This is a genomic window from Corynebacterium ureicelerivorans, assembly GCF_000747315.1.
Classification (GTDB): Bacteria; Actinomycetota; Actinomycetes; order Mycobacteriales; family Mycobacteriaceae; genus Corynebacterium; species Corynebacterium mucifaciens.
Window position 1 is genome coordinate 2204575 of record NZ_CP009215.1, and the last position, 56687, is coordinate 2261261.

52 protein-coding genes and 1 CRISPR repeat array (2 of these 53 only partly in view) are annotated in these 56687 nt (G+C 64.8%); of the genes, 31 read left to right on the plus strand and 21 right to left on the minus strand.

All coding sequences use genetic code 11. The features are described 5' to 3' along the window. On the minus strand, positions 1-1978 hold the 5' portion of the coding sequence (locus CUREI_RS10795; RefSeq protein ID WP_051952353.1) for a transglycosylase domain-containing protein. The gene continues 344 nt to the left of window position 1, outside the view; the window shows 1978 of its 2322 coding nt (coding positions 1-1978); the start codon lies at positions 1976-1978; its stop codon lies beyond the left edge, outside the window. A gap of 104 nt (positions 1979-2082) precedes the next feature. Further along, entirely contained in the window at positions 2083-2445 is a 363-nt protein-coding gene (locus tag CUREI_RS10800; RefSeq protein ID WP_038614464.1) for a DUF5318 family protein, read from the minus strand. A gap of 181 nt (positions 2446-2626) precedes the next feature. Between CUREI_RS10800 and CUREI_RS10805 the strand changes: the two genes are divergently transcribed. Together CUREI_RS10805 and CUREI_RS10810 are read left to right on the plus strand one after the other, a co-directional pair. Continuing rightward, on the plus strand, positions 2627-3517 hold the full coding sequence (locus tag CUREI_RS10805) for a universal stress protein (RefSeq protein ID WP_158407465.1): 891 nt from the start codon (positions 2627-2629) through the stop codon (positions 3515-3517). Positions 3518-3528: 11 nt separating this feature from the next. Then, a complete protein-coding gene (locus CUREI_RS10810; RefSeq protein ID WP_038613432.1) occupies positions 3529-3987 on the plus strand; it encodes a hypothetical protein in 459 nt (152 codons plus the stop codon). Here CUREI_RS10810 and trhO read toward each other — a convergent pair. Genes trhO through CUREI_RS10830 form a run of 4 tightly spaced genes read right to left on the minus strand, consistent with a single transcriptional unit; the run spans position 3984 to position 7480 of the window. Further along, a complete protein-coding gene (gene trhO / locus CUREI_RS10815; RefSeq protein WP_038613434.1) occupies positions 3984-4859 on the minus strand; it encodes an oxygen-dependent tRNA uridine(34) hydroxylase TrhO in 876 nt (291 codons plus the stop codon). The genes CUREI_RS10810 and trhO overlap by 4 nt on opposite strands. A 38-nt stretch (positions 4860-4897) precedes the next feature. Further along, positions 4898-5596, minus strand: a complete 699-nt coding sequence (locus CUREI_RS10820) for a PIG-L deacetylase family protein (protein ID WP_038613436.1) — start codon at positions 5594-5596, stop codon at positions 4898-4900. After that, positions 5597-5932, minus strand: a complete 336-nt coding sequence (locus CUREI_RS10825) for a helix-turn-helix domain-containing protein (protein ID WP_051952355.1) — start codon at positions 5930-5932, stop codon at positions 5597-5599. 54 nt (positions 5933-5986) lie between these two features. Then, a complete protein-coding gene (locus CUREI_RS10830; RefSeq protein ID WP_038613438.1) occupies positions 5987-7480 on the minus strand; it encodes a DUF1846 domain-containing protein in 1494 nt (497 codons plus the stop codon). 60 nt (positions 7481-7540) lie between these two features. Between CUREI_RS10830 and CUREI_RS10835 the strand changes: the two genes are divergently transcribed. From CUREI_RS10835 to CUREI_RS10845, 3 genes are all read left to right on the plus strand, one after another. Beyond that, positions 7541-9124, plus strand: a complete 1584-nt coding sequence (locus CUREI_RS10835) for a bifunctional ADP-dependent NAD(P)H-hydrate dehydratase/NAD(P)H-hydrate epimerase (protein ID WP_038613445.1) — start codon at positions 7541-7543, stop codon at positions 9122-9124. After that, entirely contained in the window at positions 9117-10070 is a 954-nt protein-coding gene (locus CUREI_RS10840) for an NAD(P)-binding domain-containing protein (protein WP_038613447.1), read from the plus strand. Before CUREI_RS10835 ends, CUREI_RS10840 begins: the two co-directional genes overlap by 8 nt. Before the next feature lie 262 nt (positions 10071-10332). Continuing rightward, on the plus strand, positions 10333-11445 hold the full coding sequence (locus CUREI_RS10845) for an MFS transporter (RefSeq protein ID WP_051952356.1): 1113 nt from the start codon (positions 10333-10335) through the stop codon (positions 11443-11445). Between the two features lie 438 nt (positions 11446-11883). Here CUREI_RS10845 and CUREI_RS10850 read toward each other — a convergent pair whose 3' ends face one another. Continuing rightward, positions 11884-12513: an ABC transporter ATP-binding protein gene (locus CUREI_RS10850; protein WP_038613451.1), complete on the minus strand. Its 630-nt coding sequence runs from the start codon at positions 12511-12513 to the stop codon at positions 11884-11886. Beyond that, positions 12513-13499 (minus strand): ABC transporter permease, encoded by a 987-nt coding sequence (locus CUREI_RS10855; protein ID WP_038614470.1) that lies wholly within the window; start codon positions 13497-13499, stop codon positions 12513-12515. The genes CUREI_RS10850 and CUREI_RS10855 overlap by 1 nt, the downstream gene beginning before the upstream one ends. A 91-nt stretch (positions 13500-13590) precedes the next feature. Here CUREI_RS10855 and CUREI_RS10860 point away from each other — a divergent pair, with 91 nt between their 5' ends. Genes CUREI_RS10860 through CUREI_RS10880 form a run of 4 tightly spaced genes read left to right on the plus strand, consistent with a single transcriptional unit; the run spans position 13591 to position 17123 of the window. Beyond that, a complete protein-coding gene (locus CUREI_RS10860) occupies positions 13591-14751 on the plus strand; it encodes a sensor histidine kinase (protein ID WP_038613453.1) in 1161 nt (386 codons plus the stop codon). Beyond that, positions 14748-15350: a response regulator gene (locus CUREI_RS10865; RefSeq protein ID WP_038613455.1), complete on the plus strand. Its 603-nt coding sequence runs from the start codon at positions 14748-14750 to the stop codon at positions 15348-15350. Before CUREI_RS10860 ends, CUREI_RS10865 begins: the two co-directional genes overlap by 4 nt. 10 nt (positions 15351-15360) lie before the next feature. Beyond that, positions 15361-15903 carry a pirin-like C-terminal cupin domain-containing protein gene (locus CUREI_RS11735; RefSeq protein WP_051952357.1) on the plus strand — a complete coding sequence of 181 codons (543 nt, stop codon included), beginning with the start codon at positions 15361-15363 and terminating at the stop codon, positions 15901-15903. Continuing rightward, positions 15900-17123, plus strand: coding sequence for an IS1096 element passenger TnpR family protein (locus CUREI_RS10880; protein WP_051952358.1), 1224 nt, complete (start codon positions 15900-15902; stop codon positions 17121-17123). The genes CUREI_RS11735 and CUREI_RS10880 overlap by 4 nt, the downstream gene beginning before the upstream one ends. Before the next feature lie 7 nt (positions 17124-17130). On the opposite strand, the gene CUREI_RS10885 is transcribed toward CUREI_RS10880, so the two are convergent. Genes CUREI_RS10885 through CUREI_RS10895 form a run of 3 tightly spaced genes read right to left on the minus strand, consistent with a single transcriptional unit; the run spans position 17131 to position 18298 of the window. Further along, entirely contained in the window at positions 17131-17445 is a 315-nt protein-coding gene (locus CUREI_RS10885; protein WP_038613461.1) for a DUF202 domain-containing protein, read from the minus strand. Further along, positions 17442-17807: a YidH family protein gene (locus CUREI_RS10890; RefSeq protein ID WP_038613462.1), complete on the minus strand. Its 366-nt coding sequence runs from the start codon at positions 17805-17807 to the stop codon at positions 17442-17444. The genes CUREI_RS10885 and CUREI_RS10890 overlap by 4 nt, the downstream gene beginning before the upstream one ends. After that, on the minus strand, positions 17804-18298 hold the full coding sequence (locus CUREI_RS10895) for a VanZ family protein (RefSeq protein ID WP_084768365.1): 495 nt from the start codon (positions 18296-18298) through the stop codon (positions 17804-17806). The genes CUREI_RS10890 and CUREI_RS10895 overlap by 4 nt, the downstream gene beginning before the upstream one ends. Before the next feature lie 23 nt (positions 18299-18321). On the opposite strand from CUREI_RS10895, the gene CUREI_RS10900 reads away from it, so the two are divergent. After that, positions 18322-19272, plus strand: a complete 951-nt coding sequence (locus tag CUREI_RS10900; protein ID WP_038613464.1) for an acrylyl-CoA reductase family protein — start codon at positions 18322-18324, stop codon at positions 19270-19272. Here CUREI_RS10900 and CUREI_RS10905 read toward each other — a convergent pair. Both CUREI_RS10905 and leuS read right to left on the minus strand, forming a co-directional pair. Continuing rightward, the gene (locus CUREI_RS10905) at positions 19262-20245 is read right to left on the minus strand and encodes a DUF2189 domain-containing protein (RefSeq protein ID WP_038613466.1); all 984 of its coding nucleotides are present in this window, start codon (positions 20243-20245) and stop codon (positions 19262-19264) included. The genes CUREI_RS10900 and CUREI_RS10905 overlap by 11 nt on opposite strands. Positions 20246-20340: 95 nt before the next feature. Next, on the minus strand, positions 20341-23184 hold the full coding sequence (gene leuS / locus CUREI_RS10910; RefSeq protein ID WP_038613468.1) for a leucine--tRNA ligase: 2844 nt from the start codon (positions 23182-23184) through the stop codon (positions 20341-20343). A 321-nt stretch (positions 23185-23505) separates the two neighbouring features. On the opposite strand from leuS, the gene CUREI_RS10915 reads away from it, so the two are divergent. After that, positions 23506-23922, plus strand: coding sequence for a DUF488 domain-containing protein (locus CUREI_RS10915; RefSeq protein WP_038613470.1), 417 nt, complete (start codon positions 23506-23508; stop codon positions 23920-23922). Positions 23923-24354: 432 nt separating this feature from the next. Here CUREI_RS10915 and CUREI_RS10920 read toward each other — a convergent pair whose 3' ends face one another. The 3 genes from CUREI_RS10920 to CUREI_RS10930 all read right to left on the minus strand — a co-directional run bounded on the left by CUREI_RS10920 (position 24355) and on the right by CUREI_RS10930 (position 27447). Then, on the minus strand, positions 24355-24612 hold the full coding sequence (locus CUREI_RS10920) for a hypothetical protein (RefSeq protein ID WP_038613472.1): 258 nt from the start codon (positions 24610-24612) through the stop codon (positions 24355-24357). A gap of 21 nt (positions 24613-24633) precedes the next feature. Then, positions 24634-25938, minus strand: coding sequence for an inorganic phosphate transporter (locus CUREI_RS10925; RefSeq protein WP_038613474.1), 1305 nt, complete (start codon positions 25936-25938; stop codon positions 24634-24636). Positions 25939-26085: 147 nt separating this feature from the next. Next, positions 26086-27447, minus strand: coding sequence for an SLC5/6 family protein (locus CUREI_RS10930; RefSeq protein ID WP_038613476.1), 1362 nt, complete (start codon positions 27445-27447; stop codon positions 26086-26088). 514 nt (positions 27448-27961) lie between these two features. Further along, a CRISPR array of direct repeats spans positions 27962-29517; the repeat unit is 29 nt; unit sequence GGGCTCATCCCCGCAGGTGCGGGGCAGAC. A 303-nt stretch (positions 29518-29820) separates the two neighbouring features. On the opposite strand from CUREI_RS10930, the gene cas3 reads away from it, so the two are divergent. From cas3 to cas2e, 8 genes are read left to right on the plus strand one after another with little or no spacing between them, the layout of a single operon-like run. After that, complete coding sequence (gene cas3 / locus CUREI_RS10935; RefSeq protein WP_236627214.1) at positions 29821-32604, plus strand: CRISPR-associated helicase Cas3'; 2784 nt, start codon at positions 29821-29823, stop codon at positions 32602-32604. Between the two features lie 55 nt (positions 32605-32659). Beyond that, positions 32660-34408 carry a type I-E CRISPR-associated protein Cse1/CasA gene (casA, locus tag CUREI_RS10940; protein ID WP_038613480.1) on the plus strand — a complete coding sequence of 583 codons (1749 nt, stop codon included), beginning with the start codon at positions 32660-32662 and terminating at the stop codon, positions 34406-34408. Continuing rightward, positions 34405-35049: a type I-E CRISPR-associated protein Cse2/CasB gene (gene casB, locus CUREI_RS10945; RefSeq protein ID WP_051952360.1), complete on the plus strand. Its 645-nt coding sequence runs from the start codon at positions 34405-34407 to the stop codon at positions 35047-35049. Before casA ends, casB begins: the two co-directional genes overlap by 4 nt. A 23-nt stretch (positions 35050-35072) precedes the next feature. Further along, on the plus strand, positions 35073-36203 hold the full coding sequence (gene cas7e, locus CUREI_RS10950; RefSeq protein ID WP_038613482.1) for a type I-E CRISPR-associated protein Cas7/Cse4/CasC: 1131 nt from the start codon (positions 35073-35075) through the stop codon (positions 36201-36203). Then, positions 36203-36925, plus strand: coding sequence for a type I-E CRISPR-associated protein Cas5/CasD (gene cas5e / locus CUREI_RS10955; protein ID WP_038613484.1), 723 nt, complete (start codon positions 36203-36205; stop codon positions 36923-36925). The genes cas7e and cas5e overlap by 1 nt, the downstream gene beginning before the upstream one ends. Beyond that, positions 36922-37623: a type I-E CRISPR-associated protein Cas6/Cse3/CasE gene (cas6e, locus tag CUREI_RS12110; protein WP_084768375.1), complete on the plus strand. Its 702-nt coding sequence runs from the start codon at positions 36922-36924 to the stop codon at positions 37621-37623. The genes cas5e and cas6e overlap by 4 nt, the downstream gene beginning before the upstream one ends. A 50-nt stretch (positions 37624-37673) precedes the next feature. Beyond that, entirely contained in the window at positions 37674-38564 is an 891-nt protein-coding gene (gene cas1e, locus CUREI_RS10960; protein ID WP_051952361.1) for a type I-E CRISPR-associated endonuclease Cas1e, read from the plus strand. Further along, the gene (cas2e, locus tag CUREI_RS12115) at positions 38561-38905 is read left to right on the plus strand and encodes a type I-E CRISPR-associated endoribonuclease Cas2e (RefSeq protein ID WP_084768378.1); all 345 of its coding nucleotides are present in this window, start codon (positions 38561-38563) and stop codon (positions 38903-38905) included. Before cas1e ends, cas2e begins: the two co-directional genes overlap by 4 nt. A 35-nt stretch (positions 38906-38940) precedes the next feature. Here the strand turns inward: cas2e and CUREI_RS10965 are convergent, their stop codons facing one another. The 5 genes from CUREI_RS10965 to CUREI_RS10985 form a co-directional block, all read right to left on the minus strand. Continuing rightward, a complete protein-coding gene (locus CUREI_RS10965; protein WP_038613488.1) occupies positions 38941-40818 on the minus strand; it encodes a DUF2075 domain-containing protein in 1878 nt (625 codons plus the stop codon). A gap of 76 nt (positions 40819-40894) precedes the next feature. Then, positions 40895-42742: a DUF2075 domain-containing protein gene (locus tag CUREI_RS10970; RefSeq protein ID WP_038613491.1), complete on the minus strand. Its 1848-nt coding sequence runs from the start codon at positions 42740-42742 to the stop codon at positions 40895-40897. 311 nt (positions 42743-43053) lie between these two features. After that, the gene (locus tag CUREI_RS10975) at positions 43054-44496 is read right to left on the minus strand and encodes a DUF5129 domain-containing protein (RefSeq protein WP_038613493.1); all 1443 of its coding nucleotides are present in this window, start codon (positions 44494-44496) and stop codon (positions 43054-43056) included. A 15-nt stretch (positions 44497-44511) separates the two neighbouring features. Beyond that, a complete protein-coding gene (locus CUREI_RS12120; protein ID WP_144242467.1) occupies positions 44512-45219 on the minus strand; it encodes a hypothetical protein in 708 nt (235 codons plus the stop codon). A gap of 83 nt (positions 45220-45302) precedes the next feature. Further along, positions 45303-46520: a dicarboxylate/amino acid:cation symporter gene (locus tag CUREI_RS10985; protein WP_038613497.1), complete on the minus strand. Its 1218-nt coding sequence runs from the start codon at positions 46518-46520 to the stop codon at positions 45303-45305. A gap of 86 nt (positions 46521-46606) precedes the next feature. On the opposite strand from CUREI_RS10985, the gene CUREI_RS10990 reads away from it, so the two are divergent. From CUREI_RS10990 to CUREI_RS11045, 12 genes are all read left to right on the plus strand, one after another. Continuing rightward, complete coding sequence (locus CUREI_RS10990; RefSeq protein ID WP_236627215.1) at positions 46607-47056, plus strand: SdpI family protein; 450 nt, start codon at positions 46607-46609, stop codon at positions 47054-47056. Positions 47057-47062: 6 nt separating this feature from the next. Next, on the plus strand, positions 47063-47272 hold the full coding sequence (locus CUREI_RS10995) for an HTH domain-containing protein (protein WP_038613499.1): 210 nt from the start codon (positions 47063-47065) through the stop codon (positions 47270-47272). A gap of 182 nt (positions 47273-47454) precedes the next feature. Then, positions 47455-48957, plus strand: a complete 1503-nt coding sequence (locus CUREI_RS11000; protein ID WP_038613501.1) for an anthranilate synthase component 1 — start codon at positions 47455-47457, stop codon at positions 48955-48957. After that, positions 48954-49565 (plus strand): glutamine amidotransferase-related protein, encoded by a 612-nt coding sequence (locus tag CUREI_RS11005; protein ID WP_038613503.1) that lies wholly within the window; start codon positions 48954-48956, stop codon positions 49563-49565. The genes CUREI_RS11000 and CUREI_RS11005 overlap by 4 nt, the downstream gene beginning before the upstream one ends. Next, the gene (gene trpD / locus CUREI_RS11010; protein ID WP_038613505.1) at positions 49558-50577 is read left to right on the plus strand and encodes an anthranilate phosphoribosyltransferase; all 1020 of its coding nucleotides are present in this window, start codon (positions 49558-49560) and stop codon (positions 50575-50577) included. Before CUREI_RS11005 ends, trpD begins: the two co-directional genes overlap by 8 nt. Next, positions 50570-51931: a bifunctional indole-3-glycerol-phosphate synthase TrpC/phosphoribosylanthranilate isomerase TrpF gene (gene trpCF, locus CUREI_RS11015; RefSeq protein WP_038613507.1), complete on the plus strand. Its 1362-nt coding sequence runs from the start codon at positions 50570-50572 to the stop codon at positions 51929-51931. The genes trpD and trpCF overlap by 8 nt, the downstream gene beginning before the upstream one ends. 12 nt (positions 51932-51943) lie before the next feature. Then, positions 51944-53140 carry a tryptophan synthase subunit beta gene (gene trpB / locus CUREI_RS11020; RefSeq protein WP_038613509.1) on the plus strand — a complete coding sequence of 399 codons (1197 nt, stop codon included), beginning with the start codon at positions 51944-51946 and terminating at the stop codon, positions 53138-53140. Then, the gene (trpA, locus tag CUREI_RS11025; RefSeq protein ID WP_038613511.1) at positions 53141-53956 is read left to right on the plus strand and encodes a tryptophan synthase subunit alpha; all 816 of its coding nucleotides are present in this window, start codon (positions 53141-53143) and stop codon (positions 53954-53956) included. Further along, a complete protein-coding gene (locus CUREI_RS11030) occupies positions 53953-54318 on the plus strand; it encodes a Rieske (2Fe-2S) protein (protein ID WP_084768381.1) in 366 nt (121 codons plus the stop codon). Before trpA ends, CUREI_RS11030 begins: the two co-directional genes overlap by 4 nt. Beyond that, the gene (locus CUREI_RS11035; protein ID WP_038613515.1) at positions 54319-55260 is read left to right on the plus strand and encodes a bile acid:sodium symporter family protein; all 942 of its coding nucleotides are present in this window, start codon (positions 54319-54321) and stop codon (positions 55258-55260) included. Between the two features lie 9 nt (positions 55261-55269). Continuing rightward, the gene (locus CUREI_RS11040; RefSeq protein ID WP_038613517.1) at positions 55270-55575 is read left to right on the plus strand and encodes a hypothetical protein; all 306 of its coding nucleotides are present in this window, start codon (positions 55270-55272) and stop codon (positions 55573-55575) included. A gap of 584 nt (positions 55576-56159) precedes the next feature. Further along, positions 56160-56687 carry the start of an HNH endonuclease signature motif containing protein gene (locus tag CUREI_RS11045; protein WP_038613519.1) on the plus strand. The gene runs 735 nt beyond the window's last position, so 528 of the gene's 1263 nt are visible here — the first part of the coding sequence; it begins with the start codon at positions 56160-56162; its stop codon lies off the right edge, out of view.

Sequence of the window (56687 nt, forward strand, 5' to 3'; positions counted from 1 at the left end):
CGGCGAAGTTCTCGAACTCTTCGCCCTCCAACTCGGTGTCCAGCACGTCCTTCCAAATCTTCGCCGGCGTGTTGGAGCCGAACATGTTGCCACCCCACTCGTTGAAGATCGGCGAAGTGTTATCTGCGGTTCCGACCCACACCGCGACCGCGAGCTGCGGGGTAGAGCCGACCATCCACGCGTCCTTGTTGTTGCCGGTGTCGCCCATCTGGGCGGTGCCGGTCTTGGCGGCCGACGGGCGGCCGCCGGCAAGTGTGGCGTTGGAGTAACCCACCACGCCCTGCATGGCCTCAAGGACGTTGTCCGCGACCTGCTCCGACACACGGCGCTCGGCGTACTCGTTGTCCACCTGGTAGAGGACCTCGCCGTTGGCGTCGACGATCTTCTCCACAAAGTGGGTCGGGTGGAGCAGGCCGCGGTTGGTCAGCGTGGCCATCGCGGTAGCCATGTCGAGCACGCGCGACTGGTACTGGCCCAGCACGATGCCCTCGTACGGCTGGCCACCGTTCTCGCGCAGGGTAACGGGGATGCCCGGGATGGACTTCGCCACGCCCAAGGCGTGGGCCATGTCGGCGGTGTCCTGGGTGGTGTTGTCCAGCTCGTTCTGGATGCGCATGTAGGCGGTATTGGAAGATACGCGGGTTGCCTGCGACATGCTGATCATGCCGCCGCCGCCACCGTCCCAGTTGGTCACGGTGATGCCACCCGGTAACTGCACCGGCGAGGAGTCGAACATCGCGGTCAGCGGAATGCCCTGCTGCAGCGCTGCCGCCAACGCGAAGATCTTGAAGGTGGATCCCGTCTGCAGGCCGGCGTTGGCGTAGTCCCATCCGCTGGCCTCGTCGCCTCCGTAGTACGCGCGCACCCCGCCCGTGGACGGATCCACGGCCACAACCGCCGTGCGGGCGTCCTCCTGCAGGTTGGCCAACCGGTCGCGGGCAATGCTCTCCACGTTGGCCTGGGAGTCCTCGTCGATGGTGGTGGTGATCTGCAACCCACGGTTAGTCAGGTCGTCTTCGGTGATACCCAGGGCCGCCAGCTCGGTGATGACCTGGTTCTTGATCAGGCCGTTCGGCCCAGTCGCCTCGGTGTAGGCGGAGTAGCTGGCCGGGTCGCGTGTTTCCGGGTACTCCAGCCCGGCGCGCTCATCCGGCGTGAGCTTGCCCATCTCCACCAGGCCGTCCATCACGTAGTTCCAGCGCTGCTCGGCGGCTTGGCGGTTGGTCCACGGGTCGAGCTCGCTGGGAAGCTGGATAGAGGCGGCAAGGACACCGCCCTCTTCCACGGTCAGCTCGGACGCAGGCTTGTCAAAGTAGGCGTGTGCCGCAGCTTCGACGCCGTAGGCGTTGCGGCCAAAGTAGACGGTGTTGAGGTAGGCGCGCAGGATGTCTTCCTTCGACCACTGGTTGGTCATCTTCACGGAGTACACCAGCTCGTTGGCCTTGCGCTGGTAGGAGTGCTCGTTGCCCACCAGCGCGTTTTTCACGTACTGCTGGGTGATGGTGGACCCGCCGCCAGCAGAGGTGTTGCCGGTGAACTGCCCGATTGCGGCGCGGGCGAAGCCGGTGAAGGAAAAGCCCGAGTTCGTCCAGAAATCGCGGTCCTCCGCCGCCAGCACAGCGTCTTGCACGTCGGCCGGAACGGCCTCAAGAGCCACCTGCTCGCGGTTGCCTTCCGGCGGCACGACGCGGGCGAGCTCGTTTTCACCGTCGCGGAAGTAAATGGAGGACACCTGCGCGGTTTCAATTTCGCCGGGCTCCGGCACGTCGGCCCGGACGTACTTCCAAACAAACCAGGCCGCGGGGATGGACGCGAGGAGCAGCAAAAACAACCCGAGAGCGAGGACCCACTGCCCGGCACGGGACTTTTCTCCCGTTACGGCCGTGGAACCGCCGCCGTCGCCGGTGTTCGCGGCCTCGGTGCTCGTGCCGTTCTCGTTGTTCGGCCCCTTTGTGTTTTCAGTGCTTTTGTCAGTCACACGTTTTCCCTGCACAGTCGCACCCGCCGCGCCCGCTGGGGGGTGCGAAACGGGCGAGCTACCTACCAAATTCCTACCGGACACCCTACCTGCCCAGTTCGGATTCACACTACTGGTACGGCTGTGACTTCCTGCAACAAATGGTTCCATTTGCACACGGGGCAAACCTCGACCACATGGACGGTCAGGGGCCCCACCTCGTGGGCGAGCCTGTCAATCTCGTCCTCACTACGCGCAGTCCCCGTCCGCCTGCCCAATTTTTCGGAGTAGACCCAGCGCACGTTGCGCATTGCGCCCCCGCACACAGGGCACGGCCGGGCGGAATCCTCGCCATGGTGCTGCGCGGCAGCGCGCAGCAGAAAGTCGGCGTCGCACACGTCGCGCATAGGCACGCGCCCCATCTTGAGCTCGCGCAGGGTCTGGCGGCGCTGCCACTCGTGGGACACCTCGTGCTCGTACGTGAACATCCCGGCCATCTTAACCACGCTTTTTTCGCGGGTAGGGCTGGTGCTTATGATGCCTGTGCAACTTCCAGCCCGCTGACACGACCACCTGCCAAGGAGGTAGGACCTGAGTACCCCAGCCAGTTCCGACGGTGCCCGCCTTCCGGCCGGTACCTCTCCCCTGCGTGTGCTCGTGGGCTGGGACGTGACCAATACAGAGGCCGTGGAATTCGCCGGCTGGCTCGGCCGTTCACTGCCGGTGCGGGTGCAGGTGATGTCCAACGCGCGGTCCCCGTGGTCAAAATCCCTGGCCAACGCAGCCAAAGGCCGCAAGAAGCGGATGAAGGAAGCGCAGTCGACCTTTGACAGCCGGGTGGAGAAAGCACTGAAAGAGCACCTCCCGCGCACCCAGTGGTCTAAGGACGTGGCCCGCCTGGTGGACAGCAAGGATACGGTGCGCTCTCTCTACGACACGGCCGAGGATTTCAACGCGGACCTTATCCTGCTCGGCTCGCGTGCGAAGACCCCGAAGGGCCGTCTCCGCCCGTCGAGCGTGGCCGACGAGCTCATGCGTTCCTGCCCCGTCCCCCTCGGCCTGGCCCCGCGCGGCGTGAAGCTGGCTAAGAAGGGCATCACGCGTGTCACCTACGCCATCGTGATGGAGGACGAGCCGGTGGAGCCGGACTTTTCCGGGCTGGATTACGCCACGGCACTCGCCTGCTCGCTGAGGCTGCCGCTGCGCATCATCGCCTTCTCCCCCACCGCGTACGAAAAGCTTTCCTCCTCCTGGAATGAGCAGACCCTGGGCATCTTGGATCGCGCGCGCGACTACGCGTGGGCGCTGGCGGAGGAGTTCGCCCCGGAGCGCTGCGACCACTTCGACGTGACAAGCGCGGTGTCCGCCGCGAAGAGCTGGAAGCGCTCCATCGATTCGGTGAAGTGGAAAAAGGGCGACATCATGTGCCTGGGCTCCCAGCCGACACAGCAGCTCACCAGCGTGTTTGTGGGCACACGCGAGGGCGAGTTCATCCGCTACGCCTCCGTGCCGGTGATCGTCTGCCCCCGCGCCGCGTCCAAGCCCAAGAAAGCGCAGTAAGTTTGGCCCGTATGGAGCACCCGGAAAACGACCTCCACTCCCCCGCCGACCGCTTCTCCCGTGTGCGGCCGGAGCCGCGCTCCTTCGACGAGCTCGCGGACCAGCCCGACCCGCTCGAGGTGGACCGGGCCAACCGCCGCTCCACCCGCAACGCGATCCTGTTCGCGGTGGGCACCGTCGCGGTCACCCTCCTGTTCGCTCTTGTGCTCGCGGCCATCTCACGCGCGCAGGGCGGTCCGCTTTGCGACGCCGGCTCCGCCTGGCTCTGCACCGATACGTGGCGCACCTGGTGGGCGGTGGCCACCTCCGTCCCGCCAGTCGCGGGCCTGCTCGGCTGCGCGTTCATCATGGTGCGCAAGCTCAACCGCTACGAGCGCTGGATTCCCTGGATGGGCGTGTTCTGGATCCCGCTCGTGCCGTTTACGATGTCGTGGCTGATCGTCACCGTGGGGATCCTGGCCACCGCTTAGGCGCACTGCCCGCAGTACGGGTTTGTCTCACGGCACGTCTCGCAGCTCAGGTACTGCCGGCGACACTCCGGCTCGTTCGCGCAGTTGTAGAACTGGTTCGTCGCCTCCCCGCAGTGCACGCAGTGGCCGAGCTGCACGTAGTCTGGGTCGTTTTCGGCGCCGAACTCGGTGTGCATCCGGTCGTCGAACACGTAGAGGGAGCCCTCCCACAGGCCAGAGTTGCCGAACTGCTCGCCGTAGCGCACGATGCCGCCGTCGATCTGGTAGACCTCCTGGAACCCGCGGTTGATCATCAGGCTGGACAGCACCTCGCAGCGGATGCCGCCGGTGCAGTACGAGATGACGGGTTTGTCCTTCATCCAGTCGTACTTGCCAGAATCGAGCTCTTTGATGAAGTCGTGGGTGGTCTCCACGTCCGGCACCACCGCGCCCTTGAAGCGGCCGATCTCGGCTTCGCGCGCGTTGCGCCCGTCGAAGAACACGGCGTCGGGCTTCTCGGCCACTAGCTCATTGACTTGCTGAGGGGTGAGGTGCTCTCCCCCGCCGACCACGCCGTGCTCATCCACTTTCAGCTCGCCCGGGGCGCCAAAGGCGACGATCTCATCGCGGGCCTTGACGCTGAGCTTGGGAAAGTCATCCGCCGAGCCGTCGGACCACTTGAACTCCATGTCTTTGAAGTACTCGCGCGTCTTCTTCGCGTAGGTCTTGCACGCGCGGATGTCGCCCCCGACGGTGCCGTTAATGCCGTCCTTGGACACGATGATCCGGCCCTTCAGGCCCAGCCCCTCGCACAGGTCCCGCTGCCACAGGCGCACCGCGTCCGGGTCCGCGACGGGCTGGAATTTGTAGTAGAGCAGGATCTTGCTGGTCATGCCTGGCAGTCTAGGTCCACGCAGGCCAGGCGGGAAAGTTACAGGTCAAAGGCTTTGAAGGCGATGGCGAGCGGCACACCGAGGGCCTCGCCACCCTGCTGGGCTGCCCCGCCGACGATCTCCGCGCCGCTCGGGTGATCGGGCAGCGCCTGGAAATACGCCTCGTGCGCGTCGAGGGACTTCGCACCCTTGTCCACGTGCCGCTGCTCCACCCGCACCGCCACGTCCGGGTCGTTCGCGCCGGTGACCAGGAGTTGTTTCGCCTGGTGGCGGTCCCCCGCCTCAGGGAAAAGGAACTCATTTCCCGCGTCGCGCGCCGCGTCCAGTGCCGCCATGCCAGCCACCCGGTGGTCCGCCTGGTTGAGCCCCCAGGGGGCCACCACGCTCCAATCCTGGGTGAGCACCACCGTAGGTTTGACAGCACGGATCTTCGCCGCGATCGCTTTGCGCAGCTCAAGGGTGTGCTCGAGCACCCCGTCGGTGAAATCAAGCATTGCAAGCTCGCCCGCGCCGACGATGTCGCACGCGCGCCGCTGCTCGGCGGAGCGCACCTCACGCACCTGGGCGGGGTCGCCGCCGGCAATGCCGTGCTCGCCGTGGGTGAGCAGCAGGTAGGACACGTCCACGCCGTCTTCCGCCCACTTCGCCACGGCGGCAGAAGCGCCGTACTCCATGTCGTCCGGGTGGGCCACCACGGCGAGCACACGGTCGCTGGACGTAAGTTTCAGTTCGCGCATTTACCCCATCCTCTGCTTGTAGGCGTGGGCGTCGCGGGTGTACACGCGGCGGTGGGTGCCCACCTTGTGTCCCGGGAGCCTACCCTCGTCAATGAGCTTGACCACGAAGGGGCGGGATACTCCTAGCAGGTTTGCCACCTGCTGCGTCGTCATTTCCTCGTCCGGCTCCGGCGGGCGCACCAGGCGGCCCTCCGCCATGTCTTCCAGTAGGTCACGCACCCACACGGCAGTTTGCTTGGGCAGCACAACGTGGTCTTCCGACTGGGTGCGGGCGACCGCGAGATTAGCGTTGAGCTCCGCCAGCGCAGCTTCTACCGGCGACTGCTGTTCCTGCATGGCCCCGACCCTAAACCACAACCGAAACGAGCGCAATAGTCGGCGCGGCACAATTTAGCGCTTGTGGTACAAGGCCTTTCGCCAGTACTGCGGTTCGGAGGTGGCCAGCACGCCCAGGTTGCGGAAGATGGCCTCGTCCACAGACCCTAAGATGGCGGTGATGTGCGCGTCGCACCCGCGCAGGCTGCGCAGATGCTCCAGCGCCAGGGCCGCGTCCGGGTTTCCGGCGGCGGAGACGGACAGGGCGATGAGCACCTCGTCCGTGTGCAGGCGCGGGTTCACGGAGCCCAGGTGCCGCGTCTTCAACGACTGGATCGGCTCGATGGAGTCAGGGGAGAGCAGGTGCACCTCGTCGTCGATGCCAGCGAGGAGCTTCAAGGCGTTGAGCAGCACCGCAGCCGACGGACCAAGCAGGTCCGAGGTCTTGCCGGTGACGATGCGCCCGTCCGGCAGCTCCAAAGCCGCACCGGGTTTGCCGGTGCGCTCCGCAACGTCCAACGCGGGCGCGACAACGACCCGGTCGGCAACGGTCAGGTCCGCCTTGCGCATGACGTTGAAGTTGCGGTCGGAGACGGTGGAGTCCGCGTCGGCGCGGCGCTCGTCCACAAGCGCGGCGAAGTAGCGGCGGATAATCTCCTGCTCCGCGGCATGGCGGCACGCGGCGTCGTCGGAGATGCAGTAGCCCGCCATGTTCACACCCATGTCCGTGGGGGACTGGTACGGGTCCGCGCCCGTGGCCTCCCGCAACAGCGTCTTCAGCAGCGGGAAGACTTCAATGTCGCGGTTGTAGGACGACACTTTCTCCCCGTACGCCTCCAGGTGGTACTGGTCGATGACGTTGATGTCGTCCAGGTCTGTCGTGGCCGCCTCATAGGCCAAGTTCACCGGGTGCGACAGCGGCAGGTTCCAGATGGGGAAGGTCTCAAACTTGGCGTAGCCGGCCTCGATGCCGCGCTTGTGCTCGTGGTAGACCTGCGACAGGCAGGTGGCCAGCTTGCCGGAGCCGGGGCCCGGCGCGGTCATCACCACCAGGTCGCGGGTGGTTTCCACATAGTCGTTGCGGCCGAAGCCGTCCTCGCTGACCACCTTCGAGGTGTCGTTGGGGTAGCCCTCGATCATGTAGTGGCGCGAGACCTTCAGCCCCAGCCGGCCGAGGCGCTCCAGAAACGCCTCCACGTTCTGGTTGTGGCCTTCCAACTGCGTGACCACCACGTTTTCCACCAAAAAGCCGCGCTCACGGAACACGTCCACCAAGCGCAGCACGTCATCTTCGTAGGTGATGCCCAGGTCGGCGCGGATCTTCTGGCGCACCACATCGCCGGCGTTGAAGCAGATGACAATTTCCACTTCGTCCTTGATGCGGTCCAGCATGGCGATCTTGTTGTCGGGCGTAAACCCGGGAAGCACGCGGGAGGCGTGGTTGTCGTCGAAAAGCTTGCCGCCCATCTCCAAGTACAGCTTGCCGCCTACCTCGGCGCGCCGCTGCTGGATGTGCTCGGATTGCATCTGGATGTATTTCTCGCGGTCGAACCCGATCGTGTACGGCATGCGCGTTAGTGTAGCCGTTGCTTCTCGACGTTCAGCTCCGCACACGTACCCTTTTAAGGCATGGACGACTTCACCTGGACCGCAGCCCACATCCGCCAGGCAGAAAAGGAGCTTCTGGAGCGCCAAACCGAGCCGGACCAGCTCATGCGCGCCGCGGCCGCCGCGGTGGCGCAGGCAGCCCGCGACATGCGCGAGGGCAGCGCTAACCGCCCAGGCAAGGTCCTGGTTGTTGCTGGTCCGGGCGGCAACGGCGGCGACGGGCTCTACGCGGGCGCGGAGCTGGCTGAGCTGGGGGAAGAGGTCGAGGCGTACCTCACCGCGGGCACGGCCCACGAACCCGCGCTCGAGGCGTTCCGGCGCGCGGGCGGGCGGGCGCTCGACGAGTTGCCGGACAGCCCGTGGGAGTACGCCCTGGCCATCGACGCGATCACCGGCATCGGCGGCACCGCAGGCCTGCGCGACGAGCTCGCTGAGGTCGTGGAGCTGCTGGATTACCCGCTGCTAAAGGTGCTGTCCGTGGACGTGCCCTCCGGTGTGGCGGCGGACAGCGGCGACGGGGGAGCGCTCCACGTCACCGCCGAAGCCACCGTCACTTTCGGCGGGTGGCGCCGGGCCCACGGCCTGCACCCCGCCTGCGGCACCCAGCTGCTCGCGGACATCGGGGTGGGGGAGCGGATGCTCTCGCAGGCCCTGGGCCAGCTCGCAGAAGAGGCCCAGCTGGGGGAAACCCTCCTGCTCAACGTCACGCGAGCGTGCCCGCCGGGCGAGGAGTGGAGCGCACCGCTCGAGCACATGCGGCCAGCGCATGTCTCTTCCGTGGAGCCGCACCCTGCAGACGACAAGTACAGCGGGGGAGTGGTGGGCATCCGCGCAGGCAGCGGGCAGTACCCGGGCGCCGCGCTCCTGTCTGTGTCCGGCGCGCTGTACGCGACTCCGTCCATGGTGCGTTACGTGGGGCCGCAGGCCGCCGAGGTCGTGCGGGCGCACCCGGAGGTCGTGGCCACGCAGGAGCTCGACGAGGCGGGGCGGGTGCAGGCGTGGGTGTTCGGGCCCGGCGCGGGGACTGATGAAACTGCGGCGCGCGAGCTGGCCTGGGTGCTGCGCCAGGAGGTGCCGGTGCTTATCGACGCCGACGGCCTCACCCTCCTATGCGACCACCCCGACCTGCTGGGACAGCTCCACGACAGGGAGCACCCGACGGTGCTCACTCCGCACGACGGCGAGTTCGCCCGCCTGCGCGAGGCCGCGCAGGTGCCAGCTTCCAACCGCCTAGAGGAGACGCTGCAGCTCGCCGCCGCTCTCGGTGCCACGGTCCTGCGCAAAGGCCGCTGCACCGTCATTGCCAGCCCACCGGATGCGGACACCGCGTACGCCGTCGACGCCGGCCACTCCTGGGCTGCCACCCCCGGCTCGGGCGACGTGCTCTCCGGTCTGGCGGGGGCGCGCATCGCCCTGGCCGCGGCGAGGACCGAGGACCCGGGTTTTCTGGCCACGGAGGTCGCGGAGGCCGTCAACTACGCCGCCAACGTTCACGCCCTCGCCGCGGCGCTGGCCGCCGACACCCAGTTCGGCCCCGCGCCGGCCCCGGCCAGCCGCATCGCCGACTTCATCCGCGAGGCCACAGCGGCCCTGACCGATGCGTGACGCCGTTGTCGTCGGTGCCGGCCAATCCGGCCTGGCCGTGTCGCACTACCTGCGCAAATACGGCGCGGATTTCGTCGTGCTCGACGCCTCCGACGCGCCGGGCGGGGCGTGGCCGCACTATTGGGACGCGCTCACACTGTTCTCCCGCGCCGAGTTTTCCAACCTGCCCGGCTGGCCCATGCCCCACTACGACGGCTACCCGCCGCGCGACCGCGTCGTTGACTACCTCACCCGCTACGAGCAGCGCTACGACCTGCCTATTCGCCGCGGCGAGCACGTTACGCAAGTGCGTTACGACGGCTCCGCGTTCCACCTCAACGGCCTCACCGCCCGCAACGTGGTCATAGCCACGGGCATCTGGTCCGCGCCGTTCGTGCCGTTCGTGCCGGGGACGTTCACCGGGCGGCAGATCCACTCCGCGCGATACCGCCGCCCGGCTGATTTTGCCGGCCAGCGCGTGGCCGTCGTCGGCGGGGGCAACTCTGGCGCTCAGATCGTCGCCGACTTGGGGCTTGCCGGGGTGTCCGTGCAGTGGTTCACCCGCCGGCCTCCCGCCTACATGCCCGCGGACGTGGACGGCGAGCAGCTCTTCCGTCGCAACCGCGAACGCTTCGTCGCCATCGCGCGCGGTGAAGAAGACCCAGGCGGCGCCGACTTTCGCGGCGAGATCGTCCAGGTGCCAGAGGTCCGCCGCGCCAAGGATGCGGGCCTGCTGGGCGCCACGCCGATGCCCGCGTCTCTCGACCAACTCACCGACTTCGATGCCATCATCTGGGCCACCGGCTTCCGGCCGGCCTTATCTCCCATCCGCGGCATCCCGCGCGACACGCCTGGGCTGTTCGTCCTCGGTTTCGACAACATCAACGGCCCGGGCGCCGGCACCATCGGCGGAGTCAGCCCGTTCGCCCGCGACATCGCCCGGCAAATCACCGGGAGGCGCCAATAGTTGGTGCACCCCCAGTTGTCCGCAATGCGGAGTAGCAGAGTCCGCAAGCGGTCGCCAAGGCCACCTTCGCACCGCCCAGCAATACCAGGCCGTACCCAATAGTTGGTGCACCCCCAGTTGTCCGCAATGCGGAGTTGCGGAGCCCGCAAGCACCGATCCGCCAGGGCTTGCGCCGTCCCACCATGGGCCGTACTTTGGCCCGGTGCCAAACACCCAGCTAACCAGCCAGCCAACACAGTTCCCCGTTGTCCCGCTGGCGGCAATGAGTTTCGCCGCGTTCGTCTACGTCACGTTCGAGATGTTCGCGGTGGGCCTCATCTCGCCCATGGCGCAGGACCTGGGTGTCTCTGAGGGCCAGATCGGCCTGCTCATGAGCGTGTACGCAGGGTTAGTGGCGGTCGTGACCATTCCGCTGATGCACCTGACGCGCAACGTCAATAGGCGCTACCTGCTCATTGGCACTCTGCTGTTCTTGCTTGGTGGCATCGTGCTCCAGGCCAGCGCGACGAGTTACGCCTCGCTGGTGGCGGGCCGTGTCACGGCAGCGTTTACGCACGGCCTCTTCTGGTCCCTGGTCAACCCGATGGCGGCCCGCATCGCGCCCGCCGGGCAGACCGGTAAGGCCGTCGCGGCTGTCTCGTTCGGCTCCACGCTGTCCATGGTGCTCGGCTCCCCGCTCACGACGGCGATGGGCGCGGCCATCGGCTGGCGCGCCGCCACCTGGGTGCTGGGCGTGGCCGTCCTCGCGGCACTGGTGCTGCTGGTAGCCACGCTGCCCAGCCTGCCCGCCATCGCCCCCAACAGCGCGGCAAAGGCGCAGGCGACCAAGTCCGCGATCCCGTCGCTGGTGATTTACCTCATCTTCGCGGTCATGGCCATCTTCGCTACCTTCACCTATCTCGCGCTGCTGGTGGAGAACACGGCCGGCCACCAGTACGTGCCGTACGGCGTCGCGCTCTACGGCATCGCCGGCCTGGTGGGGGTCACGCTGTCCGGCCGGCTTGTGGACGCCCGCATGATCCGCCTCAACGGCGCCGCCACCGCCACGCTGGTCATCTCCGGCATCGCGGGCCTACTCGCGCTGCACTACGCCTCGGGCGTGGGCATGTTCCTGGTCATTGCCGTCTTTGGCGCTGCGGCGGGCGCGCTTCCCACGGTGGCCACCACGATCTTCCTGTTCGCGGGCCAGCGCAACCAGGACCTGGCCAGCTCCGTCTACGTGGTCACGTTCCAGGTGGGCATCGCGTCCGGTTCCGCGCTTGGCGCCGCCACCGTGGACTTGGGCTTCCTCTCGGGCACACTGCTGTCCACCGTGGTGCTCGGCGCACTCGCGTTCGTTGTCATGGCCACCCGCTCGCGGTCCCTGCTGCGGTAACGCGCCGGCTCCACAAACCGCCCCGCCGCCTGCAACGGCACGTAGCCACGCACGAATTCCGCGGTCGCGCCGGCCACGAACGTGCGCTGCCCCCACTCCGGCACGCGGAAGATCCCGTGCGGCACGCGTACCAGGTCGCGCCCGCGCAGCATCGTCGCCCCCATCTCCTGCAGCGAGGTCACGATAAACCCGTCGCCCACCGCGTACGCCACGACGTTGCTGTCCAACGCCCGCAGCTTCTCGACGACGCTTCGCCCCGCCAGCCAATAGCCGTCGCCGGCCGTCAGGTCGTCGTCAAGCAACGGCGGAAGCGACGTGACCTGGGGGCCGCGACGCGAAAGCCCCGCCCTGCGCTCGATCTCCCTGGCTAATAGGGTGGCGTCGAGCGGGGCGGGGCCAGTGGCTGCGTAGAACGCTGCGTAGAACACAGGGGCCAGTCTAAGCGTTCACGCCGAGTTCGAAGACCTCGTCGCGGGCCGTGATGAGCGAGCGGTCGTGGGTGACAAAACCGCAGGCGATGCCTCGCTCCTCGGTGAGCTGGCGCAGCAGCGTCACAATCTCCTGGGAGCGGTCCGCGTCCAGGGAGGCCGTGGGTTCGTCCGCGAGCAGCAGGTCCGGCTCGCCCATGAGCGCGCGGGCGATGCCGACACGCTGGCGCTGGCCGCCGGAGAGCGCACCCATCCGGCGATCGCCGAGGCCGTCGAGGCCCACTGTGGCCAGCAGCTCGTCGGCTCTTTCCTTCCGAGGACGAAGTCCTCGGATGTGGTCGGTGACCAGCAACTGGTCGCGCACGTTGAGGGCGGCGATGAGGTTGGCTTGCTGGAAGATCATGCCGATCTTGTCGCGGCGCACGTCGTCGTCCACGTCCACGCCGTTGAGCTGCGCCGTGCCGGAATCCGGCGTGATCAGGCCGGCGGCCACGGACAGGAGGGTGGACTTGCCGGAGCCGGACTCGCCGACGATGAAGGTCATCTCGCCCGGCTTGGCGGTGAAGTCCAGGTGGTCGAGCACGGTGCGCTTTTCCTGGCCGTCCTGGAACGCGACGGTGATGTCTTTCAGTTCGAGCATTATGCGGCACCTCCAAGGGCCTGCTGCGGGTTAACCTTCACAATGGAGCGGGTGGCGATCAGCGCGCCGACCATGCCCAGCGCCCAGATGGCGACCGGGGGCACGATGGCCGTGACGGGGGAGAGGGCGAACGGTGCGGCGCCCTGCATCCACATGCCCAGCCCGTACGCTGCGACGCCGCCGATGAGCACGCCGACTGCCAGGAGTACGGCGGACTGGCCGAGCGCGTCCTTGAGCAGGTAGCCGTTGGATGCGCCGATGGCCTTCAAAATAGCTAGGTCGCGGGTGCGCTGCATCGTCCACACGGTGAGGAAGGCGATGATCACCAGCGCGGCGATGGCGTAGAGGAAGCCCTGGATGAGCTTCAACGAGCCCTGCTCCGAGGAGTAGGCGGGAAGCCCGTTGAAGGACTCTTTCAGGCTCACACCGCCATCAACCTCCTGGGCCGACTGGTCCGACAGCAGCACGGTGCCGTCGGCGTCGGTGCGCATGATCTGCTGCCAGAATTCCGTGGGCACCCACAGGACAGGCGAGTGGGAAAAGGCGAGGTCTTTGCCGATTGCGCCGACGGTGATGTCGTTGCCGGCGACGGTGACCGTATCGCCCTCGTTGACGTTCAGGCCCGGCGCGGCGACGGCCTCCGAGCCCAGGACCGCGCCACCCGGTAGCTCCGTACCTTCCGGCAGGGAGAGGATGGCCACCGCGGCGTCGTTGCCGTCCGCCTTGGTCATGAGCATCTGGCTCGTGCCCAGCGGCGTGAGGCCATCACGCGCCGTGACGCGGGAGGTGGTGAACGAGATGTCCTCCGGGTCCTGGAAGACCACGGACTCCGGGTCCAGCGCCTCCAACGCGGACGTGTTTTGCTTACCCAAGCCGGCGGTCAGGCCAGTCAGCACAACCACCAGCAGCGTGATGAGCGCAACGGTGCCGGCGATCAGCCCGAAGCGCCCCTTAGCTGACGTGATTTCTCTCATTCCTACGAACATGGCTTTCATCCTGCCGTTGACCTGCACCGTTACACATCGGGACGGCGGTTGAAATCCCGGTCAACCGATCGGTTGATCTACGCTCAGTCGCATGTTGTCCACCAACCGGATCCTGGAAATGCTGCGCGTGAGCCTGCATGTGCTTGTCGCCGTGCTCCTCGCCGTGGGGCTGGCCGGGCAGGTGCGAGACGACGCCCCGCTGGCGGCCCTCCTCCTGGCCGCCTGTTTCGCCGCGGTCTACTTGGCCGGCACCGTGTGGCACAACCGCGGCAAGGCCTACCCGGCGTGGGCACCGTACGTGTGGCTCGCCGTTGTCGCCGTGTTGTGGGTGGGGTTGGCCCTGCTGTCCGAGGCGTTTGTCTGGCTTGAGTTCCCGCTGGTCATGCTGGCGTGCGTGATCCTGCCGGTGCGGTGGGAGTTGCCCGTGACGGCTGCGTTGCTGGCTGTCACCCTGTCGGTCACCGCGCCGGGGGGCGGGCCCGGCGCGGTCGTGGGCCCCACCATCGGCACGGTGCTGGCCGTGTTCATCGTCCACGCCTACCAGGCGCTGCGGGCCGAGGCGGACCACTACCGGCAGATGGCGGAGGACCTGCGCGCCGCCCAGCGCGAGGCCGCCCACGCCGAGCACGCCGCGGGTGTGGCGCAGGAGCGCGCCCGCTTGGCCCGGGAAGTCCACGACACGATGGCGCAGGGCTTGAGCTCCATCGTCCTGCTCGGCCGCGCGATGGACAAGCAGCTGGGCGAAGGCGACCCGGCGCGCGAGACCCTGGAGGTCATCCGCGCCACCGCCTCCGACAACTTGGCGGAAGCGCGCCGCTTCGTCTCCGAGAACTCCGCCAACGCCGCCGAGGTGGAGGGGGCCACACAGCCGACACCGAAGCGGCCGCCGTTGCCCGCGCGGCTTGAGCGCCTGGCCCGCCAAGCCGAGGACCGGCAGCGCGCGCTGGGCGAGGCGCTCGAGGTGCGTGTGCACGCCGTGGACCTGCCGGAACCCGCCGCATCAGTCGCGGAGCGCCTCGTGCGCGAGGGCCTGAGCAACATCGTGCGCCACGCCGGGGCGTCCTCGGCCGTGGTCACCGTGGATAAGCTTGGCGCAACCGCAACCATCGACGTCTTTGACAACGGCCGCGGCATCTCTGGCCCGGAGGGCTACGGGCTGAAAGGGCTGCGCGCCCGCGTGGAGGAGGTCGGCGGAGAGATGACGGTGGAGGGCAACGTCCTCGCCGCGACACTGCCCTTGGAGGGGAAATGACACTTCGCGTCATGCTTATCGACGACCATCCGGTCGTGCGCGCCGGCCTGCGCGCGGTACTCAATTCCTTCGACGGCGTCGAGGTCGTCGCCGAGGCCGCCGACGGGAACGCCGAGGTGCCGGACGGGGTCGACGTGGTGGTCTCCGACATCCAGATGCCCGGCGCGTCCGGCATCGACCTCACCCGCCGGCTTGTGCAGGCGGGCGGGCCGCCGGTGCTCATCCTGACCACCTACGACACCCAAGCGGACGTGGTGGCCGCAGTCGAGGCGGGTGCGATGGGCTACCTGCTCAAAGACGCTCCGGAGGACGAGCTGTACGACGCGGTCGTGCGCGCCTCGCAGCGCACCCGCGTGCTCTCCCCGCAGGTGGCCAACGTGCTGGCGGACCGGCTGGTCAACCCGGCGGAGGCGCTCTCCGCGCGCGAGATCGAGCTCCTGCGGGCGCTGCAGACGGGCGCCTCCAACAGGGAGATCGCCGAGCAGCTGTTCATCTCGCAGGCGACGGTGAAAACCCACCTCATCCACATCTACGCCAAGCTGGGCGTGGACAACCGCACCGCGGCCGTAGAAAAGGCCCGGCAGCGCCGAATAATCTAAGCTGTGCGCCATGTCATTCATTGAGCTGAGCGTTGGCCCGTGGCGCGGGGTGGCGTTCCTCCAGGGCCAGGCGGACCCAGGCAACGCGGCGGCAGACTACACGGCGATCGCGTGGCGCCACGACGGCACTGCCCGCCTCGGCGGGGTGCTCGAGCAGGCGCAGGTGCAGGTGCTCGTGCGCGCCGACGCTGTGTCCGCCGAGGACCAGCTGGCCCAGCCCGAGGCGTTTGGGCTGCGCAGCGTGACCACGGCATCCGCCGGCGAGGCCTACGTGTTTGCCGGGCGCATGTTCGGCCGCTCAGGCGATCTCAAAATGGCCGAGCCCTGCGTGGCCGCGCAGCTCACGTTGGCGCCGGAAACCGAGCTGGCCGTCGTGGTGGACGAGGGTTTCGGCTACGCCGTCGTCGCCGCCGACGGCGACCTCGCAGTCAACACCACCCCGATCCCGGCCCGCTCCGTGGGTCTGATCGACGCCGGCCACCGCACCCTCGGGCTGACAAACCGCGCCGACAGCGCCGCCCACATGCTTCTCCTGGGCGGCCGGCGGGCATGACCGTCTCAGTGCTGATGATCGTGGAGGGCGCATCGCCCGAAATTTCCCGCTGCGTCAACGTCGAGGAGACGATGACGCTGGGCGAGCTCGCCCAGATCATCGACGCCTCGCTCGGCTTCACCGGCGCCGCCACCCACCTTTACGTGGGCCACGAAGGGGCTCAGCGCTGCGTGTACGCGGAGGTCCCGGGCGCGGGCGAGCACCACGAGGATCAGCTCACCGTCGCCGAGATGCCGCCGATGACGTACGTCTACGACCCGGCGGCGAACTGGAACGTCCACGTCGAGGTCCTCGGCCCCTCCAGCATCGAGGGCCCGACGCCGATGCTTGTCGACGCCGCCGGGCCCGACGTGGTGGAAGCCTGCAGCGGGCCAGAGCTGATGACCACGTTCCGCAACCAAGCCCGCCTCCTCGCCGCCGGCATCGAGCCCGACCTGGACACCATTACCCTGATGTTTTCCTACCTGCCCGTCATGCCGCCGGAACGGATGCTGGACCGGATGACGCAGGCCGACCCAGTTGCGGTGTCCACCCGCATCGGCAACGTGGCCGAGGAGATGTTCTTCGACGAGGTCGCCGCCGCCGATGCGCAGGACGACGGCCCTGGCCTCGCCCAGCACTTCGACGACTTTTTGCAGTCCCGCCCCGATCTGCTCCAGATCATCGACATGGACCCGCACCCGGAGCGCAACCCCGCCATGATCAACGCGGTGACCGAGTTCTTCGGCGAGATGTTGGAGGGCCCACGCGACCTCGCCGGCGTCGTCGCCGACCTCATGGGCATTTTCTCCGCCGGCGTGCCCTACGACAACGGCGAGGTGCCCCCAGCCGTCGCCGGCGCGCTCCGTGGCGTGGTCCAGCTGCCGTTTCCCCTCACCGTGGCCGACTTCCTCGTCGACGCAGGCTTGCTGAGCCTGCGCGGCGGCCAGCTCACTCCCACCGAGACTGGCCTCGCGTTGCTCAACCACCCGGCCCCGATTCCGGCCGCCGCCGACCACCTCCGCCGCGGCTTTGAAGGCCTGATGGGCGAAAGCACGTGGCGCTGGATCGTGGAATCGCTCGTGAGCGGCCAGCCCACCGATGCGGAGCCGGGGGATTGGCTGCCCTGGCTGGAGGCCTTCGGCATCGCGCGCGAGACCGCGCCCGGGCAGGTTGTCTGCACCGACCAGGGCCTTACCTTGCTCCAGCTGCACCACGCCCACTACACCGGCGGCAATTAGCGCAGACTCACCCCACCACCAGGTACAACCCCAGCCCGCCGATCCCCAGCATCATCGCGGTAAGCACGAACACCGCGGCCGTGTTGGGTTGGCTGCGCTCGTTGGCCAGCGCGTCCGCCTCGAAGCGGTAGGTCCGCCGGTGCAGCGCCACGATGACCAGGCCGCCCACGGCCAGCACCGCCGCGGCCACCACGATCAGCGCGGGGTACGCGCCCGCCCAGCGCAGCAGCGCCGCCGCGCACACCAGCATGGCCAGGGCCGTGCGAGTCCAGCTCATCGCGGTGCGCTCGGGCTGCAACCCGGGATCGGCGACCGGGATCATCGGAGCACGCTCACCGCCACCACGAGGGCCGCAAGGAACACGGCGAGGCACAGTACCGGGATGATGGCCGGGGCGGGCAGCGGCTCGTCGTGACGCAGCGCCCGCTCGACGCGCACCCACCGCACCGCCGCGCCGCCCGAAATGGTCATGGCAATGAGGATGAGCACCGCCGCGGACGCCTTGCGCACCCCCGGCTCGATGCCGGGCAGCTCGAACGCCTCGAGCGCGATGCCGCCCGCCAAAAACGCGAGCGCGGTGCGCGTCCACGCGAGGAAGGTGCGCTCATTGGCCAGCGTGAACCGCGGATCGGGCTCCCTGCCGGTGGGGAACACCCGCCTGGTCAACCATCCGCGCTCGCTCATGCGCTCAACCCTAGCGCCGCGTACACGGCGAGGCTGAGCGCGCCCACCGCGGCGATGCACCACAGCACCGCCGAGCGCGTGCCTCTCGACGCCCCTGCGGCCACCACCGCACCCAGCCACGTACCCGCAACATTGCAGATCACGTCGTCGGCGTCGCTGTAGCCCCACGAGAAGAGGTACTGGGCGGTCTCGATGCCGAGGCTGCACACCAAGCCGATCAGCGTCGCCCGCGCCACCGAGCCCCGGTACGCGACGAAGCCGACCGGCACAAACAGGGCGATGTTGCCGAACAGGTTCAACCACGGGCCCCACCACACGCGCGCGTACTCGAAGGTCTCCAGCGGGTTCAGGCGGATCTGGCTGACCTGGTGCGACTCCGCCGACCACAACCCCGGGATGGACACGAACGCCTTGCCCACCGTGAACGCGAGCACGACCAGCGCAGTCACCACCGCCGCGGTCTTTTCCTGCAATTCGCTCGATTTTCTCACCCGCCCAACCGTAACCCCGGCCTATGCTGGCCACCATGAGCAGGAGCTTGATTGTCACTGAGAGTGGCCCGGAGGTCGTCGATACGCAGGAAGCGTACGCAGGCGACGGCGACACCCTGATCCACGTGAGCCACTCATCCGTGAACTACAAAGACGCGATGGCGCTGTCCGGCAACCGCGGGATCCTGCGCAATCTGCCCATGGTCTCGGGCATCGATGTCGTCGGCACCCTCGACGACGGCACGCTGGTCACCGTCAACGGCCGCGGCCTCGGCGAGCGCCGGCACGGCGGGTACACGCCGCAGGTGCGCGTCGACGCACACGACGTCGCCCGCGTCCCGGCCCGCTTCAGCGCCTTCGAGGCGGCCGCCATCGGCACCGCGGGCTACACCGCCGCGCTGTCGGTGGCGGGCTTGGAGCGCGTGACGCTTGCGCCTCTCGACGGCCCCGTGCTGGTCACCGGCGCCACCGGGGGAGTGGGGTCCATCGCCGTGCAGCTCCTGTCCGCCCGAGGCCACGAGGTGTGGGCGATGACCGGCCGCGTCGCCGAGCACGAGGTGTGGCTGAAGGAGCTCGGCGCCACCGAGGTTGTGGACCGCGCCGACTTCTCCGAGCCCGGCAAGCCGCTGCAGAAGGCGCGACTGGCGGGCGTGGTGGACACGGTTGGCTCCACCGTGCTGGCGAACGCGCTTTCCCAGATCACCTGGGGTGGCGTGGCCACCGCGTGCGGCATGGCCGCTGGCAACGACCTGCCCGCGAGCGTGCTGCCGTTCATCCTGCGCGGGGTGCAGCTGGTGGGCATCAATTCCGTGGACGCGCCCAACGATGTACGCGACGCGGCGTGGAAGGTGCTGGACGAGTCCCTCGACACAAACGCCATCCGCACCGAGGAAGTCGGTTTGGATGGCGTGGTGGAGGTTGGGCGTCGGCTGTTGGACGGTCGGGGCAGCGGACGCACCGTCGTTAGGCTGTAGCGACCGCGTCCTTGGGCACGGGGCCGCCGGAGATCTGGCGGTACGCGTGCGCCGAAGCGAGCATGGTGCCGGGCAACGTGACAATCAGGCCGATGACCAGCAGCGCGGCACCCACGATGTTGATGAGGGCTAGCAGCACGATAAAGCCCATGATGCGCAGGTAATTCGACGCCCCGGCCTTAAAGCCCGCGCCCATGGCGTGACCGAACGAGCCGTTGTTGTCCGCCGCGTACCACAGCTGAAACGTGAGGAACGGGGCCACCAGCAGCGCGATCAGGAACGAGATGCCGAGGGCGCCGAGCAGCGGGCGGACGAAGGCCCACATCTCCTCCGCGCTGACGTTTTCCGTGGAGTCCGGCAGCGTCGACGGGTCAACGGTGGACAGGGCGCCAAACGCCAAGGCCATGATGAGGAGGGCGAACGCGATGGTTCCGAAGACACCCAGCAGGGCGGCCACCCCGACGGTCTTGCCGAAGGCCGGCGCCTTGGCGTCGTTGAACGTCAGGCGCTGCGACAACGTCTGCTGCAGGGCCACGCCCGCCATCCACGGGGCGAGCAGGATCGAGCCGGCCGCCGCAATGACCGCGCCGAACCCGGGCAGGAACTGGCCCGCCACTGCCACGAGCGTGTAGGCGATACCCAGCGGGATCCACAGCTTGGCGTTGCTGAACGTCGCCTTCAGGCCCCAGCCGATGGCCTCCAACACGTTGAGCTTGCCGTCGCCCTTCACGTGGAACCAACCGTTGGAGGCCGGGTCGTTGATCGGGTGCGGGGAGACGCCGTCGCCCGGGACGTTGTCCGTGAGCTGCTCGCCGTGGAAGCGCAGCGCGGTCGCGCCGGCCATCGACGCCGCCGTGTTCACGTCAAAGGCGTCGTAGTTCTCGCCGTAATTGCCGGGCCCGTTTTCGGGGTGGCTGCCTTCCGGGTGCTCAGGGTACGGCTCGTACCCGCCGCCGTTGTATGGGGTAGACATGCGCTCATCCTTCGTGATCGTCGGTGTCGTTCACATGGGATGGTATCAGTCACTCCAGTCACAGGCCTGGGCGTCACGACGCTGCAGTCGAGGCTCTACTTCACCACCAGGTTCACCATGCGGCCCGGGATGGCGATGACCTTCACCACGTTCTTGCCGTCCACCAGGGCAGCGACCCGCTCGTCGGCAAGGGCGGCGGCCTCGAGGTCGTCCTTCGAGGCGTCGGCTGCGACGTCGATGCGCGCCTTGACCTTGCCGTTGATCTGGACGGGAACCTCGACGGTGTCGTCGACCAGCCACTGCTCGTCGAACTCCGGGAACGGCTCGAAAGTGATGGTCTCGGTGTGGCCTAGGACGGACCACAGCTCCTCCGCGATGTGCGGCGCGAGCGGGGAGACCATCTGCACCAGCGGCTCCACGGCGGCGCGGGGCGCACCGTTCGGGTAGGTCTTGGTCAGGTAGTTCACGTACTCGATGAGCTTGGCTGCCACGGTGTTGTCGCGCAGGTGCTCGTAGTCGTCGCGTACGCCGGCGATGGTGCGGTGGAGCTGCTTCAGATCGTCGTCGGTCAACTCTGCCTCAACCACGGCCGGGGCGCCGGAGGTTTCGTCGACAGCCAGACGCCACAGGCGCTGCAGGAAGCGGTGCGCGCCGACGACGTCCTTGGTCGCCCACGGGCGCGAGGTGTCCAACGGCCCCATGGACATCTCGTAGACGCGCAGGGTGTCGGCGCCGTACTCCTCCACGACGTCGTCCGGCGCAACGGCGTTCTTCAGCGACTTGCCCATCTTGCCGTACTCGCGGTTGACCTCGGCGCCGTCGTAGTAGAACTTGCCGTCCTTTTCCTCCACCTCGGCGGCCGGCACGTACACGCCGCGCGCGTCGGTGTAGGCGTAGGCCTGGATATAGCCCTGGTTGAACAGGCGGCGGTACGGCTCCTTGGAGGTGACAAAGCCCAGATCAAAGAGCACCTTGTGCCAGAAGCGGGCGTAAAGCAGGTGCAGCACCGCGTGCTCCACACCGCCGACGTAGAGGTCCACGCCGCCTGGGTCGTTCGGGCCGTGCTCCTCGGGGCGCGGGCCGGTCCAGTACCGCTCGTTTTCAATGTCGACGAGCGCGTCAGCGTTCGTCGGGTCGATGTAGCGCAGCTGGTACCAGGAGGAACCCGCCCACTGCGGCATGACATTCGTGTCGCGCCAGTACTTCTGCTTGCCGTGGCCGAGATCCAGCTCCACCTCGACCCACTCGGTGGCCTTGGCCAGCGGGGGCGCGGGCTCGGAGTCGGCGTCGTCCGGGTCGAATGCGACGGGGTTGTAGTCCTCCACCTGCGGCAGCTCCACCGGCAGCATGTCCTCGGGCAGGCCGTGCGCCTGGCCGTTTTCGTCGTAGACGATCGGGAACGGCTCACCCCAGTAGCGCTGGCGGGCAAACAGCCAGTCGCGAAGCTTGTACTGAATTTTCTCGGAGCCTGCTTGCTTATCGACGAGCCAAGCTATCGCCTTTTCAATCGACTCGTCCTTGCCCAGACCGTTGAGGTCCAACCCGTCGTCGTTGGCGGAGTTGATGTGGGCGGCGTCGCCGGTGAACGCGGCCTCGGAGACGTCGCCGTCCAGCACCGCGGTGATGGGCAGGCCGAAGACGGAGGCGAACTCGTAGTCGCGCTCGTCGTGCGCCGGCACCGCCATGATGGCGCCGGTGCCGTAGCCGGTGAGCACGTAATCGGCGATAAAGATCGGCACTTCCTCGCCGCTGACCGGGTTCACGGCGTACGAGCCTAAGAACACACCGGTCTTGTCCTTATTCTCCTGGCGCTCAACGTCGGACTTCGCGGCGATGGCGCGCAGGTAGGCGTCCACGGCCTCGCGCGGGGTGGTGGCGCCACCGGTCCAGCGGGCGTCCACGTCTGCGGGGTAGGCGTCGGCCACGAGCTCGCTGACAAGCGGATGCTCCGGCGCAAGCACCACGTAGCTCGCACCGAAAAGCGTGTCCGGGCGGGTGGTGAAGACGGTGATGTCGCCGGCGGGGGAGGAAAACGCGACCTCCGCGCCGCGGGAACGGCCGATCCAGTTGCGCTGCATGCTTTTGACCTTCTCCGGCCACTGAAGCAGCTCAAGGTTGTCGAGCAGACGGTCAGAGTAGTCCGTGATGCGCATCATCCACTGGCGCAGGCGCTTGCGGAAGACGGGGTAGTTGCCCCGCTCGGAGCGCCCGTCCGCGGTGACCTCCTCGTTGGCCAGCACGGTGCCCAGGCCGGGGCACCAGTTCACCATGGAGTCCGAGAGGTAGACCAGGCGGAACTCGTCGATCGCCTTGTGCTTCTCCTGCGTGGTCAGGTCGCGGAAGTTGCGCCCGCCCTTCGTCTTGCGAGCGCCGGACATGAGGTCGCGCACCAGGTCCTCGATCGGGCGCGCCTTCTGCTGCTCGTGGTCGAACCACGCATTGTAAATCTGCAGGAAGATCCACTGCGTCCACTTGTAAAACTCCGGGTCCGTGGTGGCCACGGAGCGGCGCGGATCGTGCCCCAGGCCCAGCATGGCCAGCTGGCGGCGCATGTTGGCGATGTTCGCCTCCGTGGTCACGCGCGGGTGCGTGCCGGTCTGGATCGCGTACTGCTCGGCGGGCAGACCGAAGGCGTCGTAACCCAGCGTGTGCAGCACGTTCTTGCCCAGCATGCGGTTGTAGCGCGCGTAGACGTCGGTGGCGATGTAGCTCAGCGGGTGGCCCACGTGCAGCCCCACGCCCGAGGGGTAGGGGAACATGTCCTGGACGTTGAGCTTGTCCTTGGGCAATTCGGCCTGGCCTTGCGACGCTTGCGGAGCAAGGTCGCCGACCGGGTTCGGGGCGTAAAACGTCTGGTTGTCGCGCCAGTACGCCTGCCACTTCTGCTCGATGGTGTTGGCCAGCTCGGCCGTATAGCGGTGGGGGGTCGCCTCAGTCATGGCTATGCAGTGTAGTGATGGGCCTTTGCCTTGCGACGCACCTCCGGCCCTCCCCGTTCCCGCGCCTTGGGCGTCGATAGGCTTTGGCGCGGAACTAGCAGATCATTCGGGTGCCATTTTCGCAAGAATTGACACCGTGGACAGACGTACAGCTTTAAGCCCGCAGGTCACGGACTTATGCACGGTTTCGCATGTCAACTTTTACGAGCCGGGCGAGGGCAACCCCCCAGGCCACCCCCGTTTTTTCGTTGGCTACCACCAATAGTTGCCCTAACCGGAATTGTCCGCAATGCAGAGTCCGCAACCGCTACAGTCGCGCACATGCGGCTCTACACCATCGGCTACAGCAAAAAGACCGCGGAGGAGTTCTTCGACATTCTCCGCGACAACGGCGTGACCCAGGTCGTGGACATCCGGCGGCACAACTCGAACCAGCTCGCTGGATTTACCAAGCAGTCGGACCTGCCGTGGTTCCTCGACACCATCGCGGGCATCGGCTACTCCCACGAGCTGGCGCTCGCGCCGAGCGAGGACCTCATGCGCGCGTACCGCAAGGAGGGCCTGCCGTTCGACCAATTTGCGACGAAGCTTCGCGCGGAGTTCGACGAGCGCGAGATGCCCAAGCTTATCGACGGCTCCGCTCTCCTCTGCTCAGAGCCCGACCCGGCCGTGTGCCACCGCTCTGTGGCCGCGGAGTACCTCGCCGAGAAGGGGGACTTTGAGGTCGTGCACCTCTAGGTTCGAGACCGCGAACATCTGCCAGATGGCCGCGCACATGACCAGTAGGTAGGCCGTACGGCAGTCCTGCAGGGTGTTCACCGGCGTGGCACTCGCTCAGTACGAGCGAAACCGGGCCTGCCCCCTTGCGGGGGACAGGCCCGGTTTTTTGGTGGCGTTCTACGAACGTGCGTCGGCGTGCGGGAGCACGGCGAGCGGGGAGAGTTCGGTCAGCGACGCGATGCCACGCTCCTCGTCGCGGAACCATGCGCGGATGCTGTTGATAAAGCCCTTCATGGCCCACCTCCTTTCATTACCGGGGAAGGTTGTTAACCTTCCGTTCATGTTCCGACAACCTTAGGTTGTGGCAAATAGTTTGTCAATACCAACGATTGGGTCGTGTCCATGAAAAAGGCCCCGGGTTGACCGGGGCGTGGCGGAGGGGCCTGGTGGTTACAGGAACGGATAGGGGTCCCACCCGGTGAAGTACTCGATGCGCTCGCGGGCGATGAGCAGAATCGCGGCGACCACGGCTACCAGCACGATGGCCAGGAAGATCCAGCCCAGCACGCGGCGGCCGCCGGAGGCACCCGTGCCGTCCCCGGACGGGGAGAGGAAGTGGATGCTCAGGGAGAACAGCGCCGGCAGGCCTGCGCCCAATAGGATGCCCACGCCGGTGACGAGGAACAGGGATTGCAGTAGGTCAATCATGATGAGTGTCCTTTCCGGCGGTTAGCGGTGGAGGTGGTCGTGGCGGTCAGCGGTAGAGCCGCTGTGGAGGGACTCGAGGCCGCGGGAGGTGTCCACAAAGTCGGCCGGCTCACCGGAGTCGCGGGAGTCCTTGGTTGCGTCGCTGGTGGTGTGCGCCGGGGACTTGGAGTCCCCGTCCCAGTCGTCGTTGACGTTGTCCTTGTGCACCGGCTTCTGGGATGCCTGCCAGAACATGTAGCCACCGCCGAGGAGGATGATCAGGGCTAGGGCGATTCCGCCCCACAGCAGGTCGCCGCCCAGCTCAGCTGCCCAGTGGCCGACCCACCAGGTGCAGAACGCCACGAGTGCGGCGACGGGCAGGGTGGTGATCCAGGCCAGCGCCATGCGGCCGGCCACGCCCCAACGGACCTCGCCCTTCGGGCCAGTCAGGCCGGAGCCGAGGATGGAGCCGGTGGCCACGTGGGTGGTGGACAGTGCCATACCCAGGTGGGAGGAGGTGAGGATGATGGCGGCGGAGGAGGTCTCAGCTGCCATGCCCTGCGGCGGGTGGATCTCCACCAGGCCCTTGCCCAAGGTGCGGATCACGCGGAAGCCGCCGGAGTAGGTGCCCAGCGCGATGGCGAATGCGCAGGCGAACTGGATCCAGAACGGCATCGGGTGATCCTGACCGAACTGGCCCGCGGCCACCATGGCCAAGAAGATGACGCCCATGGTCTTCTGCGCGTCGGAGGTGCCGTGCGCCAGCGCCACCAGGGAGGCGGTGCCAATCTGGCCCCAGCGGAAGTAGTTGTCGCGGTGATTCTGTTCGGCGTTTGCGGTGATCTTGTACACCAGCCAGGTGCCGATGGCGGCGATCAGGCCGGCGACGAACGGGGCGAACAGCGCCGGGAGGATGATCTTGTCCAGCACGCCGCCCCAGACCACGCCGTCGAAGCCGATGGCCGCGATTGCCGCGCCGATCAGGCCGCCGAACAGCGCGTGAGAGGACGACGACGGGATGCCGAAGAGCCAGGTGAACAGGTTCCACATAATGCCGCCGGCCAGGCCGGCGAACACCACGAGGAGGAGCCGTTCAGAATCAACAGTGTCGTTCAGGTCGAAGACGTCAAGTTTCACAATGCCGCCCGCGACCGTCTTGGCCACGGCCACAGAGAGAAACGCGCCGACGAGGTTAAGAACACCGGCGAGCGCCACCGCCACTTTGGGCTTGAGTGCGCCGGTGGCGATGGAGGTGGCCATCGCGTTTGCAGTGTCGTGGAAACCGTTGGTGAAGTCGAAGAACAAAGCAACGACGATGATGAGTACGAGGAGGATTGTGATGCTCACGCGGGAAATTATGCTCCTGCTGTAGCACATGAAATACGCCCGGAGTCGTATGTTCATCTGCCGGCAACCTCTGCATTGCGGCCCACTGGCCCCTAGCTGGCCCGACACTGTAGAGAGCGCCAAGAATTCATATTGCCGTAACCGTGCTTAACCGGCGATCATGTCCCATGCCGTCACGCCCATAATGACCAGGCCGAGCACGAACACGAAGATGGTGTCTGGCCGGCGTGCGTAGTGTTTGAACGCCGTGGCCTTGGCAAACAGCAGCGCGGGCATGATGTAGACCAGAAACGCCACGAAGATGCCGCCGACCACGGAGATCATGTCCAGAATCGAAGGATTCAGCACGGCGACCAGCACTGCGGTGACAAGGACAAAGATATTGACGGCCCACCGAAGGGTAGACGTCGAGAAGCGAGCCGCGACGTCCGGAGCCACACTGCGCACCAGGTAAGCCGTCCCTTCCTCCGTGCCGAGCAGGTGGCCGAAGTAGGAGGTGATGATCGCACACATGGCGATGATGGGGCTCATCCACGCCATGAACGGCGCGTCGGTTTCGTTGGCCAGGTAGGACAGCACAGGCACATTCTGCTCGCGGGCGGCGTCCATGCCGTCTGCCCCTAGCGCGAGCGAACACGACCACACAAAAAACATGGTGAACGCCACTAGCAGGATCGCCGTGACCAGCTCCACCTTGGACACCTCGCGCTCCGTGGCCGCCACGTCGCCGTCCATCTTCTTCTGGGTGTCCAGGGCGAACTGGCTCAGCGCGGCCATGTGGCTGAAGGAGAACACCAACACCGGCAGAATCAGCAGCAACCCCTGCCACACGGGGTAGGAGGACTCGTACGAGCGGAAACCCGCGAAATCCCACGAAGGGATGAGGTACAGCGACACCGCCGCCAGCGCGATAATCAGCGGGTACACCAGCGCGTTGGCCAACCAGAGGGTGAGCTTCTTGCCAAACGCGTACGCGCCTGTCATCACACCCACCGCCACCAGCGCCAGCAACCACCGGCTCACCTGCGCCCCGCCCAGCTGGTTCACAATGAAACTGTCCAGCGTGTTGGTAATCGAGATCGCGTAAATGAGCACCGTGGGATAAATGCCCAGCCAGTACAGCACCGCGGAGGCGAACCCGCGCTTGCGCCCCGTCAGCGCCGTGATCACCTGCAGCACGTCCAGCCCCTTCACCGGGGAGGCGGAAACAATGCGGGCGTAGGTGCGGTGGGAGAAAAACACCATCGGGCCGATCAGCAGCGTGGCAATCACCAGCGGCCAGAACCCGAAGCTGCCCGCATTGATGGGCAAAAACAGGATGCCTGCGCCCACGCCGGTGCCGAACAGCGTGATCACCCAGCGCATAAACGAGCCATCCGGCTCTTTGCCCTCGCGCTGCTCCCTGATCTGCTCGATGTCCGCGTCCGAGAGGTTCTCCCGGTCGAACTCTGCGCGGGAGAGCTCGAGGTGTTCCTCGCTGTGTTGCTCCGGTAGCTCGGTGTTGCTCATGGTGATCTACGTTACCGGGGCCGGCGCTGCGCGTTCAGCGCTTTTGCCTATCGACGTCCCTTCGGCCCGCGCGCGGGGCGGTGGCTCCCGGCGCGGCCAGTGACGGATGCTGCAACGTCGACGTAACTTTTGTCATTACGCGCGGGTGGCCACCTGGGCCATGCAGCATCCGTCATTCGCGCGGTTCAGCCGCAGCGGCCGGAGACTTCCGCGGACCCGTCGAGCACCGCCAGCACGTCGGGGGAGCGCCACGCGCGCTGGAGCGTCCCAGTTCCTACCTGCGGCCAGTCCACGTGAACGGGACTACCAAACTTAAGCAGTTACCCGTCCGCCTCGGCGCACTCGAATTCGACTTGCATGTCCGCAAGACCCGCGCGTCTCGGCGCACCGCCAGGCTTAGGAAACAACACTTCACCGATTTTGACCCGCATGGCGTGGGCAGGTTCGTCCATAAGCACTGGCCGCGTCAGCGCCCACGAACTGGATTGCGATCGCGAAGCCGGAGGATCTGGCGCGCTTCATCCCCGCAGGTGCGGGGCAGACACGGCATGCTGTTGCAGGCTGCTGCTGCAACCGGGCTCATCCTCGCAGGTGCGGGGCAGACACGGCATGCTGTTGCAGGCTGCTGCTGCGACCGGGCTCATCCTCGCAGGTGCGGGGCAGACCGTCCACTCCGGCCAGTAGTCCAGGCCCGACCAGGCTCATCCCCGCAGGTGCGGGGCAGACAGATCCAGCGCGGACTCGGAAGCGATGATGGCGGGCTCATCCCCGCAGGTGCGGGGCAGACGTCCCACCACATCGGCACCGGCCACCTGCCACGGGCTCATCCCCGCAGGTGCGGGGCAGACCCGCCGTCGTGGATGGGTATTCCCCGCCAGTGGGCTCATCCCCGCAGGTGCGGGGCAGACGAGTACGGCGGGTTGTCTGCGGAGTTTGATCGGGGCTCATCCCCGCAGGTGCGGGGCAGACGTGGTGCCGGATAGTTCGATGTGGCAGAACGCGGGCTCATCCCCGCAGGTGCGGGGCAGACGAGGTGGTTGATGTGTCGTTGCGGACGGGGTGGGGCTCATCCCCGCAGGTGCGGGGCAGACATCAACGCCCGCATTGACGCACGTCCGGCGCTGGGCTCATCCCCGCAGGTGCGGGGCAGACGACGATGTGTAGCTTGCCGTCGAGCGCGGACGTGGGCTCATCCCCGCAGGTGCGGGGCAGACCTACGTGGTCTGTGCCACCCCAGGCTTGCCCGGGGCTCATCCCCGCAGGTGCGGGGCAGATCTGACCGCCGTCGCACTCGTGCCGCTGCCAGCAGGCTCATCCCCGCAGGTGCGGGGCAGACAACTACGGCAACGACGTCGGCCTCCACCGCTCCGGCTCATCCCCGCAGGTGCGGGGCAGACATTGGTGACAAGTGGCGCATCATGGGCGACGGGGGCTCATCCCCGCAGGTGCGGGGCAGACGCGCGGGCTGCTGTGGTGGCTTCGCCGCGTGAGGGCTCATCCCCGCAGGTGCGGGGCAGACGTTGTGTTCACGTTTCCTAGTTTTGGAGGTTTGGGCTCATCCCCGCAGGTGCGGGGCAGACTTCGTCAGGTTGGTGGCGATGGTGGGGAGCATGGGCTCATCCCCGCAGGTGCGGGGCAGACTCACTGACCCGCCTTGACCAGCGACTACCGAGGGGCTCATCCCCGCAGGTGCGGGGCAGACCTGACGGTGATTGACCCGGAGGGGTTTGAGGAGGGCTCATCCCCGCAGGTGCGGGGCAGACTTCATCGAAGCTCGCACCGATATCGTAAGCAGCCGGCTCATCCCCGCAGGTGCGGGGCAGACTCGTGGAATCCCCCCACCCGGTTTTTGACGGCGGGGCTCATCCCCGCAGGTGCGGGGCAGACTGCCTTGTTGCCTGCGTACTTGGCAACCTTGGGGGCTCATCCCCGCAGGTGCGGGGCAGACCTGGGCTTCAAGCGCGGCGATACGGTCGTCGCGGGCTCATCCCCGCAGGTGCGGGGCAGACGGGTTGAGGCGGAGGGCTGGCAGGGTGCCGTAGGGCTCATCCCCGCAGGTGCGGGGCAGACCCTTGGCGACCAGCAACGTTGCACTGGCTGAAGGGCCTTTGGAGACAACTCCATTGAGCCATCCTGAATGTACCCCGCGTGTGCGGGGAGTAGTAAAGCCGCCTTTTTACTACGGCTCATCCCTGCTGCGCAAGGTCTGATCGAGAATCATACTGTACGAGAAAATCCCATCAGTCGTTGTTCCGCTAAATAGTAAAAAGGCGGTTCTGCGAATCCTTTCTCTGTACGCTCGTTGTTAACACCCATTCAACCGGAGTTCAAATGACAAATTCGCCGAGCATGTCCGACTGTCGGGACCAGACTTTGACCGCAATCAACTCTTTCGTCGACAGACTGAGCCCGCAAGCTCGGTCACTTTGGGCGAAGTCGGGCGATGAAACCGGTCATCTCAGCTTGGCTCAGCATTTGATCGACTCCGCCTGCGCCGCTGCGGTGGTTTATGACAATTGGGTTTCAAACTCCCTCAAAGAGAATCTTGCCCAGAATCTGAAGCTGTCGGTTGAGGAAGTACGGCTTCTCTACATTTGGCTAGCAGGCCTGCACGATTTAGGAAAGGCCACCCTCACTTTTCAGGGGCAACTTGATCCCAAACCCGAGTTCAGGCACCTTCTCTCAAACGTCGCAGATGCTGGACTCCCCATCGCGATGAGCGAGCTTGAAACGGCCAGAAAGTCGATGCCTCACAGTATTAGTTCGGGATTAATTCTTCGCAACTGGTTGGAGCAGGAAGGCTATCCGCGTCGCCTTACCAACTGGGTGTCGTCGACAGTTGATGCCCACCACGGGGTGGCGTCTGGCGAAGAGCGCAACGCAATCGGCAACGTACTCTCCGGGTATCCCAACGAGTGGCGCGCAGTCCACAACGAAATCATCGACGCGATGTCAGAAACCCTCGGCGTTCACGATGTGCTGCAGTCGCTGAAGTCGCTACGAAACCCTCTCGCCGCGGAAGCCCAAATCCTCACGGGGCTTATTGTGATGGCTGACTGGATTGCATCGAATCCCGAGGCATTCCCCATGGTCGTTTCTGGCACTCAGGCACAGCGGGTGGAATCTGGCATGCGCGCAATCGATCTCACTGGCCCCTGGAAACCTGCAAAATCAGATGACGATGCTCACGCCTTGTTCCGGGATGCATTCGGTTGGCCATCGGACTTTGCGGCGAGGCCGGTCCAGGAGGCAATCGTCGATGCAGCAAAAGCTTGCACTGAGCCAAGTTTGATCATCCTCGAGGCGGAGACTGGTGTCGGCAAGACAGAGGCCGCGCTGGCGGCTGCGCAGGTCATCGCCGCATCCGTTGATGCCCAAGGGGTCTACTTTGCTGCCCCGACGATGGCTACGGCGAACGGCCTTTTGGAACGCACCATGAACTGGGCCCGCAACACGACCGAAACGGGTGCGGTCTCATCGCTTTACCTCGCCCACTCCAAGAACCAGCTCTCCAAACCCTTTCGGGATCTGCGGTTTAGGGATATCAACGAGGACGCTGACGACCCCTCAACGAACGGCGAAGTCGTTGCCAGTTCTTGGATGAGCGGCCGCCGGCGCGGGCTCCTCTCAAACATCGTGGTTGGCACCGTCGACCAGGTGCTCATGCTTGCGTTACGTCAGCGGTATTCGATGCTCCGTCACGCTGCGCTCGCTGGCAAGATCATCATTTTCGATGAAATCCACTCATATGGGGCCTACACATCCGACTACCTCGCTACGACACTGGAGTGGCTCGCGCATTACGGGGCGACGGTCATCATGATGTCGGCAACCCTGCCCTCTGCAGAACGCGAGAAACTCATCGAGGCGTACACCGGAAACCCCGTTGAAGAGCACTCGGATGCCTACCCCCTCATCACCGCCGCCAGCGAAAACTCTCTGCGGTATGTCATGCCAGCGCAGAGCCCAACGAATCTCGAAGCTCGCATCGCAATTATCGACGATGCGATCACCGCACTGGAAGAACTCCTCGAGCAACTGCTTATCGACGGCGGCGTCGCCCTCGTCATCTGCAACACCATCGCCCGAGCCCAGGAGGTCTACAGCACGCTCATCGCCGCTTACCCCGGCGAAGTCGAACTCCACCACGCAGGTTTTATGGCGTGGCAGCGCTCGGAAAAGGAAGATCAGCTGCGACAGGAACTTGGGCCGGACAGCCACCGAGGCGAAGGTAGGCCCTGGCGGAAGATTGTTGTTGCAACCCAGGTGGCGGAACAAAGTTTGGATATCGACGCTGATGTTCTTGTCACCGACCTTGCACCGATGGACCTCATCATTCAACGAATCGGCCGTCTCCACAGGCATGGGCGCCCGGAATCGGATCGTCCAGAGCAACTGCGAAAGCCACAGGTGTTCATCCGCGCAATCGAAAGTTTGGAGCCAGCTCCAATAATCAACTCGGGTGCTAACGCGGTATACGACCCCCTCATTCTGCTCAAAACATTGCTGCGGTTACCGAAAGAGTTCAAACGGCCTGACGACGTCGCCGCGCTCGTGCAATCGACGTACAGCGACGATCACGCGGTCCCGGCAGAATGGGAGGAAATCTGGATGCAGGCGTCGTTGCAAAGCGAACAGCGCATCGACCGAGCCCATCAGCGCTCGAAGTCTTTCCGGATTAAGTCGCCGTGGGACACCCGTCGGCTTTATGACCTTTTCGGCGACCTCACTAAGGCAACGATTCAACTCGGTGAAGAAGAAAAGGGCGCGGCTCAAGTCCGCGACGCTGAACCAGCAGTGGAAGTAATTCCGATACAACAGGCCGGCGATTTTTACACACCCTTCGACCAGGAAGACAAGATCGTCGGCGAAGTTCCCCTGAGCTACACGCAGGCATTCCGACTCGCCTCAAGCACTGTCCGTCTGCCACTCAGAATGACTAGGTTCGACTCCGACTTTGAAGCCGTTATCGATGCTCTTGAGCGTTCCACCCCTATGGAGTGGAACGACCACTACCTCTTGAAAGGGCAGCTAGCCCTCGCCTTGGATGCGACGGGCGAAACGTGCATAGGCCGCTTCCGAGTCAGATACTCATCCGAACTCGGATTAGAAATCTTGAGCGACAGCAACGGTAGTGATGTCGAAAGACATTGTTAGATGAGAAGCACAACGCAACACAGACCATCACGACAAAACGAAGGAGGTTCGAGCAATGACCCAACATCCACAAACTGTGCGATCATTTAACTTGCTGGATGAACCATGGATCATTTGCACGACCAACGATGGCTCCGCAACGTTGAGCATCCGAGACATCTTCGACGGCAATGCAACACCCGTCGCAGTCCTGGGAGATTCACCGACCCAGGACTACGCCGTCCTTCGCCTGCTCCTTGCGATCTTCTGGAGAGCCCAGCACCAGTCCGTAACAAAACTGCTAAGCACCAAGGCTGGACGCCAGGATTTCCGGTGGGAGGACTGGTTCGTCGATAAGCGACAAGCGCTGATTGACGACGGACGCGACGAATCCGTCTTGGGCTACCTCGCTCAATACGAATCGCGCTTCGACCTGCTGCATGAGGAAACCCCCTTCATGCAGGTCGCAGGCCTTCATACAAAGAAGGGGACAATGAACGACGTCTCCCGCATTGTCCCAGATGCTGAACACAACTACTTCACCATGCGCACCCATGATGGACGATCGAAGCTTTCATTTCCGGAGGCCGCACGGTGGCTCGTGCACGCGCAAGCGTACGACTATTCCGGCATCAAATCCGGAGCTGAGGGAGACCCTCGAGTAAAAGGCGGACGAGGTTACCCCATCGGGACCGGATGGTCCGGGATGACAGGGGGCACCGTCATTCGGGGGTCCACGTTGCTCGAAACGCTGCTTCTGAACTCCACACCGGAAACCATCTATCTGGATAACGCAGACGATCATCCCGTGTGGGAACGGGAGCCAGATACTCCCAGCCAACGCAACGACCGAGCAGGAAAGCTCACGAAACCGGATGCGCCATCCCCGCACGGCCCAGCGGATCTGGCCACGTGGCAATCACGAAGAATCCGCCTGTTCACCGAAGGCGATTCGGTGGTAAATGTGCTTGTGGGCAACGGCGACCAGATACCGGATGCGGGGAAGAACATCTACGGCGACCCGATGACCCCATACCGGTACAGCCCCAACCAATCGAAGAAGGGGGTTGAAGCGTACTACCCGCGCCCGTACGACACGACGCGAACCATGTGGCGGTCCCTGGACGCCTTGATCGCCACAAGTTCCGATCCCGGTTTCGGCGGGAAGAATCTCGCCCCCAAACGACCCTCGAATTTGGAGAATTTATCTGCCGTCGCAGACGACCAAGGGATCGACGAAGTCGCTGACCTCCACATCGTTTCGATGGAATACGGGCCACAGAGCTCGACCGTGAGCACGATTGTGAGCGCCAACATGGGGCTTCCACTGCATCTGCTGCAGGACGACTCACTGTCCGCTGCGCACCGTCAATACGTGCGTGACGCAGCCGAAGCGACCAAAGACACCGCAATTTCACTCGGTTGGTTTGCTGGTCAACTCAAAGTCGCAGCAGGTGGGGAGTACGTCTTCGATGCCGACGCGGCTGACCGTCTGTACACCGTCCTCGAGCCGAAGTTCCTCACTTGGCTCCGCAATCTCGAGGCTTCTGAAATGGGCAAGGAAGCGACCGGTTGGCAATACGAAATCGAAAAGCAGGTGCTCCACATTGCCGACGAGGCCATCCGTGGCGCAGGACAACGGGCACTCGTTGGCCGAGTCGTCGACGCTCAAGATGACGACCCCGGGCGGATTGTGAATGCGGGTGCTCTCTACCGGCAGTTGTGCTACCGCCTGAGTAAGGACCTGCCTCTCATCAAACGAGACAAGCCAAACAACCAGCCCCGGAACATCCGGAACTCCGCGGAACAAGGAGAAACAGCATGACAAAACCTACGCTTCCCATCAGTATTGGGAGCACCGCTTCCTACCTCCAGCGAAACTATCTTGACCGAGCCGAAACAGCAGCTGGCGCTGACGCACGGCGTGTACTTGCGGAGCTGCGCCAAAGCGCGGCACGCAGCTTCAGCACCGACCCGTTGGCACTGCAAAAGGTACTCATGCTTCTCGAGCCGCCTTTGAGCGATAAGGAGCTCGGCCGCGGGGATGCTCCCTCCCCATCGGAACTAGCGGCCTATAACGCGCTCACTTTGTTCGCCCAGCACATGCAGAGTGCAACTAAGCCAGTGCACACAACGGAATGCTCATTTGCCCGTGCGTGTGGTCGCTTGCAGACGTTGAGCGAATCCAACTCGATCAAACCCCGGTTTGACGCTATGCAGGCTGCGCGAGACGAGGCGTCCCGAGTGCTGCATCTGCGTTCTCTTGTGACGCTGCTCCGAAACAAGGAGCTCGCGTTCGACTACGGCAGTTTCGCCCGAGATTTGCGGTCGCTTCAGTACCCATCGCGCCGCGACGGTGTCTTGCTCCGTTGGGGTAGGGACTACGCAGTCGGAACACTTCGGCCCAAAGCACAACGCGCCGCAGAAGCTGAACGAGAAATCACTTCTCCCTTCGCCACCTCCTAGACGCATTCAAAGAGAGGTTCACCATGTCCCTCGTTATTGATATCCACGCGCTCCAAACCGTCCCGCCGTCCCTGATCAACCGAGATGACACCGGCGCACCGAAGTCCGCAATCTTCGGTGGTGTCCCACGTCAGCGCGTCTCGTCGCAATCCTGGAAGCGGGCCATCCGCCGCTACTTTGAAGACAACTTTGACGCTCAGCAGATTGGCGATCGCTCCAAGCGCCTTCCGGAGAAGATCGCCTTGCGGCTTATCGACGCAGGACTCGAGCGGGATGAAGCAATCAAACGCGTGGAGGACCTGTTCAAAGCAGCTGGCATCAAGACTGCGATTGACAAGCCGAAGAAGAACGACGATTCGGAAGACAAGCCCAGCCCGTACCCGCGCACTGGTTACCTGTTGTTCCTCAGCCAACAGCAGATTGATCGTGCGGTAGAGGAACTGCTCGCGCGAGAAGGCGAGAAGCCTTCCAAGGGCGATGCGAAGGCAATCCTCGACACGGATCACTCGGTGGACATGGCAATGTTCGGCCGCATGGTTGCAGACGATGCGGCCTACAACGTGGATGCATCGGTCCAGGTCGCGCACGCCATCGGTATCCACGGGTCGACCCCGGACTTCGATTACTTCACGGCGGTGGACGATCTTGCCGAGGAAGGCGAAGAAACCGGTGCAGGCATGATCGGCACGGTCCAGATGATGTCGTCGACAATGTACCGCTACGCAACAATCAACTTCGACGGCCTCAAAAAGAACTTGGACTCCGCTGATGCAGCTTCTCTTGCTGTCGAGCACTTCATTGAAGCATTCGTGAGCTCCATGCCCACCGGCAAGATCAACACATTTGCCAACCAAACCCTCCCGGAACTCGTCTATGTGGCCGTCCGCGACACCCGGCCGGTCTCCTTGGTCAACGCGTTCGAAGTTCCGGTCGAGGCAGAACAGGGCGCATCTCGCCGGAAGGTAGCGGTAGACCGTCTCGCACAGGAAGCACGTGACGTTGAGTCCGTCTACGGATTCAAGCCGCTCGCAGCATACGTCATGGGAATCGGCGAGACGGCCGACTCGTTCACCGAAATCGCAGAGAAGACCACGCTGCAGGAACTGACGAAGAACATCGGCGAAGTTCTCGACCGCGTCGTAGGTGACCAGTAATGACGCACTCCTTACTTCTCCTCCTCAAAGGACCGATGCAGTCCTGGGGCGATGAAAGCAGGTACAAAACGCGAGCCACAGCGACCACCCCAACGAAATCAGGGATTGTCGGCCTAATCGCGGCTGCTCAGGGGCGTCGACGGACCGACGACATCGAGGATCTTGCCAAGTTGCGTCTTGCAGTCCGCGTCGATCAATCCGGCAGCTTGCTGCGCGACTACCAAACCGCGCAGCCCTGGCAGACCCGTCCACACGACCCGGCGCAGCTGGTCACCCGCTACTTCCTTTCGGACGCAGCATTCGTAGCCGCCGTGGAACACGAGGATCGGGCACTGCTAGAAGACTTTTCGGAAGCACTCCGTAAGCCTGCCTATCCGCTGTTTATGGGGCGCCGCTCCTGTCCTGTGCACCCGGGGTTGGTGATCGGTGTGGAGGACTCCGACAATGAAACCGCACTACGGAACCATAAGACCTGGTACGCCACCGACATTCAAAAGCGACAGGCGCCGAAAGAGGTGTCGCTCGCGCTGTACCGCGATGCGAATAGTGCTGAGCCAGGTGCGATTCCGCGTCAGGACGTCCCACTTTCCTTCGGCCCCAAGCACCGGCGCTACGGGTGGCGGGATGTTGTTCGCTGCCATGATGTTGTGCTCAGCAACCCCCAGGGCGTCGAAACCTCCAACAGCACGGATGAGTTCTTTGAGGCGGTGGTTCGCGCATGACTACATTAACTCGTGTTTCTCTCAACCCCGCGCGTCGGCAGGGCGTGAAACTCCTTACAGACCCCCAAGCGATGCACGCTGCTGTTCGTGCGGCTTTTCCACCCGACATCTCTCAAACAGAAGCACGAGTGCTGTGGCGGGTAGACAAACGCCCGCATGAGCATGTGCTTTACATCGTCGGCCCGGAGAAGCCGACAGGAGCGCACATTGTTGAGCAGGCAGGCTGGGAAACACGGCCAGCTCAGTCGGCCGACTACGAGCGTTTTCTTTCTTCACTTATGCGAGGTCAGCGGTGGCATTTCGAGCTCGTCGCCAACCCCACGTACTCCGAACCGCGCGAAGGAAAGCGCGGAAAGGTGAAGCCTCATGTCTCTGCACGCGAACAGCTCAACTGGTTGTATAAGCAGTCCGAGCGGGCCGGCTTTTGCCTAGCACCGCGTATAGACGACAACGTCACCGACCAGGAACGCGCCCGGTGGAACATCGCTGACCAGCCGCAGGTTCTGGAACGGTGGACTGATGTCTTTCGGCGCGATAAGAGTGCCCGGAATGCTCCACCAGTTCGTATTTCGAAGGCGCGATTCGTTGGCACGCTTGAAGTTACCGATCCTGAGCGTTTACGGACCACCCTTATGCAAGGAATCGGCCGCGGGCGAGCCTACGGTTGTGGTCTTCTCACCCTAGCGCCGGTGAAATAGTGTCTCCGACGCCGCAAGAAGTACCGATCGCGAGACAAGCGCTGTCTCAGATGGGTAGCCGAATCTCGTTTCTGTACATCGAGCGGGCCACTGTTAACCGAGACGGCAACGCACTGACGATCACGGACCAACGCAGTGTTGCGCACGTCGCTGCGACACAGCTGGCCGTTCTGCTCCTCGGACCAGGAACCCGGATTACCTACGCAGCAATGGCGCTGCTTGGGGATGCAGGCGTATCAATCGTCTGGGTAGGGGAGCGGGGTGTGCGCTACTACGCGAGTGGTAGGCCACCCGCGAAGTCATCGCGAATGGCGGAACTTCAAGCTGAGATAGTCACGAATCAGAGAAAACGCCTCGCGTGCGCAAAACGTATGTACAGCCTACGTTTCCCTGGAGAAGACCTCACTGGGCTTTCCATGGCGAAGCTCCGGGGCAGAGAAGGCGCACGGATGAAGAAGGTGTACGCAGACGAAGCGGCGCGCACTGGTGTCAGCTGGAACCGGCGTGCGTACGACCCTAATGATTACGATTCTTCTGATCCGATCAACCAAGCGTTGACCTCTGCGAACTCGGCACTGTACGGCATCGCACATGCGGTAATCGCAGGGCTCGGTTTTGTGCCTGCGCTCGGGGTTGTGCACAACGGAACTGACCGTGCGTTTGTTTACGACATCGCTGACCTCTACAAGGCGGAGGTTGCAATTCCTGCAGCATTCGATGCTGTCGCCTCTGGTGAGATGAAACCCGGCGTCGCGGTAAGGCGGCTCGTCCGCGATGCCGTTGTCGACAAACGCCTCATGCCGAGAATGGTGAACGATCTCAAATACGTGATGGACGCGACCGAAGATCACGCGTATCCAGATGCGGAACTCTTTCTCTGGAGCGAGCTCGAAGTAATCGCTGCTGGTGTGAACTGGTCGGAAAACGAGATCGCACCATGATGGTTTTGGTAGTCAGTGCATGCCCAGCAGGTCTGCGTGGAGACCTCACCAAATGGCTGATGGAGATCGCGCCCGGCACTTTTGTCGGCGAGCCGTCCGCGAGAATCCGTGAACTGCTCTGGCAACGAACGACGGAACTGGTCAAGGATGGCCGCGCGTTGCTGGTCTATTCCAGCAACAACGAACAAGGGATGGAGTTTCGTACGCATAGGTACGACTGGGTTCCTACTGATTTTGACGGTCTCACGCTCATGGTGCGGCCCGGCACTCCGAACTCCCACGCGCGTCGAACTGGCTGGAGTACCGCTCGTCGCCAACGCAAGCGATACAAATCCGGATGATTTCCTACTCGAGAGTTCGAACCGCATCCGCTCGCTTACTCCACGTGTGGCAACTGTCGCTCCTGCGCCGCTAGCAACACCTCTCGTAGCTGCTCATCCACCGCGTAGATAAACATGCCCCGGGTGCCGCGCGTCATCAACACATTGAGCTCATTCTGGAGCAATTCCTCCCCGAACGACTCTCGCGAACCGTCTGCGAGCACACGGTTTTGCACAGCCTTCTTGTGCGCGGACTCCGACGGTTCAAAAACCACGCGGCCATTCCGGTACTTCACCGAGGGGCCAAGAATCACGCCGGCGTAGTTGAGGTCGAATCCCTGGATTGTGTAGGTAGAACCGATCTCGCCGATCGTGGCCGGGGTTTCAGACCACGCCTTGCGGTAGGCAATTCGGCGTTCTTTGCGCTCTTCTCGTAATTGGAGGTTCCACGGGCGTCGCAGACTGCCTGACTCGTGCTCCACATCGACGTACCACCAACCGTCCGGGTCATCTTCGTTCTTCTTAGCGGCGCTGTACGGCCAATCGTAGGTGGCGATTAGGCGGGACAGGTTGTTCTCGACTGCAGAATCCTTCTCACGAATCGCCTTATCGAGGTCAGTCGGGTTTGAGAAGACACGAAGGTCGTACCCTTTCGAGTCGTTGCGCATCGGCAAAATCAGCCCGTCGTCAACAAACGTGCGAATCCAGGCAATCGTCTTCGGGTCGGCGTTCAACCGCATTTGGTTGGTCAATCGGATCGGCTGCTGGGCCATACGGTCAGCGAAGTAATCCTCAACCGGCACCTCCCAGTGCTGCGGCGTCTCCAAAGTCTGCTTCGGGTCGTAAACAGCGATAACCACCTTGGCGCGATCCAAGATTGCCTCGATCTGCGGTTGATCGTGGAAATAACCGAGCGCCTTTTGGGTGAGCAGAAGGTGGGCTTCGTCGATGAGTACCACGTCCGCTGGATCGTCGGGGGAGAAGCGGTTGATGAACTGGGTGGGGCTGTACACGCGCTCCCTGTCGCCGCCTTTGCGGGAGTCGGGGATACTCGCCTTCTTGATGATTTCCTTGTACACCGCCAGTTGCCCGCCATCGTTTTTATGGCCTGAGACCAAGTATCCGTCGATGCCGGTGCCGTCTATGTCGAGCCCAGCAGCCAGAGCACGGAAGCGCTCGTCCTCGTCTTCGACGCCCATCATGATGCCGTTGAAGATGCTGCTGATGAGTACGGTCTTGCCGGACCCGGCCTCACCGGAGACCAAGATCAGTTTGTGGTCCAACGGATCGTCGCCGACACCTTCCTCGAGCGCGTTGTTTACCGCCTCAAAGATCTGGTTCTGCGCACTCAACTGTTCCTCATTGAGCTTCTGAAAAGGCGAGGCCTTAAAAATTGCCGAGGAGGTAATCGCTTCCTTGGACTCGAAGAGCTCTGGCTCAACCCCGTGGAGCTCTTCCCAAACTTCATCGAATAGCCGGTCCAGGTACTCGTAGGTGAAGTAGTCGCGCTGCTCGTTCGTACGACGGTTGTTGCGTCGCTCAACTGACTTGCACGACTCCAAGTAGTGAAGGAACCGGTTCTCCACGTCAAGGGTGAGGGATTTGTTGAAGTACGGGTGGCCGATCACGTACATCTCCGCGTCCTCCGCGTCGCTGAATTCCCTCCAATCAGGACGCGTCTTGATGTCCTGAAAGAGGTGCTGGCGGGTGCGCTTCTTAATATCGTTGGTCTCGCCGACGTACACCTTGTACCGGTACCCGTGTTCGTACTTGCGGCGGCTGCGAACCACGTACACGGTGGGGAAGTTCAACTGGTGAGTAATCCAGTCCGCGCGCTCGTCTTCGGAGCGCTCGCCGTAGGCCGTCTCTAGGCTGGACGCGAATTGGTCGTCGTACCGGACTCGTTGGATAAACGGCTTGGGAAAAGCGTCCACAGGGTATGCCTCATCTGCGTTTCGCGGGGTGAGGACATGTCCGGTGGGGAAGTCCGTTGGGCCCGAAAGGGTCGGGTCAGTTCAACAGGGCGCGCAGAGCCTCCCGGGTCTGCGCATCTGGTGAGTACAAAATGGTACCGATCATCCCGCGCGTCAGCAGCACTTTGTACACATGGCGCACCAGCAAATCGAAGTCATCGTCGGACACCGTTTTCGGATTACGAAAGTGTGGGTCTTTATTGGCTGACCGAACAGTTTCAAAGCGCCCGTCACGCCACACCAAGTCCGGCCCGATGATGACTCCCGCCCAGTCGAACTCGAAGCCTTGCGCGGTGTACACGCACCCGACTTGGTCGAAGCCACCCTCTTGCGTCGCCCACAACGCGGCCGGGGGAGCGGTCCCGACACGTCTATCCTCCTTGTTGTTCCACGGACGGGTCCAATCACCGATCACCACGTCGTCAACCAGGCCATCGCGTTTGGCGTCCGACCATTTCCAGCAGTACCCTGCGGAAATTCGGGCGGTGTAGCCACCGTCGTTCCACTCGCGCAGGCGCCGTTCAAGCTCCCACGGGGAATCAACTACCTCCACCACAAAAGGGTCGTCTTCGGGCAACGCGGCTTCGAACGGAACGCCGTCGGTTAGCCCGAGCACCTGCTCGACCCACTCCACGTACGCAGCGGATCCTCCACATCGGAACTGACCGTCCAGATCGATGCGCACAACGTCGTGCCCCTGCGCACGCGCAAACGCTTCGATATCGCGCGCCGTTCCTAGCTCGCCCTTGCGCACCACCTGGTGGTCGTCGAGCAGGAATACCGGAACACGAGCGGCAGAGATGAGCTCGTCAATTTGCAGGCGGTCGCTCCGATCCGTGGCCCTGGTGAACCGATTGTTGGATGTCTCTCGGATACGGTGCGCTTCATCCGCGATCAAAACATCAATTTCGTTTGGCATCGCTTTGGTGAACGAGTTGAAGTATTTGAACAAACTCTGCGTGTCCTTGCTGCGGTGCCCCGCAACCTTGCGCAAGGTTTGCGTGAATGACCGAGACCCCGTCGCGTGTAAGACGCTTTTGCCCTCCCTGGCCAGCTCACCAAGCGCTGACAGCGCGATGGCCGATTTCCCGCTGCCCGGACCTCCGGACACCACGATGACGCGCTTCGCTTCCCCCGCCCGCTCAACCTCGTGCCTGATCATGTCCACCGCCAGCTGCTGGTTTCCTAACAGGATGAACTTCTCGCGGTCACGCACCTCGTCCGCAGCGATTTGCATCAACTTGGTGGACGGTCGGACGCTCGATGTCAGCAGCACGTCGGCGCTTCCCGCGCCACCGAGTCTCTCCCGCAGATGAGCACGCAATGCTTTTCGACGCCCGCCGGTAAACACCCGGGCCTCCGCAGCGCCGACAATCTCTGACACATCGTCGTCACTCTCTGCGCCATGGAGATAGGCCACTGCGTCGACCCAGTCCTCATGACCGTGCAGATTGACTAGGTAGTTGGTGAGGTACCGCCGATATCCGTCGACTTGCTTAGCCGGGTGAAGCACCGGCCCGGGAAGCCCAGGCACAGAAACCAGCGCGTCATCGCCTTCGAATGGCTCCGCCGCACTCCATTGCTTCAACTCCACAACGACGAACGACGGGTTCCCAGTACCAGGATGCGTGCCCGCGAGAATAACGTCGGCACGCTGCGATGTGAGGGGCAGCCCGAATTCGAGCAACACGTCGACCCCATCCAGGCCCGCCGCTGCGAGGTCGTCCGCCAGCGCCGGCAAGCTTTTGCGCCAAGAACGCTGTTCCGCTTGCCCAGCAGCGGCCCGGGAGTCGCTCATATACTGCTGCAGCATCGTTTCCACCAGCGAGTCGGGATCCTGCGCGACCCGCACGAACTCCCGAGCGTTCAGGCACAAGCCCGACATGACAGCCTCCGTGCACGGCAAATCGTGCGACGTGGAGGCCTATCTCACCGGCGGAAAGAAGCCTGTCGAGGTCGCGGTTTCCTCCGCGAGGGTAGCAGGGGCGGCCACTGGGCCGCAGGGGCATCTAGTGCCTGCGTTTCACGTGAAACATCGCCGAACCCGACACACCCGCCAACCGTCTAGACACACACGCAACAATGGTCTATATTCATCGTTGCGAACCCTTTCGCCCACGGTCCACCCCCCGAGACCGGTAGAGCACTCACCCACCCCCCCCCATTTAGAGTGCGAGTAGGCGAAAGGGTTCCGCTTTAGAAACTGGAGCTGCCGCCGCCGGCGCTGAAGCCGGAGGAGGACACGTTGCTGGAGCTGGATGCCTGCGCGGCCTGCTCCGCCTGCACGTTGGATTCGTGCCAGCTGTGCATGTGCACGTACGGCACGTACCCGCCATACCAGAACCCGGACTCGTACACCGCGGGCGCCTCGAGCTTTTCGCGCTCCTTCACGTCGCTGAACTGCTTGTGCTTCACCTGGTCCAGGATCACCCGGTAGTCGCCGAGTACGCGCACGAAATCGTCCAGGAAGGTGGGGGAGGAGGGGTCCGCGTCGAGGGCCTCGATGCGCTGCATCAGCAGATCCAGCTCCCGCCGCAGGCCCTCGTCCTTCACGTCCGAGCGGGCGCGCAGCACGTCCTCGCGGATGGTACTCAGGTCCGCGCGGCGGGTTGCGGGGTCGCCGTGCTCGACGGCGAAGAGGCGGTCGATGTTGTCCTCGGCGTTGGAGACGTGGTTTACGGATTCCGCGGCGTCCGCCAGCTGCTTGCGGTGCTCGTAGACCTCCTTTTCGTCATCCATGCTGATGGCGCTCAGACCGCCTGCGCCGTGCACCAGCTCGTTGAGCCCCAAGAACCGGTCGCGCACCTGCGCCCACTGGCGCCGCAACGTCTCGTCCGCGAATGCAGAGGACAGCGAGTTCGCTCGCACGTCCACCTCGTCCAAGCGCCCGGCGAGGCGCGTGTATTCGCTGGTGACAAGGTCGTAGTCCTCGCGCGCCTTTGCTATTGCCTTCCGACGCCTGCTCCGCGCCGCAACCGCAAACGCCCCGATGGCCCCCGAAGCGCCTGCGCCGGCCGCGCCGAGCCCTATCGTCGCGCCCGTCTGGTCGTCCTCCGCGCCATCGACCCGGCGCTGCGCCAGCGTGTCGGCGCTCATCGCCAGGTTCGCGGTGCGGAACAGCCCGGAGGGGATGTTGCCGTCTTTCACGCCGTCCTTCACGGCATCGAGAAGCGACTCGCGGTAGGAGTCGTCGTCGAGCATGAGGGTCTCGGTCACGTCGTCGCCGCCGTAGATGAACGCCTGGCGCGGGTCCAGGCCAACGCCCACGATAAGCACGCCGTCGGCGGGGCGGCCGTTCTCGCCCTTGGACTGGTCGATCAGCTCCGGGTACTGCGAGCGCAGCAGCTCCTCCACGTCGTCAAGGATGTTCTCGTGGTTGGTCTGGAACACCATGTAGTGGAAGTCGGTGACCACGTCGGGCGCGTCGATGTTCGCGGTGTCGCGCAGGAGGCGCTCGCGGTCCTCGGGGGAGAGGGCGCCCTGCGGGTCGTCGATGGTCGCGCTCGGCGCACCGGCGGTTTGCACGGTCACCTGGTCCAGCTCCGGCACGTCGACGGTGTTGTAGCCGACGGCCGCGCCGCCAAGGCCAACAAGGGCGGAAATACCCACCACTGCGGCGATTTCGTTCAGGGAAGCCATAGGGCCAGGTTAGTCCTAGAACGGCTCCGACACAGCCCGAGAGATCACCACTGCGTTCGGCTCGATTTGCTCGCGCAGCTGCCTCTCGACGTCCTCCGGCCCGTCCGACGTCAACAGCCACCCTGCCCACGCTTCCTTGCCTGGGGAGAAGATGCCGTCGCCCTTGCCGATGATGTTCAGCGTGGCGTCCCGCAGCCACAGCGGACCAACCACCGAGGCGTGTTCGGTCCCCTCCAGCGGCGCGACGTACGGCTGGTAGGCAACGGCGTTGAGGTCGGCGACCGTGGCGTCGAAAAGCTGCTGCGCCAGGAGCACGTGGGGCGAGGCACCGAGGTAGACGATGGTGGTGAGCGAGAGGGCGCCGCGCGGCTCGTCGCGGAGAGTGAGGTTGGTCAGGCCCCCGAGGGTGGCGGGGAAGCGGGTGCGTTCGGTGTGGTCCTCGAAGAAGAACTGCTCGATGGCGGTGTCGCGGTTGGTGGTGGCGAAATCCACGAGCGCGTTGAGCTCGTAGAGTTGCATCGTCTCGGGTGCGGGCAGGTTGTCGTACGCCGCTTGGCAGCGCAGATCCCAGAGGAAGAACTCGTCCTCGATGGGGTGTGGGTGCGGGGATACCGCGGCGATGACCGCGCCGCTGGTTTCAATGCGCTGGCGGTACAGAGCGTACGCCTCGTCGAGGTCGTGCTCGTGCGCCACAAAGTGGGTGGTAACGATCTCGAATGACATGCGGTCGAGGGTAGCGGAACGTTTCACGTGAAACACGGCAAAGAAAAACCGCCCCGGAGGGCGGTGCGGCGTTTCGTCGGGGATTACCGGGCGGGTTCCGCCGAAGGGGCGTCGGTAAGCGGTTGACCCTTGATCTTGCCGCCGGCGAGCTTGTTCACGATGAGCGCGATGGCGCCGTCGCCGGTGACGTTGGCGGCGGTGCCGAAGGAGTCGACCACGATGTAGGACGCGATCATGAGGGAGACCATGGACTCGTCGAAGCCGAGGTTGGACTGCAGCAGGCCCACAGCCGCCATGATGGCGCCGCCGGGGACGCCCGGGGCCGCGATCATCATGATGCCCAGCAGAAGGATGAAGCCGATGATCTGGCCGCCGGTGACGTCCAAGCTGGCCATGTAGACGATGGAGAGCGCGTACAGCGTGATCTTCATCATCGATCCGGACAGGTGGATGGTGGCGCAGAGCGGGACAACGAAGCCGGCGACTTCCTCCTCCACCTTGTTCTTCAACGTGGACTCGTAAGTGACTGGGATGGTGGCGGCGGAGGACGACGTGCCCAGCGCGGTGAAGTACGCGGGGAGCATGTTCTTCAGCGCGGTAAAGGGGTTCACGCCAGCGACCGCGCCCGCCAGGAGGTACTGCAGGAGGACAATCACGAGGGTCATCACGATGGAGAGCACCAGCACGACACCCATCGCGGCCATGGTGTCGCCGAAGTTCTCGTTCATGCCCAGGTTGAGGAAGGTGCCGAAGATGTAGATCGGCAGCAGCGGGATGACAAAGGTGGTGACCACCTTGAGCACCATCGCGTTGAGCTCTTCAAGCACGTTGTAGAGGTTGTCGGACTTCACGGCCGTCATGGACAGGCCCACCACGAAGGCCAGCAGGAGCGCGGACATCACCTCCAGCGGCGGCGGCATCTCGACGCTGAAGTACGGCGTGAGGCCGCCCGCTTCCGGGTCGGCCACGTCCGTGACCAAGCTCTTACCCGCCAGCAGAGTGGGGTAGAGCGCGGAGGCCGTGCCCCAGGCGATCAGCCCGGAGATAATGGTGGAGCCGTACGCCACACCAGCGGTGATGCCGAGCCACTTCCCGGCGCCGCGGCCCAAGCCCGCAATCGCGGGGGCGATCAGCGCGAAGATGAGCACCGGCACGAAGAAGCCGAGGAAGTTGGAGAACAGACCGTTGAAGGTGACAAAAACGCGCGCGAGCCAGTCCGGGAAGAACAGGCTGCATATGTACCCGAGGACGATCGCCACAACCACCCAGAAGAGCAGCGAGCGCAAGAGCTTGTTTTTCATGTGTCCACAGTAGACAGTGGTTTTGCGCCAAACGGCAATTTTGCGCGCTTTTCTTTCGTCTGCGCACCGGTCGTATGCTGGATGCCATGAGCCCGTTTGAGAATATGAGCACCCTCAACGTCGTCGTCGGCATCGTCTTCATCGTGCTGACCCTGCTGCTGCTCATCCCGGGCGCGCTGGCGTCCACCGGCAAGCTGCCGGGCAACAAGTGGTTCGGCCTCCATGTCCCCGCCGTGCGCAAGGACCGCGGGATCTGGGACCAGGCCCACAAAGTCGCCGGCCCCTTCTGGGTGCTTGCGGGCGTCGCTCTCGCCTTCGGTGCGGCGTTCGCCTTCATCTCGTCTGGGTGGATGTGGCTCCTCCCGGCCGCGGCACTCGTCGCCGCGGTTGTGGCCGCCTCGCTCGGCGGCAACTTCGGCGCCCGCGCCGCCGCCGCTGTCGAGCAGGCCCGCGAGAAGCAGGCGGAGGAGCCCAAGCCCGCGGTAAACATCGATGCCTTGCGACGAGCCGCCGGCCGCGCCGACGAGCAGAAGTAGGCTCCCGTGGGTTGGCGTGAAGCGATCCTGACCATCCTGCGCGAGGCGGGGGAGCCCATGGCCTACAAGGACATCGCCGCGCAGATCGTGTCCCGTGGTTTGGTGGACGCCCCGGACATCAACCCGGAGATAGCTACCCACGCCGCCATCACGGGGCTGAAGGTGGACGGCGTTGTCGCCGCCGCCCCGCGCGGCCAGTACCAACTGGCTGAATAAAATCCGCCCCGGTGTTTCTGCTCCGCTATAGTTGTCACCTGTGACGTGTACGACTTCCTTGAACTGGTGGTGGCTCGCCTAACTGGCGCGCCACCTGCGAAGTCACGGCCCGCCAGCTTGCACACCAAGCGCCGCGGGCCTTTTTCACCCCTCGGTGCGATGGAGAAAGAACCGAGGACCATATGCATTACACCCACCGCGAGGTGCGCTACCACGAGGACGTGGCCAGCCTATTCGCGCACGTCGGCGGCCTCGAGGCGCCCGATTCGGTGCTGCTTGAATCCGCCGACATCACCACACGCTCCGGGCTGCAGTCCGTGGCGGTGCTGCGTGCGTCGCTGCGCGTGACGTGCCGCGGGAGCCGCGTGACGGTCCAGCCGCTGACCCCGTCCGGCGAGGTGATTGCCGCGGACCTGGGGCTCGAGCAGTTCCGCGTGGCGGAGCACACGTACGAATTCCCGACGTCGAACGCCGCCGACGAGCGCGAGCGCCTCACCGCCCCCTCCAGCGCCGACGTGCTGCGGGCGCTGACCACCCGTGCCGGTTATGGCAACGAGGACTTCCCGTTCCTCGCCGGCGGGTTCGCCTTCGACTACCTGGGCACGTTCGAGCAGCTGCCGGCTGTGGGGGACGGCCCGAACACGTACCCGGACTACCAGTTCGTGCTGGCGGAGGTGGTGCTGCGCGTCAACCACGAGGACGGCACGGCGTACCTCGCCGGCGTTGATGCCACGGGGGAGGGGATCGACTTAGAGCCCCTGGCGCAGCGCATGGACGAGCCCGTGCCGGATTACGCGCCGTTGGCGGGGAGGGCGGAACCGCTCGTCGCTAAGGCCTCCGTGTCGGACGCGGACTTCCGTGCGAGCGTGGAGGACCTCAAGCACCACATCGCGGACGGGGACATCTACCAGGTGGTGCCGGCCCGCGCGTTCACCGCCGAATGCACCGACGCCTTCAACGCGTACCGCAGGCTGCGCGAGTCCAACCCGTCGCCATACATGTTCTACATCCGCGGCGAGGGCTACGAGCTGTTTGGTGCCTCGCCCGAATCCAACCTGAAGTTCGACCACGTCACGCGGCAGGTGGAGCTGTACCCGATCGCCGGCACCCGCCCGCGCGGGCTGAACCCCGACGGCAGCGTGAACCACGAGCTAGACACCCGCATGGAGCTGGAGCTGCGCACGGACGCTAAGGAGGTGGCCGAGCACACCATGCTGGTGGACCTGGCCCGCAACGACATGGCCCGTGTGGCCGAGCCGCGCACCCGCCGAGTTCGCGAGCTGCTGCAGGTGGACCGCTACTCCCGCGTGATGCACCTGGTCAGCCGCGTGACTGCCACGCTCGCGCCAGATCTGGACGCCCTGGACGCGTACCGGGCGTGCATGAACATGGGCACGCTCACCGGCGCTCCGAAGCTGCGCGCCGCCCAGCTGCTGCGGGGAGCGGAGGGGCAACGCCGCGGCTCGTACGGCGGCGCCGTGGGCTACCTGCACGGCAACGGCGACTTTGACACGTGCATTGTGATCCGCTCGGCGTTCGTCGCAGACGGCGTGGCCACCGTGCAGGCCGGCGCCGGCGTGGTGCGCGACTCCAACCCGCAAGCCGAGGCGGATGAGACCCTGCACAAGGCTTATGCCGTACTGCAGGCCCTCGCCGGCGGGCGCGACCTGGAGGTGCAGAAATGATCGTCTTGCTGGATAACCAAGATTCCTTCGTCTACAACCTCGTGGACGCGCTCGCGGGTTACCACACCGTGGTCTACCGCAACACCGTTTCCGTCGACACGGTGCTCGCCGCCGACCCCGAGCTTATCGTGCTCTCACCCGGACCCGGGTACCCAGCAGACGCCGGCTGCATGATGAAGGTCATCGAGCGCGCTCAGGGCCGCACCCCGATCCTCGGCATCTGCCTGGGCTACCAGGCGCTCATCGAGCACTTCGGCGGCCGCGTCGAGCCCTGCGGCCCCGAGCACGGCACCTCGGTGCCCATGCGCCTGACCCAGCCGCACCCGCTTTTCGACGGCCTGACGGTCGGCGGCGCCCCCGGCCAGCCGGGCCTAGACGTGCCGGTGGCCCGCTACCACTCGCTCGGCGCGACGGACGCGCCGGAGGGCATCGTGCCCCTGGCGTGGACGCCGACGCAGATCGGCGACGTCATCATGGCCGCCGAAACCTCCGACGGCATGTCCGTTGGCTTCCAATTCCACCCCGAATCCATCCTTACCCCATCCGGACCCCAGCTCCTCGAGCGCTGCGTGAACCGCCTGCTAGAGAAAGGACGCGACAATGGCTGACCACCTCGACATTTTCCGCCGCTTTATCGACAACCCTGCGCCCACCTTGGAGGAAGCGACAGAGGCGTTTACCCCGCTGACCGTCGGCGATTACGACGACGTGCACATCGCGGCCCTGCTGGCCACCATCCGCACCCGGGGAGAGACCTTCGCGGACATCGCCGGTGCGGCCCAAGCGTTCCTCGCCGCCGGCCGCCCGTTCCCGGTAACGGGGGAGGGGATCATGGACACCGCAGGCACTGGCGGCGACGGGGCGAACACCATCAACATCACCACCGCGGCCTCGCTGCTCGCCGCCGCCGGCGGGGTGAAAATGATCAAGCACGGCAACCGCTCCGTGTCCTCGAAATCCGGCTCCGCGGACGTGTTGGAGGCGCTGAACATCCCGCTAGACTTGGACCCGGACCGCGCCGTGCGCCAATTCGAGTCTGCGAACTTCACGTTCCTGTTCGCCCCGGCTTACAATCCCGCTATCGCGTTTGTGCAGCCCGTGCGAAAAGCCCTGGGTGTGACCACGCTATTTAATACGATGGGCCCATTGTTGAGTCCCGCAAGGCCTGAATTCCAAATAATGGGGATTGCCAATCCTGGGTTGGGACCAATTATTGCGGAAACCCTGAAGACGCTCGGCAGGACCCGTGCCCTCGTCGTGCACGGCGCCGGAACCGACGAAATCGCGGTGCACGGCGACACGCTCGTGTGGGAGCTCCGAGACGGCGAGATTTCACACTACACCGTCTCGCCAGCAGAACTCGGCGCAGATACCTACACGCTCGAGGACCTCCGGGGTGGCGACGCCGCGCACAATGCTGCGGCGATGCGCGCCACGTTCGCGGGGGAGGGCCCAGCTGCCCACCGCGATGCCATCGCCGTCAACGCCGGTGCAATGTTCTACCTCTACGGCATGGCGGACTCGCTCGCCGCGGGAACCGAGCACGCTAAGGCCTTGCTGGCGGACGGCACCGTCTCCCGCTGGCTCCGCACCCACGAGGAGGCGGACTACAGTGGCTAGGATTCTGTCGGAGATCGTCGCGAATCGAAAGCGTCACCTTGACGCTATTCGGCAGCGCATCTCCCATGTAAATTACGACACGTTACGTTTATCTGAACGGTCACTCTACGACGCCCTGAGTGCCCCTGGAGCCTCCTACATCATGGAGTGCAAGTCCGCGTCCCCGTCGCTGGGCACCATCCGGGAGGACTACAAGCCGGGGGAAATCGCCAGCGTCTACTCCCGCTACGCCTCCGCTATCTCCGTGCTGTGCGAACCCGACTACTTCGGGGGCGATTACGACCACCTCGCCACCGTTGCGGCCACAACGCATCTGCCCGTCCTGTGCAAGGACTTCATCATCGACGAGGTGCAGATCTACGCCGCCCGCTACTTCGGCGCGGACGCGATCCTGCTCATGCTCTCGGTGCTCTCCGACGACGAGTACGCGCACCTCGCCTCTGTGGCCGCATGCCTCCACATGGACGTGCTCACCGAGGTGATCGACGAAGAGGAGGCAGCGCGCGCCACCACACTCGGTGCGAGGATCTTCGGGGTCAACCACCGCAACCTGCACGACCTTTCAATCGATCTCGACCGGTCCGCCCGCCTTGCGCGGCTCGCCCCGGACGGGGCAGTGGTTGTCGCCGAGTCCGGCATTCGCGACGCCGCCACAGTGCGCCGCCTTGGCGGGCACGCCGACGCCTTCCTGGTCGGCTCGCAGCTGACGTCCCAGCCGGACATCGACCGCGCTTGTCGCGAGTTGGTCTACGGGCCGAACAAGGTCTGCGGTCTCCGTTCCGCCTCCGCAGCACAGGCCGCCAAGGCCGCGGGCGCTGTCTATGGCGGGCTCATCTTCGAGGAGGCGTCCCCACGCAATGTTTCACGTGAAACAGCGGCCGACATCATCGCGGCCGAACCGGGCCTGAACTACGTTGCCGTCTCTCGCCGCACGCACGGTTACGACGCGCTCGTCCAACCCGGCATCACCGCCGTGCAGATCCACGCCCCCTACCAGGGTTCCCTCGCGGCTGAGCGCGAACTCATCGAGCACGTCCGCGGCGAAGTGGAGGTAAAGGTGTGGCGGGCCGTTGACATGACCTCCGCCTCAGACGTGGCGGGGATCGCGGAGCTCGTCGATAAGCTTGTGCTCGATTCCGGCGCCGGAGGGACGGGGGAGCGCTTCGACTGGTCCCGCATCACCACCACCGACGCACTGCTCGCCGGCGGGCTGACGCCCGACAATCTGGAGGAGGCGCTGCGCACCGGCTGCCTCGGCCTTGATCTGAACTCCGGCTTCGAGGACCCGCGCGGCCACAAGGACGCGGCTGCTTTACGACGCGGCTTCGCCACCATCCGCAACTTCCATTACTAAAAGGACGGACAGATGACACTGCTACCTGCTTACTACGGCGAGTTCGGGGGACAGTTCGTCCCCGAGTCGCTCATTCCGGCGCTGGACCAGCTCGAGCGCGCCTTTGTGGACGCGTTCAACGACGACGAGTTCATGGCGGAGTACCGCGGGCTACTGCGCGACTACCTCGGCCGTCCGACCCCGCTCACCGAGTGTCGCAACCTGCCCCTAAAGGGCAACGCCCGCATCTTCCTCAAGCGGGAGGACCTCGTCCACGGTGGCGCGCACAAGACTAACCAGGTGATTGGCCAGGCGCTGCTGGCCAAGCAGATGGGCAAGACCCGCATTATTGCGGAGACGGGCGCGGGCCAGCACGGCACCGCAACCGCGCTCGCATGCGCCTTGCTGGGTCTCGAGTGCGTGATCTACATGGGCAAGACGGATATGGAGCGCCAGGCGCCGAACGTCTACCGCATGCGCCTCATGGGTGCGGAAGTCGTCGGCGTCGAGTCCGGCGCGGGCACGCTCAAGGACGCCGTGAACGAGGCGCTACGCGACTGGACCGCCACTTTCCACGAGTCCCACTACCTACTGGGCACCGCGGCCGGCCCGCACCCCTTCCCGAAAATCGTCAAAGAATTCCACCGCGTCATCTCCGCCGAGGCCCGCGCCCAGATCCTTGAGCGCGCCGGGAAACTCCCCGACGCCGTCGTCGCCTGCGTGGGCGGCGGGTCCAATGCCATCGGCATGTTCGCGGACTTCATCGACGACGACGGCGTCGAGCTCATCGGTGCTGAGCCCGGGGGAGAGGGCTTCGGCCTGGGCGCCCACGGCGCCGCGATCGCCCAGGGCACCACGGGTCTGCTGCACGGCACGTACTCGTACCTCATGTGCGACGCGGACGGCCAGGTGGAGGAGTCCTACTCCATCTCGGCCGGCCTGGACTACCCGGGCGTGGGCCCCGAGCACGCCTACCTAGCCAAATCGGGCCGCGCGAAGTACGTGCCGGTCTCCGACGACGAGGCTCTCGACGCATTCCAGGCCCTGTCCCGCCACGAGGGCATCATCCCCGCCTTGGAGTCCTCCCACGCACTTGCGTACGCCCTCAAGCGCGCTGCCGAGCACCCCGCGGATGCAGAGCCGCTGCACATCCTTGTCGGCCTCTCCGGCCGCGGCGACAAGGACATCGCCCACGTGCGAGCTTCGCTCGCAGATAGAGAGGAAAAGTAAATGAGCCGCTACGACAAACTCTTCGCCAAGGGAGAGGGCGCCTTCGTCCCCTTCATCATGCTTTCGGACCCGACCCCGGAGGATGCGGTCGAGATCGTCGCCGCCGTGGTGGAGGCGGGCGCGGACGCCGTGGAGCTCGGTGTGCCGTTCTCCGACCCGGTTGCCGACGGGCCAGCCATCCAGGGGGCGCACGTGCGGGCGTTGGCGGGCGGAGCGACCGTCGATAAGGCGCTTGCGCAAATTCGCACCATCCGCGAGCGCTACCCGGAGCTGCCCATCGGCATGCTGATTTACGGCAACGTCGCGCACGCACGCGGCCTCGAACGCTTCTACCGCGAATTCAAGGAGGCGGGCGCAGACAGCGTGCTGCTTCCCGACGTCCCCGTGCGTGAGTCCGCCCCCTTCAGCGCAGCATCGGGCGCGGCGGGCATCGAGCCGATCTACATCGCCCCGGCGAAGGCCTCAGAGAAAACGCTCGAAGCCGTGGCCGCGAACTCCCGCGGATACATCTACGCCATCTCCCGCGACGGCGTGACCGGCGCAGACAAAGAAGCCACGGTGGAGGGGCTCCGTGAGGTCGTCGATAATGTGCGCAAGTTCGGTGGGCCCCCGGTCCTGCTGGGCTTTGGCATCTCCAAGCCGGAACACGTCCGAGACGCCATCGCTGCGGGCGCTGCGGGCGCCATCACGGGCTCCGCGATCACCAACATCATCGCAAAGCATCTCGACGGCAAGCGCGTCGCCGACATGGGCGCCCTGAAGGCTGAGCTCACGCAGTACGTCGCTGCCATGAAGAGCGCTACGATCGCATCATGACCTGTTCACGTCGCATGTTCCTGCTCGGCACCGCCACCACAGTCGCCGGTGCGTTCCTGGCCGCCTGTGGCCAGGAAGCCCCCGAAGAGATCGCCAAAACCGAGATTCCCGTCGGTTCCGCGGTGATCCTGGATAAGTTCATCATCGCCCAGCCCACCGCGGGGGAGTACGTCGCGTACTCCACCGTTTGCCCGCACCAGCAGAAGAAGATCACGAAGGTCGAGGGCGACACGGTGAAGTGCACGGCGCACGGTTCCGTGTTCAGCATCGTCGACGGCGAGCGCGTTTCCGGCCCGGCGGTCACCGGCATGCGCGAGGTGCCGGTGACCGACAACGGCGATACGGTCGCGGCCGCCGAGTAAATGAAGAAGCTCGACCCGCTTCTCGTCGGCATCGTCGCGGCGGCGGCGCTCGCGTTTCTCCTGCCCGCGCGCGGCGGGTTCGCGGACGGCTTCGCCGTAGCCGTCAAGCTGGCCATCGCGCTGCTGTTCTTTCTCTACGGCGCGCGTCTGTCCACGCAGGAAGCGCTGAAGGGCCTGACCAACTGGCGCCTCCACGGCATGATCTTGGCGTTCACGTTCGTGGCGTACCCGCTCATTGGCCTCCTGGCGCGGCCCACGACGGCGTTCCTCTCCGACGAGCTGTACCAGGGCCTTTTGTTCATGTCGCTTGTGCCGTCCACTGTGCAGTCCTCTGTGGCGCTCACTGGCGTGGCGCGAGGCAACGTCTCCGGCGCGGTCGTCGCGGCATCCGTGTCGTCGCTAGTCGGCGTCGTGGCCACCCCGCTGCTGGTGATGTGGCTTATGGGCGCAGGCGTCGGCGTGCACATTGACGCGTCAGTCTTCACCGACATCGCACTGCAGCTGCTCCTGCCGTTCGTACTGGGCCAGCTGGCGCACAACTTTGTGCCTCGAGTGGGGGAGCTGGCCAAGTCGAAGGCGACCAAGATCGTCGACCGCGGCTCTATCTGGATGGTGGTCTACTCCGCATTCTCCAAGGGCGTCGTCTCCGGCGTGTGGTCGAACGTCTCCGGGTGGGAAATCGCCTTCCTCGTCGCGTTCTCCTGCGTGCTGGTTGCCGCGATGCTCTGGCTCACGCGCGTCGTGCCCGAACTGCTGCACTTCTCCCGCGAGGACCGCATTGCCATCCAGATGTGCGGCACCCAGAAGTCTCTCGCCACCGGCCTGCCCATGGCCACGGTCATCTTCGGCGGTGCGTCCCTCGGTGTGCTAATTATCCCGCTGATGATCTACCACATGTCCCAGCTGATCATCTGCTCCGCCTACGTCTCCCGCCTCGCTTAGGAGTTTCACGTGAAACACTTTGTCCGCATCCAGTACAGCGTGCCGGAGCTCGGTGGCGAGCTTCTCAACATCGCCGAGCTCGAGGAGGTCTCCGCCCACGAGTGCACGATGCTACGCATGATTGAGCTCGACCCCAGCGAAGCTATCACGGGCATCTACGTGGACGGCCGCGTCATCGGCCAGGCCAACCAGCCCATGAGTACCGTGCCGCACCCTCGCATATACGACACGATGGAGGGAATCACAGCAACCCACCTCACCGAGGAGGAGTTCGAGGGCCTCTGGTCCGAGGCCCGGGCCAAGTTCCCGAACTAACCGCCTATCGACGCCCCATCGGCCCGCCACATCCTGGCGGGCCTCGTTCGTTGGCGCGACCCAATCATTGGTAGGTCCGGGGTTGTCCGCAATGCGGAGTGGTGGACAAGACCACAATGAATCCCCAACCGGCACCCGCCACGTCACAACACACCCATCAGGCAAAGGGGCGCTGATCCCGCACCGCCATGACGAATCCCAGAACAGATACCGCGATTATTGGATCCAGCAAAAACACACCAAACAGGGCGACCAAAACCCCCAACTTCATACCGAGCCGAAAGCACAAACAGCTACGCCACCACACGAGACTTGACCATTTTTCGTTGGTGTATGCCAATAGTTGGTGGTTTCGGAATTGTCCGCAATGCGGAGTTGCGGAGCGGTCTGAGGGGCGGGCATGGGCGGAGCTGACGTCGATAAGCAATGGCCAATAGTTGGTGGGACCCACTTGTCCGCAATGCGGAGTTGTGGGCAAGTTATAGCTCGGTTGAGAAACCTCATTTTCGCAGGTCAGAGAAATGTCGGACGCAAGCTTTATAATGCCTTCATTCGAATCTACTTTCGCCTAATGGGGGACCAGAATGACCACCGCACTCGCCGCCAAGCCAAACCCAGTCGCTGTTGCATTGAGCCAGGAAATAGAGTCTGCGCATCGCGCAATAACGCAGAACAAAGCATCGCTACTGTCCGCGATTCAGATGTTCGACTCGCTCGAACTGGCTAACGAATGCGGAGCCAGAACCACCGCGCAGTTTCTCATCCGGCGTCTGGGCGTGTCCGCTTCCACGGCGCACGAGTACGTCAGCGTCGCGCACCGGCTAGCGCCGTTTACCTACCTGCAAGAGCAGTTCTCCACGGGCGCGATCAACTACTCCGTGGTTCGTCTGCTGTTGAAGTATCTCACGCCGGAGAACGAACGCGAGCTGGTGGAACTGGCCCTGCGCCTGGGCTACCACGAGCTGGAAGTCGCCTTGGCGGGGAAGCAGCCCCAAGACAACGAGGACGGCGAGGACGACCCAGACTATTACTTGCGCCTGCACACCCGTGAGAACGGTGACGTGGCGTTCCATGGCAACCTCAACGCCGCCGACGGTACTGCGTTCATCGCC

What these genes read in the sequence shown, in the direction of transcription:
- CUREI_RS10850 (WP_038613451.1), bottom strand. Translation starts at nt 12,513, where the DNA reads ATGCTCGAACTGAAAGACATCACCGTCGCGTTCCAGGACGGCCAGGAA.
- CUREI_RS11030 (WP_084768381.1), top strand. Translation starts at nt 53,953, where the DNA reads ATGACCTGTTCACGTCGCATGTTCCTGCTCGGCACCGCCACCACAGTC.
- CUREI_RS10905 (WP_038613466.1), bottom strand. Translation starts at nt 20,245, where the DNA reads ATGTCTACCCCATACAACGGCGGCGGGTACGAGCCGTACCCTGAGCAC.
- CUREI_RS10855 (WP_038614470.1), bottom strand. Translation starts at nt 13,499, where the DNA reads ATGTTCGTAGGAATGAGAGAAATCACGTCAGCTAAGGGGCGCTTCGGG.
- CUREI_RS11735 (WP_051952357.1), top strand. Translation starts at nt 15,361, where the DNA reads ATGTCATTCATTGAGCTGAGCGTTGGCCCGTGGCGCGGGGTGGCGTTC.
- CUREI_RS10990 (WP_236627215.1), top strand. Translation starts at nt 46,607, where the DNA reads ATGAGCCCGTTTGAGAATATGAGCACCCTCAACGTCGTCGTCGGCATC.
- CUREI_RS10845 (WP_051952356.1), top strand. Translation starts at nt 10,333, where the DNA reads ATGAGTTTCGCCGCGTTCGTCTACGTCACGTTCGAGATGTTCGCGGTG.
- CUREI_RS10880 (WP_051952358.1), top strand. Translation starts at nt 15,900, where the DNA reads ATGACCGTCTCAGTGCTGATGATCGTGGAGGGCGCATCGCCCGAAATT.
- cas7e (WP_038613482.1), top strand. Translation starts at nt 35,073, where the DNA reads ATGTCCCTCGTTATTGATATCCACGCGCTCCAAACCGTCCCGCCGTCC.
- trpD (WP_038613505.1), top strand. Translation starts at nt 49,558, where the DNA reads ATGGCTGACCACCTCGACATTTTCCGCCGCTTTATCGACAACCCTGCG.
- trpB (WP_038613509.1), top strand. Translation starts at nt 51,944, where the DNA reads ATGACACTGCTACCTGCTTACTACGGCGAGTTCGGGGGACAGTTCGTC.
- trpA (WP_038613511.1), top strand. Translation starts at nt 53,141, where the DNA reads ATGAGCCGCTACGACAAACTCTTCGCCAAGGGAGAGGGCGCCTTCGTC.
- CUREI_RS10800 (WP_038614464.1), bottom strand. Translation starts at nt 2,445, where the DNA reads ATGTTCACGTACGAGCACGAGGTGTCCCACGAGTGGCAGCGCCGCCAG.
- leuS (WP_038613468.1), bottom strand. Translation starts at nt 23,184, where the DNA reads ATGACTGAGGCGACCCCCCACCGCTATACGGCCGAGCTGGCCAACACC.
- CUREI_RS11005 (WP_038613503.1), top strand. Translation starts at nt 48,954, where the DNA reads ATGATCGTCTTGCTGGATAACCAAGATTCCTTCGTCTACAACCTCGTG.
- CUREI_RS10830 (WP_038613438.1), bottom strand. Translation starts at nt 7,480, where the DNA reads ATGCCGTACACGATCGGGTTCGACCGCGAGAAATACATCCAGATGCAA.
- CUREI_RS10970 (WP_038613491.1), bottom strand. Translation starts at nt 42,742, where the DNA reads ATGTCGGGCTTGTGCCTGAACGCTCGGGAGTTCGTGCGGGTCGCGCAG.
- CUREI_RS10840 (WP_038613447.1), top strand. Translation starts at nt 9,117, where the DNA reads ATGCGTGACGCCGTTGTCGTCGGTGCCGGCCAATCCGGCCTGGCCGTG.
- CUREI_RS10975 (WP_038613493.1), bottom strand. Translation starts at nt 44,496, where the DNA reads ATGGCTTCCCTGAACGAAATCGCCGCAGTGGTGGGTATTTCCGCCCTT.
- CUREI_RS10900 (WP_038613464.1), top strand. Translation starts at nt 18,322, where the DNA reads ATGCTGGCCACCATGAGCAGGAGCTTGATTGTCACTGAGAGTGGCCCG.
- CUREI_RS10985 (WP_038613497.1), bottom strand. Translation starts at nt 46,520, where the DNA reads ATGAAAAACAAGCTCTTGCGCTCGCTGCTCTTCTGGGTGGTTGTGGCG.
- CUREI_RS10810 (WP_038613432.1), top strand. Translation starts at nt 3,529, where the DNA reads ATGGAGCACCCGGAAAACGACCTCCACTCCCCCGCCGACCGCTTCTCC.
- CUREI_RS10885 (WP_038613461.1), bottom strand. Translation starts at nt 17,445, where the DNA reads ATGATCCCGGTCGCCGATCCCGGGTTGCAGCCCGAGCGCACCGCGATG.
- CUREI_RS10890 (WP_038613462.1), bottom strand. Translation starts at nt 17,807, where the DNA reads ATGAGCGAGCGCGGATGGTTGACCAGGCGGGTGTTCCCCACCGGCAGG.
- casA (WP_038613480.1), top strand. Translation starts at nt 32,660, where the DNA reads ATGACCCAACATCCACAAACTGTGCGATCATTTAACTTGCTGGATGAA.
- CUREI_RS10865 (WP_038613455.1), top strand. Translation starts at nt 14,748, where the DNA reads ATGACACTTCGCGTCATGCTTATCGACGACCATCCGGTCGTGCGCGCC.
- cas5e (WP_038613484.1), top strand. Translation starts at nt 36,203, where the DNA reads ATGACGCACTCCTTACTTCTCCTCCTCAAAGGACCGATGCAGTCCTGG.
- CUREI_RS10920 (WP_038613472.1), bottom strand. Translation starts at nt 24,612, where the DNA reads ATGATTGACCTACTGCAATCCCTGTTCCTCGTCACCGGCGTGGGCATC.
- CUREI_RS11035 (WP_038613515.1), top strand. Translation starts at nt 54,319, where the DNA reads ATGAAGAAGCTCGACCCGCTTCTCGTCGGCATCGTCGCGGCGGCGGCG.
- CUREI_RS10825 (WP_051952355.1), bottom strand. Translation starts at nt 5,932, where the DNA reads ATGCAGGAACAGCAGTCGCCGGTAGAAGCTGCGCTGGCGGAGCTCAAC.
- CUREI_RS11000 (WP_038613501.1), top strand. Translation starts at nt 47,455, where the DNA reads ATGCATTACACCCACCGCGAGGTGCGCTACCACGAGGACGTGGCCAGC.
- CUREI_RS12120 (WP_144242467.1), bottom strand. Translation starts at nt 45,219, where the DNA reads ATGTCATTCGAGATCGTTACCACCCACTTTGTGGCGCACGAGCACGAC.
- CUREI_RS10915 (WP_038613470.1), top strand. Translation starts at nt 23,506, where the DNA reads ATGCGGCTCTACACCATCGGCTACAGCAAAAAGACCGCGGAGGAGTTC.
- cas2e (WP_084768378.1), top strand. Translation starts at nt 38,561, where the DNA reads ATGATGGTTTTGGTAGTCAGTGCATGCCCAGCAGGTCTGCGTGGAGAC.
- trhO (WP_038613434.1), bottom strand. Translation starts at nt 4,859, where the DNA reads ATGACCAGCAAGATCCTGCTCTACTACAAATTCCAGCCCGTCGCGGAC.
- cas1e (WP_051952361.1), top strand. Translation starts at nt 37,674, where the DNA reads ATGGGTAGCCGAATCTCGTTTCTGTACATCGAGCGGGCCACTGTTAAC.
- CUREI_RS10820 (WP_038613436.1), bottom strand. Translation starts at nt 5,596, where the DNA reads ATGCGCGAACTGAAACTTACGTCCAGCGACCGTGTGCTCGCCGTGGTG.
- casB (WP_051952360.1), top strand. Translation starts at nt 34,405, where the DNA reads ATGACAAAACCTACGCTTCCCATCAGTATTGGGAGCACCGCTTCCTAC.
- CUREI_RS10930 (WP_038613476.1), bottom strand. Translation starts at nt 27,447, where the DNA reads ATGAGCAACACCGAGCTACCGGAGCAACACAGCGAGGAACACCTCGAG.
- CUREI_RS10835 (WP_038613445.1), top strand. Translation starts at nt 7,541, where the DNA reads ATGGACGACTTCACCTGGACCGCAGCCCACATCCGCCAGGCAGAAAAG.
- cas6e (WP_084768375.1), top strand. Translation starts at nt 36,922, where the DNA reads ATGACTACATTAACTCGTGTTTCTCTCAACCCCGCGCGTCGGCAGGGC.
- CUREI_RS10860 (WP_038613453.1), top strand. Translation starts at nt 13,591, where the DNA reads ATGTTGTCCACCAACCGGATCCTGGAAATGCTGCGCGTGAGCCTGCAT.